The organism is Chitinophaga ginsengisoli (assembly GCF_003014595.1).
GTDB classification, from domain to species: Bacteria; Bacteroidota; Bacteroidia; order Chitinophagales; family Chitinophagaceae; genus Chitinophaga; species Chitinophaga ginsengisoli.
On record NZ_PYGK01000010.1, the window covers coordinates 57,672 to 115,342 of the forward strand.

Annotated in this window: 52 protein-coding genes (1 of these 52 only partly in view); 28 read left to right on the forward strand and 24 right to left on the reverse strand. The window is 46.8% G+C overall.

The genetic code is table 11. The features are described from left to right. Window positions 1-827, reverse strand: the beginning of a protein-coding gene (gene fusA, locus CLV42_RS21980; protein WP_211303508.1) for an elongation factor G. It extends 1,321 nt beyond the left edge of the window; only the first 827 of its 2,148 coding nucleotides appear in the window; it begins with the start codon at window positions 825-827; its stop codon lies off the left edge, out of view. 396 nt (window positions 828-1,223) lie between these two features. Here fusA and CLV42_RS21985 point away from each other — a divergent pair, with 396 nt between their 5' ends. From CLV42_RS21985 to CLV42_RS22000, 4 genes are read left to right on the forward strand one after another with little or no spacing between them, the layout of a single operon-like run. Further along, a complete protein-coding gene (locus CLV42_RS21985) occupies window positions 1,224-1,727 on the forward strand; it encodes a T9SS type A sorting domain-containing protein (RefSeq protein WP_170117602.1) in 504 nt (167 codons plus the stop codon). Between the two features lie 18 nt (window positions 1,728-1,745). Beyond that, on the forward strand, window positions 1,746-2,924 hold the full coding sequence (porV, locus tag CLV42_RS21990) for a type IX secretion system outer membrane channel protein PorV (RefSeq protein WP_106604083.1): 1,179 nt from the start codon (window positions 1,746-1,748) through the stop codon (window positions 2,922-2,924). Window positions 2,925-2,962: 38 nt separating this feature from the next. Then, the gene (locus CLV42_RS21995) at window positions 2,963-3,424 is read left to right on the forward strand and encodes a hypothetical protein (protein WP_106604084.1); all 462 of its coding nucleotides are present in this window, start codon (window positions 2,963-2,965) and stop codon (window positions 3,422-3,424) included. Window positions 3,425-3,455: 31 nt separating this feature from the next. After that, window positions 3,456-6,761, forward strand: a complete 3,306-nt coding sequence (locus tag CLV42_RS22000; protein WP_211303509.1) for a hypothetical protein — start codon at window positions 3,456-3,458, stop codon at window positions 6,759-6,761. Window positions 6,762-7,138: 377 nt separating this feature from the next. On the opposite strand, the gene rpsG is transcribed toward CLV42_RS22000, so the two are convergent. The 4 genes from rpsG to CLV42_RS22020 all read right to left on the reverse strand — a co-directional run bounded on the left by rpsG (window position 7,139) and on the right by CLV42_RS22020 (window position 10,065). Further along, window positions 7,139-7,606, reverse strand: a complete 468-nt coding sequence (gene rpsG / locus CLV42_RS22005) for a 30S ribosomal protein S7 (protein WP_106604085.1) — start codon at window positions 7,604-7,606, stop codon at window positions 7,139-7,141. A 33-nt stretch (window positions 7,607-7,639) separates the two neighbouring features. Then, window positions 7,640-8,020 carry a 30S ribosomal protein S12 gene (gene rpsL / locus CLV42_RS22010; protein ID WP_012789278.1) on the reverse strand — a complete coding sequence of 127 codons (381 nt, stop codon included), beginning with the start codon at window positions 8,018-8,020 and terminating at the stop codon, window positions 7,640-7,642. A 130-nt stretch (window positions 8,021-8,150) separates the two neighbouring features. Continuing rightward, on the reverse strand, window positions 8,151-8,441 hold the full coding sequence (locus CLV42_RS22015) for a hypothetical protein (RefSeq protein WP_106604086.1): 291 nt from the start codon (window positions 8,439-8,441) through the stop codon (window positions 8,151-8,153). Window positions 8,442-8,952: 511 nt separating this feature from the next. Then, entirely contained in the window at window positions 8,953-10,065 is a 1,113-nt protein-coding gene (locus tag CLV42_RS22020) for a branched-chain amino acid aminotransferase (RefSeq protein WP_245901713.1), read from the reverse strand. A 191-nt stretch (window positions 10,066-10,256) separates the two neighbouring features. Here CLV42_RS22020 and CLV42_RS22025 point away from each other — a divergent pair, with 191 nt between their 5' ends. The 12 genes from CLV42_RS22025 to CLV42_RS22080 all read left to right on the forward strand — a co-directional run bounded on the left by CLV42_RS22025 (window position 10,257) and on the right by CLV42_RS22080 (window position 20,522). Then, window positions 10,257-10,754: a hypothetical protein gene (locus CLV42_RS22025; protein ID WP_106604087.1), complete on the forward strand. Its 498-nt coding sequence runs from the start codon at window positions 10,257-10,259 to the stop codon at window positions 10,752-10,754. Between the two features lie 33 nt (window positions 10,755-10,787). Beyond that, window positions 10,788-11,381: an RdgB/HAM1 family non-canonical purine NTP pyrophosphatase gene (rdgB, locus tag CLV42_RS22030; protein WP_106604088.1), complete on the forward strand. Its 594-nt coding sequence runs from the start codon at window positions 10,788-10,790 to the stop codon at window positions 11,379-11,381. A 55-nt stretch (window positions 11,382-11,436) separates the two neighbouring features. Then, window positions 11,437-11,895, forward strand: coding sequence for an acyl-CoA thioesterase (locus tag CLV42_RS22035; protein ID WP_106604089.1), 459 nt, complete (start codon window positions 11,437-11,439; stop codon window positions 11,893-11,895). A gap of 95 nt (window positions 11,896-11,990) precedes the next feature. Continuing rightward, window positions 11,991-12,572, forward strand: coding sequence for a nitroreductase family protein (locus CLV42_RS22040; protein ID WP_106604090.1), 582 nt, complete (start codon window positions 11,991-11,993; stop codon window positions 12,570-12,572). An 82-nt stretch (window positions 12,573-12,654) separates the two neighbouring features. After that, window positions 12,655-15,282: a mechanosensitive ion channel family protein gene (locus CLV42_RS22045; RefSeq protein ID WP_106604091.1), complete on the forward strand. Its 2,628-nt coding sequence runs from the start codon at window positions 12,655-12,657 to the stop codon at window positions 15,280-15,282. A gap of 53 nt (window positions 15,283-15,335) precedes the next feature. Next, window positions 15,336-15,764, forward strand: coding sequence for a thioredoxin family protein (locus CLV42_RS22050; protein WP_106604092.1), 429 nt, complete (start codon window positions 15,336-15,338; stop codon window positions 15,762-15,764). Window positions 15,765-15,769: 5 nt separating this feature from the next. Continuing rightward, window positions 15,770-16,696 (forward strand): FAD:protein FMN transferase, encoded by a 927-nt coding sequence (locus CLV42_RS22055; protein ID WP_106604093.1) that lies wholly within the window; start codon window positions 15,770-15,772, stop codon window positions 16,694-16,696. Beyond that, the gene (locus CLV42_RS22060; RefSeq protein WP_106604094.1) at window positions 16,683-16,919 is read left to right on the forward strand and encodes a DUF4266 domain-containing protein; all 237 of its coding nucleotides are present in this window, start codon (window positions 16,683-16,685) and stop codon (window positions 16,917-16,919) included. Before CLV42_RS22055 ends, CLV42_RS22060 begins: the two co-directional genes overlap by 14 nt. A gap of 6 nt (window positions 16,920-16,925) precedes the next feature. Continuing rightward, window positions 16,926-18,140 carry a DUF3570 domain-containing protein gene (locus CLV42_RS22065; RefSeq protein WP_106604095.1) on the forward strand — a complete coding sequence of 405 codons (1,215 nt, stop codon included), beginning with the start codon at window positions 16,926-16,928 and terminating at the stop codon, window positions 18,138-18,140. A gap of 48 nt (window positions 18,141-18,188) precedes the next feature. Beyond that, a complete protein-coding gene (locus CLV42_RS22070) occupies window positions 18,189-18,350 on the forward strand; it encodes a phosphatidate cytidylyltransferase (RefSeq protein WP_089835278.1) in 162 nt (53 codons plus the stop codon). 167 nt (window positions 18,351-18,517) lie between these two features. Next, a complete protein-coding gene (locus CLV42_RS22075) occupies window positions 18,518-19,840 on the forward strand; it encodes an AAA family ATPase (protein ID WP_106604096.1) in 1,323 nt (440 codons plus the stop codon). Next, complete coding sequence (locus tag CLV42_RS22080; protein ID WP_211303510.1) at window positions 19,827-20,522, forward strand: RloB family protein; 696 nt, start codon at window positions 19,827-19,829, stop codon at window positions 20,520-20,522. Before CLV42_RS22075 ends, CLV42_RS22080 begins: the two co-directional genes overlap by 14 nt. 10 nt (window positions 20,523-20,532) lie before the next feature. On the opposite strand, the gene CLV42_RS22085 is transcribed toward CLV42_RS22080, so the two are convergent. The 7 genes from CLV42_RS22085 to CLV42_RS22115 form a co-directional block, all read right to left on the reverse strand. Further along, window positions 20,533-20,820 (reverse strand): GIY-YIG nuclease family protein, encoded by a 288-nt coding sequence (locus CLV42_RS22085; RefSeq protein ID WP_106604098.1) that lies wholly within the window; start codon window positions 20,818-20,820, stop codon window positions 20,533-20,535. 205 nt (window positions 20,821-21,025) lie between these two features. Then, entirely contained in the window at window positions 21,026-22,168 is a 1,143-nt protein-coding gene (locus CLV42_RS22090; RefSeq protein WP_106604099.1) for a glycoside hydrolase family 76 protein, read from the reverse strand. Window positions 22,169-22,214: 46 nt separating this feature from the next. Continuing rightward, entirely contained in the window at window positions 22,215-23,360 is a 1,146-nt protein-coding gene (locus CLV42_RS22095; protein WP_106604100.1) for a SusE domain-containing protein, read from the reverse strand. Between the two features lie 34 nt (window positions 23,361-23,394). Beyond that, complete coding sequence (locus CLV42_RS22100) at window positions 23,395-25,017, reverse strand: RagB/SusD family nutrient uptake outer membrane protein (RefSeq protein WP_211303511.1); 1,623 nt, start codon at window positions 25,015-25,017, stop codon at window positions 23,395-23,397. A 24-nt stretch (window positions 25,018-25,041) separates the two neighbouring features. After that, complete coding sequence (locus CLV42_RS22105) at window positions 25,042-28,530, reverse strand: TonB-dependent receptor (protein ID WP_106604102.1); 3,489 nt, start codon at window positions 28,528-28,530, stop codon at window positions 25,042-25,044. 55 nt (window positions 28,531-28,585) lie between these two features. Then, window positions 28,586-29,590 (reverse strand): FecR domain-containing protein, encoded by a 1,005-nt coding sequence (locus CLV42_RS22110; protein ID WP_106604103.1) that lies wholly within the window; start codon window positions 29,588-29,590, stop codon window positions 28,586-28,588. Between the two features lie 40 nt (window positions 29,591-29,630). Next, window positions 29,631-30,230: an RNA polymerase sigma-70 factor gene (locus CLV42_RS22115; RefSeq protein ID WP_106604104.1), complete on the reverse strand. Its 600-nt coding sequence runs from the start codon at window positions 30,228-30,230 to the stop codon at window positions 29,631-29,633. A 496-nt stretch (window positions 30,231-30,726) separates the two neighbouring features. Here CLV42_RS22115 and CLV42_RS22120 point away from each other — a divergent pair, with 496 nt between their 5' ends. Both CLV42_RS22120 and CLV42_RS22125 read left to right on the forward strand, forming a co-directional pair. Continuing rightward, window positions 30,727-30,969, forward strand: coding sequence for a hypothetical protein (locus CLV42_RS22120; RefSeq protein WP_143011554.1), 243 nt, complete (start codon window positions 30,727-30,729; stop codon window positions 30,967-30,969). 106 nt (window positions 30,970-31,075) lie between these two features. Further along, a complete protein-coding gene (locus tag CLV42_RS22125) occupies window positions 31,076-31,495 on the forward strand; it encodes a hypothetical protein (RefSeq protein ID WP_106604106.1) in 420 nt (139 codons plus the stop codon). On the opposite strand, the gene CLV42_RS22130 is transcribed toward CLV42_RS22125, so the two are convergent. After that, the gene (locus CLV42_RS22130; protein ID WP_106604107.1) at window positions 31,476-32,369 is read right to left on the reverse strand and encodes a DMT family transporter; all 894 of its coding nucleotides are present in this window, start codon (window positions 32,367-32,369) and stop codon (window positions 31,476-31,478) included. The two genes, CLV42_RS22125 and CLV42_RS22130, sit on opposite strands and share 20 nt — an antisense overlap. Before the next feature lie 258 nt (window positions 32,370-32,627). After that, the gene (locus CLV42_RS22135) at window positions 32,628-34,088 is read right to left on the reverse strand and encodes a sialate O-acetylesterase (RefSeq protein WP_106604108.1); all 1,461 of its coding nucleotides are present in this window, start codon (window positions 34,086-34,088) and stop codon (window positions 32,628-32,630) included. Window positions 34,089-34,253: 165 nt separating this feature from the next. On the opposite strand from CLV42_RS22135, the gene CLV42_RS22140 reads away from it, so the two are divergent. Continuing rightward, entirely contained in the window at window positions 34,254-34,493 is a 240-nt protein-coding gene (locus tag CLV42_RS22140; protein ID WP_106604109.1) for a hypothetical protein, read from the forward strand. A gap of 554 nt (window positions 34,494-35,047) precedes the next feature. Here CLV42_RS22140 and CLV42_RS22145 read toward each other — a convergent pair. The 4 genes from CLV42_RS22145 to CLV42_RS22160 all read right to left on the reverse strand — a co-directional run bounded on the left by CLV42_RS22145 (window position 35,048) and on the right by CLV42_RS22160 (window position 42,959). Further along, window positions 35,048-37,501 (reverse strand): glutaminase family protein, encoded by a 2,454-nt coding sequence (locus CLV42_RS22145; RefSeq protein WP_106604244.1) that lies wholly within the window; start codon window positions 37,499-37,501, stop codon window positions 35,048-35,050. A gap of 254 nt (window positions 37,502-37,755) precedes the next feature. Next, window positions 37,756-38,913 (reverse strand): PepSY-associated TM helix domain-containing protein, encoded by a 1,158-nt coding sequence (locus CLV42_RS22150; protein ID WP_106604110.1) that lies wholly within the window; start codon window positions 38,911-38,913, stop codon window positions 37,756-37,758. A gap of 692 nt (window positions 38,914-39,605) precedes the next feature. Further along, window positions 39,606-40,736: a glycoside hydrolase family 88/105 protein gene (locus tag CLV42_RS22155; RefSeq protein WP_106604111.1), complete on the reverse strand. Its 1,131-nt coding sequence runs from the start codon at window positions 40,734-40,736 to the stop codon at window positions 39,606-39,608. 60 nt (window positions 40,737-40,796) lie between these two features. Further along, window positions 40,797-42,959, reverse strand: coding sequence for a hypothetical protein (locus tag CLV42_RS22160; protein WP_106604112.1), 2,163 nt, complete (start codon window positions 42,957-42,959; stop codon window positions 40,797-40,799). A 132-nt stretch (window positions 42,960-43,091) separates the two neighbouring features. Between CLV42_RS22160 and CLV42_RS22165 the strand changes: the two genes are divergently transcribed. Beyond that, on the forward strand, window positions 43,092-44,153 hold the full coding sequence (locus tag CLV42_RS22165; RefSeq protein WP_211303513.1) for an isoaspartyl peptidase/L-asparaginase family protein: 1,062 nt from the start codon (window positions 43,092-43,094) through the stop codon (window positions 44,151-44,153). Between the two features lie 122 nt (window positions 44,154-44,275). On the opposite strand, the gene CLV42_RS22170 is transcribed toward CLV42_RS22165, so the two are convergent. Together CLV42_RS22170 and yiaA are read right to left on the reverse strand one after the other, a co-directional pair. Further along, complete coding sequence (locus tag CLV42_RS22170) at window positions 44,276-44,608, reverse strand: DUF4870 domain-containing protein (protein ID WP_106604113.1); 333 nt, start codon at window positions 44,606-44,608, stop codon at window positions 44,276-44,278. 87 nt (window positions 44,609-44,695) lie between these two features. Then, on the reverse strand, window positions 44,696-45,121 hold the full coding sequence (gene yiaA / locus CLV42_RS22175; protein WP_106604114.1) for an inner membrane protein YiaA: 426 nt from the start codon (window positions 45,119-45,121) through the stop codon (window positions 44,696-44,698). A 119-nt stretch (window positions 45,122-45,240) separates the two neighbouring features. Here yiaA and CLV42_RS22180 point away from each other — a divergent pair, with 119 nt between their 5' ends. The 7 genes from CLV42_RS22180 (at window position 45,241) to CLV42_RS22215 (ending at window position 52,828) form a co-directional block, all read left to right on the forward strand. Beyond that, window positions 45,241-45,594 (forward strand): S-adenosylmethionine decarboxylase family protein, encoded by a 354-nt coding sequence (locus CLV42_RS22180; protein WP_106604115.1) that lies wholly within the window; start codon window positions 45,241-45,243, stop codon window positions 45,592-45,594. Between the two features lie 3 nt (window positions 45,595-45,597). After that, entirely contained in the window at window positions 45,598-47,505 is a 1,908-nt protein-coding gene (locus tag CLV42_RS22185) for a DUF4178 domain-containing protein (RefSeq protein WP_106604116.1), read from the forward strand. A 189-nt stretch (window positions 47,506-47,694) separates the two neighbouring features. After that, window positions 47,695-47,898 (forward strand): DUF350 domain-containing protein, encoded by a 204-nt coding sequence (locus tag CLV42_RS22195; RefSeq protein ID WP_106604118.1) that lies wholly within the window; start codon window positions 47,695-47,697, stop codon window positions 47,896-47,898. A 12-nt stretch (window positions 47,899-47,910) separates the two neighbouring features. Then, the gene (locus CLV42_RS22200) at window positions 47,911-49,437 is read left to right on the forward strand and encodes a polyamine aminopropyltransferase (RefSeq protein ID WP_106604119.1); all 1,527 of its coding nucleotides are present in this window, start codon (window positions 47,911-47,913) and stop codon (window positions 49,435-49,437) included. Window positions 49,438-49,440: 3 nt separating this feature from the next. Then, window positions 49,441-51,051, forward strand: a complete 1,611-nt coding sequence (locus CLV42_RS22205; protein WP_106604120.1) for an FAD-dependent oxidoreductase — start codon at window positions 49,441-49,443, stop codon at window positions 51,049-51,051. Then, entirely contained in the window at window positions 51,048-52,121 is a 1,074-nt protein-coding gene (locus CLV42_RS22210) for a hypothetical protein (RefSeq protein WP_106604121.1), read from the forward strand. The genes CLV42_RS22205 and CLV42_RS22210 overlap by 4 nt, the downstream gene beginning before the upstream one ends. Window positions 52,122-52,144: 23 nt before the next feature. Further along, window positions 52,145-52,828 carry a VIT1/CCC1 transporter family protein gene (locus CLV42_RS22215; RefSeq protein ID WP_106604122.1) on the forward strand — a complete coding sequence of 228 codons (684 nt, stop codon included), beginning with the start codon at window positions 52,145-52,147 and terminating at the stop codon, window positions 52,826-52,828. On the opposite strand, the gene CLV42_RS22220 is transcribed toward CLV42_RS22215, so the two are convergent. Then, entirely contained in the window at window positions 52,821-54,047 is a 1,227-nt protein-coding gene (locus tag CLV42_RS22220; RefSeq protein WP_106604123.1) for an ATP-binding protein, read from the reverse strand. The two genes, CLV42_RS22215 and CLV42_RS22220, sit on opposite strands and share 8 nt — an antisense overlap. 159 nt (window positions 54,048-54,206) lie before the next feature. Continuing rightward, window positions 54,207-55,094, reverse strand: a complete 888-nt coding sequence (locus tag CLV42_RS22225; protein WP_106604124.1) for a sugar phosphate isomerase/epimerase family protein — start codon at window positions 55,092-55,094, stop codon at window positions 54,207-54,209. 408 nt (window positions 55,095-55,502) lie between these two features. Here CLV42_RS22225 and CLV42_RS22230 point away from each other — a divergent pair, with 408 nt between their 5' ends. Further along, entirely contained in the window at window positions 55,503-56,090 is a 588-nt protein-coding gene (locus tag CLV42_RS22230; RefSeq protein WP_245901714.1) for a class I SAM-dependent methyltransferase, read from the forward strand. 9 nt (window positions 56,091-56,099) lie between these two features. Here CLV42_RS22230 and CLV42_RS22235 read toward each other — a convergent pair whose 3' ends face one another. Together CLV42_RS22235 and CLV42_RS22240 are read right to left on the reverse strand one after the other, a co-directional pair. After that, on the reverse strand, window positions 56,100-56,807 hold the full coding sequence (locus tag CLV42_RS22235; RefSeq protein WP_106604126.1) for a Crp/Fnr family transcriptional regulator: 708 nt from the start codon (window positions 56,805-56,807) through the stop codon (window positions 56,100-56,102). 156 nt (window positions 56,808-56,963) lie between these two features. Further along, the gene (locus CLV42_RS22240; protein WP_106604127.1) at window positions 56,964-57,560 is read right to left on the reverse strand and encodes a methyltransferase; all 597 of its coding nucleotides are present in this window, start codon (window positions 57,558-57,560) and stop codon (window positions 56,964-56,966) included. Window positions 57,561-57,671: the final 111 nt, after the last annotated feature.

The window sequence follows — 57,671 nt, forward strand, 5'->3', positions numbered from 1 at the left end:
TTCTTGAAGGAAGAACCACACAGCATTGGAATGATAGCGATATCGATAGTTGCCTTACGGATAGCTTCGTGGATCTCAGCTTCAGAAATTGAATTTGGATCTTCGAAGAATTTCTCCATCAGGGTGTCGTCGTATTCAGCAACAGCTTCTACCAGTTTAGCCCTCCACTCTTCTGCCTCATCTTTCATGTCAGCAGGGATCTCAACTTCCTGGTAAGTAGCACCTTTACCTTCTTCGTCCCAGATAATACCTTTCATGGTGATCAGGTCAACCACACCTTTGAAAGTATCTTCAGCACCGATAGGGAGCATCAGGGGAACAGGGTTTGCACCCAGCATTTCCTTCACCTGTTTTACCACGTTCAGGAAGTCAGCACCCGCACGGTCCATTTTGTTAACGAAACCGATACGTGGTACACGGTAACGGTTAGCCTGGCGCCAAACGGTTTCAGACTGTGGCTCTACACCAGATACGGCGCAGAACAATGCTACCAGACCATCCAGTACACGCAGGGAACGCTCTACCTCTACAGTAAAGTCCACGTGACCCGGGGTGTCAATGATGTTGAATTTGTACTCTTTTGTATCTGGCTGAAGCTTTCCCTGGGTTGTTGGGAATTTCCAGAAACAGGTAGTAGCAGCAGATGTAATGGTAATACCTCTCTCCTGCTCCTGTGCCATCCAGTCCATGGTGGCAGCACCTTCGTGCACCTCCCCAATCTTGTGGGATTTACCTGTATAGTACAGGATACGCTCTGTGGTAGTGGTTTTACCCGCATCGATGTGCGCCGCAATACCAAAGTTTCTTTGAAATTTTAAGTCTGCCATAATATTAAAATGACTGTATTACTAATGCAATTTGGGGGGCAAAGGTAAATGATTTTTACCAATAAATAAAACCTGGCAACTTGCCAGATAGATATTTAAGAATTCCTTTACAGAAGGGGATTTGCCCCATGATTAACCGCGCAAAGTTACACTAATTTCATGAGCTGACCCAGTCAGCCTATCTCCCTGAAAACCAATTGTCCAATTTCCTCTACCGGTTTTAACAATAATTCCGCCACCCAATAATTACCTATTGCCTTTTTTTCTCCTTTAAAACATATTTGTATATGATCTGTTAATGTCCTACCTCCCATACCCCCAAAACTCATTGTGTGTCATTGTAATGCCGGGATGCTGTTACCGTTGTCATTAATTCACCCTATAATATATTTTCATATGCGGACTATCTACAAACGACTCCTGTTGTTGTGTCTTGCCGCTGGTGGCTTTCCCGCTGCCCGGGCGCAGCTTATACTCAACAGGCAGGTGAACGCCAGTACCGGAGGAGGAGGCTCTTCCGGTGATTATTTCTTCCAGTACACCATCGGCGAAGTAACCGTCAGCTCTCTTCAGAAAGGGCCACTGCTCCTGACCCAGGGCTTCCATCAACCGGAAGAGCTTCCCCCGGTTCCGGCTGGTACTGAAGTTGTTCTCAACATGCTCCTCTACCCCAACCCCGTATCCACCACCCTGAAGATCCAGTTTGACCTGCTGTCAAATAATGCCGTGTCTCTGCTCATTGTCAACAGTGGCGGCCAGCTCGTACACCAGGAAGCCCGTACCTACGGCGCAGGCAGGATACTCCTCACATTGCCAGTCACCCGCTTTGCCGCAGGCATTTATACCGTCATCCTGAAAGCTGGCGGATATATGTACCAGGAAAAGCTGGTGATACAATAACCTCTCAAAACAACGATCATGATCAAAAAATTTACCATATGGCTATGTACCACCGGACTGCTTGTTCATAGCAGCTCTGTAACAGCACAGACAAAAGGGATCAAGGCGATCAATACCGGAGCCACCTTCCTGATGGTGAACCCTGATGCCCGCAGCAGCGGCACCGGCGATGCCATGACCGGACTGGAGGCAGACGCCAACTCGCTGTTTGGCAATGCCTCCAAGATCGTCTTTGCTGGCGACTGGGGCGTTAGCGCCTCCTATTCCCCCTGGATGTGGGACCTCAACAACAACGACCAGCGCACCAATATGGGCTATCTCGCTGCCTTCAAAAACTTCAATAATAATACAGAAGGTGTAGGTGTATCCATGCGTTACTTTACTAATGGTACGATCATCTTCAGAGATGATAACGGCACCGAACTGCAACAGTACAAACCCAAAGAGTACGCCATTGATGTGACTTATGCGCGTAAATTGAGTAACAACATCGGACTGGGAGTCTCCCTTCGTTACATCAACAGTAACCTGGGCCGTGGAAGTTATAATGGCCTTCAGCAAAGACCCGCCAGCGCTGTTGCGGCCGATATCAGTTTCTACTCCGAGCACTACGCCCACAACGATCCTGCGGGTAACCGTTATGCCTGGGGCATTGCCTTTACCAACATCGGTTCCAAACTGAATTATACCGATGATAACAACCGTAAAGCTTTTCTTCCTGCTAACCTGCGCATCGGTGGTGGTTACTCATTTGTCAATACCGTCGAGCACCAGTTCACCGTCCTGGCGGATGTTAATAAACTGCTGATACCCACCCCTCCTACTTATAAAATGGATGCCAGTGGACAACCCACCAGTGAAATACTGGATGGAAAAGACCCCAATCGCAGTATGACCGAAGCACTGTTTACCTCTTTCTGGGATGCTCCCGGCGGTTTCCAGGAAGAGCTCCGTGAGTTTACAATAGCCGGAGGACTGGAATACACTTACCAGCATCAGCTATTCATCCGCACCGGCTACTTCTATGAGCATCCGCAAAAAGGTTACAGGCAACACTTCTCCGCCGGCGTTGGCACCCGTATTAAAGGCGTTTCCATAGACATGGCTTATATCATGCCTACAGCGAATAGTATTTATCAGAGAAGGACCCTCAAATTCTCAGTTGCGTACCATATTGGTGCAGCCAGCCGTCAATAAACACCACATATTCATCATTTACATATTAACTCCAACATATGAAACCATATATTCTGTTGATAACGCTGCTTTTCTCCGGATTTGGCGTCACCAAAGCACAGCAACGCACCCGGGACAAACTGTTCCCTTCATTCCAGCAGGACTTTTCTGCGCTGCAACAAAAAGAAAGTAAAGACGCTCCTAAAGATCACCGTACTACCCGCGAACAGCTCTTTACTGACTACCATCCCCAGCACACCACACGTCAGGGTAGTGCCACCAGATTAAAAACAAACAGCGCATCTGCAGGTAAAAATCCATCAGATGTCACCGCTGAGGAGTCAACAAAAGCACTGAAAGCCAGACAGGTCAATCTCCCTGCGCCGGCAACGCCCCCTACACAAGGCAATGAATCAGAAAGCAGTCGTGCCTTGAAAACAGCAGCGCCGGTGGTAACTCCAAAAGCGACAGCTCCTACTGCAGCTCCCGTTAACAAATCATTCGAACGTAAAAAACAGTAATCCCCCCTGTAAGCATACAAAACACATTGTCATGAAGAAATTATATCTCCTGCTTATATTCCTGGCTACCACCTGCTATGCTGCCTATGCCCAGAACGGGCTTTCAGGTACGAACTACCAGGCCGTGGTCCGTAACCCGAATGGTACGCTGGTAGCAAATAAGAATATCACTGTACGTATTTCAATCCTGGGCGGCTCTGCTGCCGGTCCTGTTCAATATGAAGAAACCCATGATGTAGCCACCAGTGCGCTGGGTTTATTCAACCTCCAGATCGGTAAGGGAAATGCTACAACCGGCACTTACACAGGAGTGCCCTGGGCCAATGCAAATCAATATCTGAAAGTAGAAGTGAATACCGGCAGCGGTTTCGTGGCACTAGGCACTTCAGAATTAATGAGTGTTCCTTATGCGCTTTATGCGGCTAATGGCAATCCCGGGCCTGCGGGTCCCCAGGGGCCTGCTGGCCCGGCTGGTCCACAGGGAGCAGCAGGTCCTGCCGGTCCGGTTGGTCCTGTGGGGCCAATGGGAGCGCAAGGTGTAGCTGGCCCCGCAGGAGTACCAGGCCCTGTAGGTCCTATGGGCGCAGTTGGCCCTATTGGACCGGCTGGTGCTCAAGGTGATCCCGGTCCCGCTGGTCCGGTTGGACCTATAGGCGCCGTTGGTCCTCAGGGGCCGGTTGGTCCTGCTGGTGTGGCTGGCCCTGCCGGCCCGATGGGCGCTATTGGACCTGTCGGCCCCGCTGGTGCACAAGGCAATCCTGGCCCTGTCGGACCTGCTGGTCCCATTGGCCCGATGGGTCTTGTGGGTCCCGCTGGTGTGGCTGGCCCTGCGGGTCCTGCCGGACCAGTAGGGCCGATTGGTCCGATTGGCCCTATTGGTCCTGCGGGTGCTGTTGGCCCTGCCGGACCGGTAGGCCCTGCGGGCAACATTAACGGCATCGCTGCCGGCGGCGACCTGAGTGGCACTTACCCTAACCCGGTAGTGGCCAATGGCGCTATTACACTGGCTAAACTGGCCCCGGGTATCATTCCGACTTCCCTGCCGCCGAATGGCTCCGCAGGAGGAGATCTTGGTGGTACCTACCCCAATCCCAATGTAGTACGCATACAAAATACCCCTGTTTCCAATACAGCTCCTACTGCCGGACAGGTACTGAAATATGACGGCGCCAGCTGGGTGCCCTCTCCACTGGGAGGTGGCGGATTTACACTACCATACATTACTACCGAAAACAATGCCGCCACCCTGTTTTCCATCACCAATGACGGAGACGGCACTTCTGTTGAAGGCGCCAACAATACAGCCACCAGCAATGTCAGCGCCATACGGGGTCTGATCACCAGCACCTCTCCGGGTGGATTCTCCTCCGCAGTAAGAGGGATCAACAATGGAACCGGAGGACTGGGTATTGGTGTGTATGGCTCCCAGAACGGCTCCGGATGGGGCGTATATGGTGTGACGCCAAATGGGCTGGGCGTATATGGTAATGCCTCTGCCAGTGGAATTGGCGTATATGCCAATAGTAACACCGGAACTGGTTTAACCGCTACTTCCAATAATGGTATTCCCGCCAGCATATCCATTTTCAACAATTCGAATAATAACACGGTATTGGATGCCAACTCTGTCGGTAATGGTACTGTGGTGAATGTAACGACCACGGGTAACGGCGCAGGCGTGCGTAGCAGTACTGCTGCCGGTTTTGGTATACACGGCATTACCAGCGCCCAAAGCTCAGCTGGCGTGGTGGGCGACAATAATGGTGGTGGAGAAGCAGTGGTAGGTCGTACCACTTCTGACATCGCAGGAGCAGTGGTTGGTCGTAATGACGGCGGAGGTTATGGTGTAAGAGGTTTTGTGGCCACCAACACCAGTAACACCGGTATAGGTGTATACGGACAGGTAGGCATAGGCGGTAGTACAGGCCGGGCCGGCCGGTTCGAAAACTTCAATCAGACGAATATAGATGCGAACATCCTGGAAGTAGTCAGCAACAGTAACGGTAATATTCCTGACAACACACTTGGTAATGCCAGCTCTTTCTTCCTTAACAATACCAACAGTGTAGGGGCTGCCGTAAGAGCAGAAGTGAATACCATCTTCGGCAACTTCGGTGCAGCAGGTGTTTTCGGCGTTTCATCCGGTACCGGTGGCCGCGCGGGACTATTTTATGCCTCCAATCCTTCAGGTAATGGCGCATCCCTGATAGCGCTGACAGATGGTAACGGCAATGCCATCACGGCCAATGCCGGAAAAGACGGTAATGGGGTGGAAACCAATATCGATGGTGCCGGTAACGCGCTGTACGCCTGGGTCCCTTCATTTTCGACCGGTAAGGCCGGCAGATTCGAGATCTTTAATGACAACAACAACAACGAAGTTATAACAGTAAAAACCGTTGGTAATGGCATCGCCGGCAGCTTCAAGGTAGACAGGACCACAGGCACCTCTCCTGCAGTAAAAGGCGAGGTAAATTCAATGTTCGCCAACTTCGGTACAGCGGGTATATATGGCCAGTCTTCCGGCACCGGCGGTTATGCAGGATTGTTTTATTCTTCCAATCCGGCAGGTAATGGTCCCTCCCTGCTTGCACTGACCGAAGGTAATGGCAACGGTATCACCGCCAATGCCGGCGGTGATGGAGACGGTGTGGAGGCCAGCTGCGACGGAGGCGGTAACGCCATTTCCGGCTTTATCCCCAATTTTGGAACAGGTAAAGCGGGCCGTTTCGCCAATTTCAATAATGCTAACTCGCAGCCGGTGGTACACATCACGACTACAGGAACAGGTACTACACAGCTGATCAACCACCAAGGGCCTTCAGGCAATATCGCGGTATTCCAGAGTGCCGGTGTTAATGTGGCGCGCATTAATAAGGCAGGAAGAGGCTTCTTCAATGGAGGTACGCAGAATAGCGGTGCTGACGTGGCGGAAGCCTTTGATGTGACAGGAAACGTGCAGGCTTATAGTCCGGGTGATGTGCTGGTAATTGCAGCAGATGCCGATAGGACTGTGGAGCTGTCTTCCAAACCATATTCCACTCTCGTAGCAGGCGTGTATGCAACCAAACCGGGTGTGCTATTAACAGAAGAAAATATTGATAGTAACATGGATAGCAAAGTGCCTATGGGTGTAATAGGTGTGATTCCTACCAAGGTATGTGGCGAGAATGGTCCTATCCGCAGGGGAGATCTGCTGGTTACTGCCAGCAAAGCCGGACATGCCATGAAGGCTGACCTTGACAAAGTGAAACCTGGTCAGGTAATTGGTAAAGCGTTGGAGAACTTTGATGGGGAAGGCGCCGGAAAGATTAGGGTACTGGTGAATGTGAGATAAACGGCTTGATACTAACAAACCCACAGCTGCGGCTGGATGACGAAAGTTGTCCGGCCGTTTTTTTACAGGATGATCTGTATATACGTTTACAACTAGAGATGAAACTCCCAAGATAGAGTTCCTACAATGAATAAAACATATAGGACTCCGTCAGGAGTCCCCTTGTTTGTAGCGCGGGGTGCAACCCCGCGTTGCGTGGGTGTCCTCCGGTAATACGTAGCACGAGGTGTATCCCCCTGGTAACGCATATCCCCTGGGTAAACGAAAGCAGAAACCGCGTACCACCGGGCACAAAAAAAGAGAACATCCCCCGGTATAGCCCGGAGGATGTTTCCCTTATATCTTTATAAACCATCTACCTTAAGCGGCAGTAGATTTTAGATCCTGAAGTGGGAGAATGCCTTGTTAGCTTCAGCCATACGGTGAGTATCTTCTTTCTTTTTGAAAGCAGCACCTTCACCCTTGCTTGCAGCTACGATTTCGTTAGCCAGTTTCTCAGCCATGCTCTTACCATTTCTTTCACCAGCATAACGGATTAACCATTTCATGCACAGGGAGATCTTTCTGTCAGGACGAACCTCAGAAGGGATCTGGAAGGTAGCACCACCGATACGACGGCTTCTAACTTCTACGGCAGGAGTTACGTTTGTCAAAGCTTTTTTCCAAACCTCGTAACCGTTTTCGTTAGTGATCTGGCTTACTCTGTCAATCGCATCGTAAAATATTCTAAAGGCAATGCTCTTTTTACCCTGTTCCATCACGTTGTTAACAAACCTGGTAACCAGTCTGTCGTTAAAGCGCGGATCCGGAGCCAAAGGCATCTTTTTTGCAGCTTGCTTTCTCATTTATCTGAAAAATTTCAACTATTTGTAAATGTATTATTTCTTAGCCTTTTCCTTTTTGGTACCATACTTGGAACGGCTCTGCTTTCTATCTTTCACACCAGCAGTATCCAGGGAACCACGTACGATGTGGTAACGAACACCTGGCAGATCTTTTACCCTACCACCACGGATCAGCACGATGGAGTGTTCCTGCAGGTTATGTCCTTCACCAGGGATGTAAGCGATCACCTCTACTTTATTGGTCAAACGCACCTTTGCAACCTTGCGCAGCGCAGAGTTAGGCTTTTTAGGAGTGGTTGTGTACACACGGGTACAAACACCACGACGCTGAGGACAGCTATCTAAAGCCCTGGACTTGGATTTAGCCCGGATAATTTCTCTTCCTTTTCTTACTAATTGTTGTATAGTAGGCATTCTACCTAAGTTTTTTTTCTGTCGGTTTACAATGACATCCAAATCACCCAGAATGGGAATTTGGGAGGGCAAAGGTACATTTCTCCATGTTAATAACAAAATGTTTTAAACATTTTTTTGAGAAGGCCCTCTAGCGACCTGACAGATCAGTCACTATGTCTTTCCATTCCTGGTCTAATGATACCTCCGGCATTTTCCGTCCTGCCCTGGCATACCAATAACCGGCATTGCCACGGTCCCCTTCTTTCCTATGCAGATAAGCGTGCACCCAGGCGGCTGTATCGTCCTCCAGGTCCTCTATTATATCATGTGCTTTTTGCCAGTTTCCTTTTCCTTCCCACCAAAGGGAGGTCAGATAAGATGAAATGCCTGCGGGAGGCGTATCCTGGCTGAGGGAGTCCAGAAAAGCTGAAAGTGTCATCCTGCAAAGATGCATTTTTTCCCGGGGAATCCCTAGCCTGTGCAGGTTTTCTCCCGAAAATGTTCCCAGACCCGGTCAAACCGGTCTATTTCTCCTCTCAAGGGGGGTATTCCAAGCAGATCCCACTGAGCCATGTTATCCCCCGATTACATAGCTGACATTCAGTAGAGGTTCGCTCGAGATAGCCTCATCCTCCCTTAATCTTCCGTTCCGGAACGGAAGATTAAGGGAGGATGAGGCTACCTCGAGCGAACCTCTAACGGATCTAAATAGAATACTAACCGGGAATAAAACCCTGTTAATCTTCCATATGATCAGGTACAAACAATGTTTCACCTATGTCTATCTTACGTTAATCCTGCGTTCTGGAACGTAGGATCAACGTAAGATGAACATAGGTGAAACATTGTTTGTACGATGTTATTACCTGTTTATATGGGTACCAGATATAAAATGAAGGGGGCCATCCGCATATGCAAATGGCCCCTTACTAACACAACTAAGACTATCTTTAGTGTTTTGATACCTTGTAATTCCAGTTACGGGTGTCTTCCGCCTTGCCGGTCCGGATAGCATCCAGTCTTTCCAGCAGTTCAGCACCTACCACATATTTAGTAGTATCCAGGTGGATCTCATGCTCCTTATAGTGCAGATCTTCCACATATGCCACGCTTGACGCGGTACCTGTACCGAATACTTCTCTCAGCGTACCCGCTTTCCAGGCGGTAACGACTTCTTCTATAGAGATAGGCCTTTCCTCTACGGTCAGTCCCATATCGGAGAGAACGTCCATTACGCTGGCACGGGTAACCCCTGCCAGGATAGTTCCCTGGGTCAGGTCAGGTGTGATGGCTTTGTTACCGATGATCGCAAAAACGTTCATGGTACCACACTCCTGTAAATATTTATATTCCAGTCCATCTACCCAGAGGATCTGGTCGAATCCCTGTTTACGGGCCTGCATGGTGGGGTACATAGCACCACCATAGTTACCAGCTGCCTTTGCATAACCTACGCCACCAGGAAAGGCACGTATATATTTATCCTGTACCAGTAACCTGATAGGTTTGTTAAAATACGGACCGGAAGGAGAGTTAATGATGACAAACTTGTAAGTGTCTGAAGGTCTTACACCGATAAATTCATCCGCAGCGATCATGAAAGGTCGCAGGTACAGTGAGCTACCTTCATTGGTAGGCACCCAATCACGATCGAGGTCGATCAGCATGTCCATACCACCGACAAACAGCCATTCCGGTACGTATGGCATCCCCATGCGTTCCGCTGAAGTGTTAAAACGGGCATAGTTGTCGTACGGACGGAAGATCATAGGTTCTCCCTGAGGGTCTTTGTAGGCCTTAATACCTTCAAAAATGGCTTGCCCGTAATGCCAGGCGGCATTGGAAGGACTTACAGAAAGATGTTGGAACGGCAGGATCTCTGCATTTTTCCATTCCTTTCCATCAAAATCTGCCACCAGCATGTGGTCGGCATACTTCTTTCCGAACACAAGGTTGTTAAAATCAACTTCATTGATCCGGCTTTCGCTGGTCCGGGTCACTTTAATTCTTTTAACTGCCTCTTCAAGTACGGCGTTTGTTGTTGGATTGTCTACTGCCATCATAAGGACCATTAATTTTTTTATTTGTGTTTTGGTGTGTGAATTTCAATTCCCGGTCCTGTTCCCGTATAAAATCTAAAGTCGGAAATCCTGAATCTAAAATTGAATACTCTTACATTTGCTCACTGTCAGATGCAAATAAACTGATTTTTTCCCCAAAGGGGAGCTATACATTAAGTTAAATATACATATACATGTCTTTTGATAAATTGCAACTGGATCCGTACTTATTGGCCAGGATATACACCCAGCCTATTATTCCGGGGAAAAAAGCGCCTGTTGCAGTGGTGACAGAAGCACCTCCTAAAGTGAAATTTTTAGGCGAAAATCAAAAAAACATTGCACTGTTCATACAAAACGACGGCGAAGCATATTTAAATGAAGAATTATTTAACCTGCTTACCAATATATTAAACGCGTGTAAACTGGGAATGCAGGACATCGCGCTTATAAATGTAGCCCAGTACAGTGCGATGACATTTACAACCTGGCAAACAGCCATTCCTATGAAGCAGGCAGTGCTTTTTGGTATCGATCCTGCTACTATGGGTCTTGAGGCCATATCCAACTACCAGCTGTTACAGGTGAATGGTTGTCAGCTGATCTGCTCAGATCCGCTGCAGCTTATTGCCCAGGATAAAGTAATGAAAGGAAAACTGTGGATGGGCCTGAAACAATTACTGGGTATATAATATCATTGCCATAGACACTAAACCGCTTTTCGAATGACACTTGTATTTGCGACCAACAACGAAAACAAGGTAAAGGAGATCCGCTCCATGCTGGGCGACCATTTTTCCATCATCACACTGAAGGAAGCAGGTATCGACATTGATATTCCTGAACCTCATGATACGCTGGAAGACAACGCCAGGGAAAAATCATCTGTCATATATGAAATGACCGGCAAAGACTGTTTCTCTGAGGATACCGGCCTGGAAATAGATGCACTCAATGGTGCTCCGGGAGTATTGTCTGCCCGTTATGCCGGCGAACAGAAGCTGGCAGATGATAATATCACCCGGGTGCTGCACGAAATGGAAGGCCGGGAGAACCGGCAGGCGCATTTCAGAACAGTGATCTCCCTGATATTGAACGGCAAGGAATACCAGTTCACCGGCGTATGCCCCGGCACTATCCTTACTGAAAGACGCGGCGGAAAAGGCTTTGGTTATGATCCTATTTTCATACCGGTCGGCGCTAAGAAGGCATTTGCTGAAATGGATATAACAGAAAAGAACCGATACAGTCACAGGGGTAAAGCCTTTCAGCAACTGATCACTTTTCTGAGGGAAGCTGCTACCAAACCTCTTTCCTGATGCCCCGGAAACCATATGCTGTTTCAGCTCCACATTTTAATTGTACTATCAAATTATGGCAAGAGTAAAAATAAGTATGCCGGAAAAGCTGGGTTTCACTACACAGATACCGGTAAGAATAACAGACATTAACTACGGCGGACACGTAGGTAATGATTCCATCCTGTCCATTCTCCACCAGGCGCGCGTTGAGTTTCTCAGATCCATGGGATATGAAGAAAGAGGCCCCAACGATGGACTGATCATGGCTGATGCTGCCCTGATCTATAAAGGAGAAGGTTTTGCAGGCGACATCTTTGATATCGCCATCGGGGTGGCTGATATTACACCGTTCGGCTTTGATATGTATTATAGAATAACCACCCTCCGCAATGGCAATACAGTCCTGATCACTGAAGCAAAGTCAGGCATGATCTTCTTCGATTATAATGCACGCAAGGTGGCCCGACTGCCGGAAGACTGGAAGGAAAAACTGGCAGTGTACGATCAGGATACGATATCCACCAGTAAATAAACGATCCAAGGAAATCTTTGTCTTAAATAATATCAAACGAGAAACTAACACATTGGGACACCCTCCCAAAAACATATAAACAATCAAGAAAAAGAATGGGAACAGATAATCTGACGAGTATTATTAAACAGCGCCGTAATATCAAACCGGCAAGTATGAACGGAAAAAAGATACCGGATCAACAAGTACAGGAATTACTGGAACTGGCTGATTGGGCGCCTACACACGGGTATACAGAGCCATGGTATTTTGTAGTGTTCAGCGGAGATGCGGTAAAACGCTTCTGCCAGGATCATGCTGATCTGTACAAAGCGAATACACCTGCCGAGAAATTTGCTCAGGGTAGCTATGACAAACTGCAGCAGCAGGGTGATCTTGCATCTCACGTCATCGCTATCTGCATGAAAAGAGGCAACAAACCCGCTATCCCTGAAGTAGAGGAGATCGCTTCGGTGGCCTGCGCTACGCAAAACTTATGGCTGGGCGCTACAGAAAAAGGATTTGCCGGCTACTGGGGCTCTGGTGGAATGACCTTCCACCCTGCTATGAAAGAATATCTTTCCTTACGCGAAGAAGATAAAGTGCTTGGTTTCTTCTACCTGGGTTATACCGACGAACAGGTTCCCGAAGGCAGAAGACTGAAGCCAAAAGAAGAGAAAGTGAAATGGGAAAAGTAAATTGATCGGGCATTGAGAATAAGAATGAATAAAACCACTTCCTGTTCTCAATGCCTGATTTTTTCATCCTAATCTTAACAGCATGCGGAACCATATTTTTCTGAAAATATTACCGTCCTTTTTATTGCTGCTGCTTTATACCCACCTCTTTGCGCAGAATAAACCCGTCCCACCGAAAACATTAGACAGTGCAACCCTCAGTAAGATCATTTCCCAACAGGTAAAAGATACTTCCTCCGGGAAATCTATGATCAAACTGTCAGATACCTCCGTTGCCATTATCATCAGCCGGCTGGAAAGCTATACCCTCATGCTGAACCAGGTCATGAGTACCCTGCGTCGTGGCATGGACACGGTAGAGATCAGTGAAAGCATTCCCCTGATAGACTCCTCCATGCGGGTCGTAAAAAGGGATATGGCCGCTATCGGCAGTACCAACAATATGCATGACCTGTATACCAACCACGTGCTGCTGATACAGTTAGAAAGAAAGCTGGACAGCTGGCAGGATCAGCTCTTCAGATTTCATGACAAGCTGGTGAACATCGCCGACACCCTTTCGCTACTAAGGAAAGATACGACCATGCGGAATTTTCCTGCGGAAGATGAACTAAGGGATATCTACGTCGGACAAATGGCTACCCTCATACAAAAATGGCGACAGGTAGATAGTGCCAACAAGACTAACCTGCTACATCTCGGATTACTGCAGAATAAAGTAGCCAAAAGATATATCGACGTAACAAACCTGCTGGAAGACATGGATTTCCAGTTGTCCAGGTTCTCACAGCGTCTGTTCAACAAGGATTTCAGTTATCTCTGGGAACCTCCTCTTCCCGGGAAAAAAGGGCCGAAGTTTCCTCAGGTGCTGAACCGCTCTATGCATAAGAACCTTAACATCCTTAAGATCTTCTTTGCTGTACACGGGCCTGTTTACCTGTTATGGTTCCTGGGCGCCATCCTGTTCCTATGGTGGGTTATGTTTAATGCACGGAAAGTGAAGAGCAAACATGAGACGCGGGAAGCAGAAAGTATTCTGCAGCAATCCCGTCACCTCTACCGGTATCCGGTGGCCAGCACTATTCTGCTGGTATCGACCCTTTCCTTTCTAATCTCCATCCAGTACCCTATCATGTATACAGGTATCTGCTGGATCATCACGGCACTTGCAACTACCTTTATTATCCGTCATAGTATTCCACCCAATCTTTTCAAAAGATGGTTGTTGCTGGTATTACTGCTGATAACTTACTGCATTAATAACCTCCTGATCCAGGTAACATTTACTGAGCAATGGGGCGTCTTTATCGGAGGCATTGTATCTGTTGTACTGGGTACTTACCTGTTACGCAGGCTCCGGAATACAACACTGCCTTTGCCTAAATATTCAAGGTCTGCGCTCCTGCTGTTTATTGCACTCAGCGGGCTGTCTGTCATACTGGTGGTATTGGCCCGCGTTTCTGCCGCCAAGATCATGGGAGCCGCGAGTGTAGTCGGCATCACGATGGCACCGGGAGTTATTCTGATGGTAGAAATATTGATGGAGGCCATCTATCTCCAGGTGGAGGCCAAGAAGGATTCCAGCACCTTCATCTCCATGATCGACTACCAGAATATCAAATCCCGCCTGAAGACCATTTTCTATATAGCGGCATTCATAGGCTGGCTGGCGCTGATAGCCCGTAACCTGTACCTCTATGATGGTCTCTATGAAGGCATTTCCGATATGCTGCAGGCAGAGCGGAAGATCGGTAACTTTGCATTCTCATTCAGCAGCGTGATCATTTTCCTGCTGATCATTTGGTTGTCGACCGTCGTTACACAGATCATTTCTTATCTATTGGGATATACAGGTCAGACTTCACAACACCACAAGAAGCTGGGTTCCGCCATGTTGCTGATACGCCTGGCCATCCTGGGAGCGGGTACGCTGCTGGCCTTTGCTGCCTCAGGCATTCCTATGGATAAGCTCGCAATAGTTATAGGAGCCCTTGGTGTAGGTATTGGTTTCGGTCTGCAGAACATTGTGAACAACCTTGTATCGGGTGTGATCCTTGCATTTGAAAAGCCTATTGAAGTAGGCGATGTCATCGAACTGGGTGCCCGTTCAGGTGTGGTGAAAGAGATCGGGATAAGGTCCAGTAAGATCTCTGCCGGAGATGGTTCTGAAGTGATTGTGCCTAATGGCGATCTCATAGCCCAACAGCTGGTGAACTGGACACTCACTAACAGGACCCGCCGTGTAGACGTAACGGTGGGTATCGCCTACGGCGCTGATCTGAAAAAGGCGATCACTGTGATCAAAGAGTATCTCCTCAATCTTGATGACATCCTCAAATCACCAGAGCCTGTTGTATTGCTGCAGAACTTCCGGGATATCGGTGTGGATATTCAGGCTATGTTCTGGATCAGTGATCTCGGACAGGCAGGGACTATCAAGAGTCAGGTGTTGACAGACATCTATGTAAGGCTCCAGGAAGCGGATATCAGTATCGCCTATCCGAGACCGCAACAGGTGCAGATCAATATGGAACCGGGCACATGGAATCCGGCACCGGCGGCATCTACACCGGCTACGCAGGCAGCACCGGTTACCGCTGTAAAGCCTTCGCCGGTTATACCTCCTCCAAAGCCACCTACTGAGATGCCACCACCGGACACCCTGCAAAAGCCGGGAGACCGACCAGGTGAGGCCGGCGATGTGCAATAAAATTCCCTACATTTGTGGGAGGTAACCGTGCCACAACATAAACTTATCGCGATATGCGAAGTATTCTGTTCCTGCTTCTAATTGTAGCCTTGAGGGGATCTGCTCATGCACAGGTCCTCCAGTACCCCGATAAAGCATTTGAACTGGCCCAGGCATCCGGCAAAAAAGTGATGCTGGTGTTTTCCGGGTCAGACTGGTGCATACCCTGTATCAGATTTAATAAACAAATATTATCTGACAGTAGCTTTCTGAGTTTTGCAGGAGAAAACCTGGTGGTACTGGAAGCTGATTTTCCGCAGAGAAAAAAGATAGCCGCTCCACTCCGCTTGCAATACGATTCATTGGCAGCAGCTTTTAATCCGCAGGGTACCTTTCCGCAGGTGGTACTGCTAAGTCCTGGGAAAAAACTGGTGGCTTACGTGCCTTACCGGGAAGAGACACCTGCCGGTTTTATCTCGACGCTTAAACACCTGCTTCAATAGCCATCATGCATAGCAGTAAGCTTCATACCAGGTTGATGGGCTCCGACTTTGAGCTGATAGCTACCGGAGCAACAGAGGCGATCACTGCCAGACGGCTGGAGGAAGGTGTATCGGAAATACAAAGGATCGAAGCCCTGCTCACCGTGTTCAATGAAAGTTCTATCACAGCGCAGATCAATGCACAGGCAGGCGGCGCACCAGTACCTATACCATCCGAAGTATACCAGCTGATACATCGTTGTAATAAGATCAGTACCCTTACGCAAGGCGCTTTTGATATTTCAGCCGGTGTGTTGAAAAAGCTGTTCAACTTCAAATATGAACACTTTACCTGGCCGGAAAAGACAGCCATAGATCAAGCCATGCAATGCATAGGCTTCCAGCATATTGCCCTGCTAAACAATCAATGCATACAGCTGAAACGCAACGGTATGCGCATTGATTTCGGAGGCATCGGCAAAGGTTATGCAGCAGATCGCGTAAAGGCACGCTGGATAGCAGACGGCGCTACCAGTGGTGTGATCAATGCCAGCGGCGACCTCACCGCCTGGGGCACACAACCCGATGGCGGCCCCTGGAAAGTAGGTATTGCACATCCCGACGATCCCCGGAAGGCACTATTATGGCTACCCGTGAACAATGCCTCCGTAGCTACCTCCGGGAACTATGAACAGTATGTGGAGCGTGGCGGTATCCGTTATTCCCACAATATCGATCCCCGCAAGGGATGGCCGGTACCTTATATCAAAAGTGTAACCGTGGTCAGCCCCAGCGCAGAACTGTCCGACGCACTGGCTACCGCCGTTACCGTCATGGGGCCTGTAGTGGGCCTTGACCTGGTGAACCAGCTGCCGGATGTTCACTGTATCATCATAGATGGAAGGAACAAAGTCATTCAATCGGATAACATTCAAATACATGCGAAAGGCTAAAAGCAGCAGCATCCTGCTTATCGCCACAGGTACATTAGGGGTATCGCTCTTCATGCAGTCATGCGTGACGGTGAAGCCCTATCAGCGGATGTATCTCAACGATGAGAGCATGCAACTGGGTAAAAGAGGAATAGAAAAATTTGACGAAAACGTACATACTTACCGTGAAGGAAGCAGTGGGGGTGGTAGTGGGAAGAACAGCGGAGGATGTGGTTGTAACTGATCTTAAATGAAAAGACTATTTATTGCGGCAGGCCTGCTGGCAGCCTATTTCACGGCATCTGCGCAAAAAGGAATCGACAGTACGGCTTATAAGAAACAAAAGATCTCCCAGACAGACATACAGGTGTTGTTCTCCTTTTACACGCAGGATGGCAATCATTCAGCCGTAACCGGGGGAACAGGCACTGAGAACCTGCAGGTCTACGCTACTGATGTCTCCATTTCCCATCAACGTGACTCTGTACATACCTTCGATTTGGGATTCGGTGTTGATATGATCACATCCGCATCTACTGACCGTATCGACATGGTGATGTCTTCTGCTTCCCGGCACGATAACCGTTTCCATATCAATGCCGGTTATAGTCGACTGTTCAAAAAACCACACCTGCGTGTAGGCATTAACAGTGGGCTGGCACTGGAATCAGATTACCTTTCTGTTCCTATTGGTGTCTCGGTATCGCATGATAATACAGATCACAGCCGGCAATGGTCAGCCTCCCTTCAGTACTTTTACGATGACCTCCGCTGGGGAAGATTTGATCCTGACTACTACGCCCCCGAAACGCTGGTCTATCCTTCGGAACTGAGAGACACCGCCTGGTTCAACATCTATACGCGGCAATCATATAATCTCAACCTGGCCCTCTACCAGGTGGTCAATCAGCGTATGCAGTTTGCCGTTTTCCCCGAATTGGTCTACCAGAAAGGATTACTTTCCACCCCCTTCCACCGGGTATACTTTAATGATGGAAGTACCCTGAGAGTGGAAAACCTGCCACGGGAAAGGTGGAAGTTCCCCATTGGCCTTCAGTTCAATGTGTTTGTAGGCAGGAATACTGTTATCCGCTCTTATTACCGCTTTTACCACGATAACTTCGGTATCACAGGGCATACCATACAGCTGGAAGTGCCCATAAAGACCAGTCCACAGTTCACCTTGTCTCCGCTCCTGCGCTTTTATACCCAGACGGGCGCAAAGTATTTCAGGCCTTATAAGGAGCATAATATCAACGAAGCCTTTTACACATCCGACTACGATCTGAGCCGGTTCAACAGTTATAAAGCTGGTATCAGCGCACGTTATGCATTGCTGAAGCCGATGTTCCGCCATTATTCCTTCCAGGAAATCGGGCTGCGGTATGCCTTCTACAAACGTTCAGACCAGCTGTCGGCACATATGGTGTCACTACTGCTGGATTTCAAGCACAGTAAAGGGTAGTTTTGTCTGGCACAGCATATGATATACTTTCTTAAAAAAGGAGTGTATATGAGAAACTTACAACTGGGCCTGCTGGCCTTTGCCGTTATGTTATTGAGCAGCTGTGAAGTAGTAGGAGGAATTTTTAAAGCAGGAGTATGGGTAGGTGTGCTGGCGGTCGCATTTGTGGTGATTATTATTTTGTGGCTGGTAGGGCGAGCGAGGAAATGATGTTAACTTCTACTGATATGTAACCGGGAGAATATCCCGGTTATTTTTTTTGTGTGGGTATCAAACTGAGAAAAATGGTACATTCCTCTCGAAAAAGAAATATAAATTCCATTATTTAGAATAATAAATCAGATTTTTGTATAAAATCAGCAAAAAACAGGTTTATTATGCTCATCCAATTCTCTGTCTCTAATTTTAAGACATTTAAGAATAAGGCTACACTCGACCTGATTGCCTCAAATTATGACAAAGAAACCCGTGAGAAAGAAAACGTCATACAAATCCCTGAATTTGGCTTAAGGATCTTAAAGAGTGCCGTGGTCTATGGTGCCAACGCAAGTGGCAAGAGCAGGTTTATGGATGCACTGGCATTTATGAAAACCTTTGTAATAAGATCATCGACAGATCGGCTAAAAGGAGATCCGATAAATGTTGACCAGTTCAGACTTGCTACTGATATCGAAAATGCTTCTACAGAGTTTGAGATCCTGTTCATTCACAACAACGAGATGTACCGGTATGGGTTTGAAATATCCAAGCAGGCAGTCCTTGCCGAATGGCTCTATCACAGGCCTAAAACCAAAGAAATTGAGATCTTCTACAGGGAAGGCCAGCGGTTTGAATTCCATGTGAAAAGATTTTCAAAAGGTCATACCCTTGCCAAAGAAGATCTTGTCAGGGAAAATGCCTTGCTGCTGTCGGTGGCGGCTCAGTTCAATGATCAGTTATCGGGGGAGATAATAAACTGGTTTAAGAAACTTACAGTAATATCAGGTCTGCAGGAACACCGATATCAGCGTATCACTTTGGATAAGACAGATGACATTAACCAAAAAAAAAGAATATTGGAGTTATTGGCTGTTGCTGATCTGGGCATTCATGATATTACGCTGGAGCGTATCGATCTCGAGAACTTACCTGCTGATATGCCTAAGAGGCTTAAAGAACTTATGTTGAAAGAAGCCAGTGAAAGCAATACAGCATTCATCTCTGATATACTTACTAAACACCGCCGTTATGATGCTGATAAGAACTATATCGGTGATGTTAATTTTTCTTTAGAAGATGATGAATCATCAGGAACATTCAAACTGTTTTCTTTGGCAGGATCTGTATTGGATGCACTGGAACATGGCTATCCTTTATTTATAGACGAACTGGATTCCAAACTGCATCCAAATCTTGTGTGCAAACTGGCAGAGTTGTTCAATTCCTCAACCACCAATCCGAAGAATGCGCAGCTTATATTTAATACACATGATACAGACCTCCTGAGTTCCGGGCTTTTCAGAAGAGATCAGATATGGTTCACGGAAAAAGACAGGTATGGCGCTGCCTCATTGTTTTCATTGAGCGACTTTAAATCGGAGGTAAGAAGAACAGAGAATTTTCAAAGTAATTATATTCAGGGAAAATATGGAGCTATTCCATTTCTCGGTGAATTTATATCGCCATTTGTATCCCAAATAATATCTGATGACAAGAAATAGAAAAACCAAAAACCAACCATATCAGGAACAGCAGCCATCTAAACAACGTCGTAAAAGTCCTCCATCTTTAAAAAGAGCCGCTCCTTCCCGTACTGAAAAACCAACTATTCTGATTGTCTGTGAAGGTGAAAATACAGAACCATCTTATTTCAGAAAGTTCAGGCTTTCCTCTGCAACGATAAAGGCAATCGGCGATGGACGCAATACTACCGCCGTAGTAAAACAGGCTATTGCATTATCCGCAAAGGGAAATTATGAGCAGGTCTGGTGTGTCTTTGACAAAGACGATTTTCCAGCCAAAGATTTTAACGGCGCAGTTGCCATGGCCGCGGCCAATAATATCAAAGTGGGTTATTCTAATCAGGCATTTGAGTATTGGCTGATCCTTCACTTTGCAGATCACCAGGGAGGTTGTATGAACAGGAAAGATTATCACCAGGTGATCAATACTTATACACGTCCACTGGGAATAAGCTATAATGGTAAGGCTGACAAACAGATATCAGAAGATCTCTTTGACATGCTAATGTCTATTGATAACGTAGCGAAAGTAAAAAGAGTTGAATTGGCTATCAGCCGTGCAAAGAGAAATCATAAAACGGTGGCTCACTTAAGTCCCGCCGAGCAACAATCTGTTTCAACAGTCTACAAGCTGGTCGAGGAAATACTAAAATACGCCTGACCCAGCCCTCTTATTCCGGCAACACCGTCCCAATATACCCATCCCGATAATACTCCTCCTGTATCTTTCCCCATATCCATGCCCTCCCCTTCATTGATTTCAACAGCCATTCCCGCCTCATAGCGGCCTGTTTATCCTCAAAATATTCGAGGTAAATAACCTCCCAGGGCCGGTAAGGAGAAGTCCCCTTTTGCCTGCCGTATTCATTGTGAAAATGGAACCTCTTCAGGAGGTCAGTGGTATGACCAGTATAAACCTTCTCGAACTGGCGGGAAAAGAGGACATAGACGGTATACATAGATATTATTATTCACTGAAATAAGTAAAGGTTACCCTCAATGGGGTAACCTTTCTTTTGCCTTCATTTCATAGGAGAAACGAAGATACTTATTTTATCCAGGCAAGAGGGGCTTAAATTTCCGTCTTACCTGTGTGATTGACAACTCTTTACACTATCGAATGTCTGTTGTCACGTTCTTTCATGTATAGTTTGCCCTGTTATTTTAGTCAATCAGCTCCAGCGCCTTCAACCTGGCTACCGCTTCTATCAGCATGGCACCACTCAGTTGAGTGGTAAGATCGGTGGTAGTAGCCGTCTTCGTCCAGCTCGTGTTAAATAGCACCTGCGGACGGGCAGTTCCCTGTAACCACATGGTCTGCGCGTTCAGCTGCAGAAAGCTGACAAACTTGGCAACATCGGTACTGCTAAGACTACCATCAGTGATCAGTAGCATCATATAACGTACCAGGATGCCCTTGAATAGACCACCGTCGCCACCGCCTTCATCTTTCATGATATTACTGCTGCTGAACTCACCAGCCAGTGAGTTATTGGCAGTTTTGAGTGCATCAGTAGTGTAGGTCTGTTCGCCGGTGATCTTATACAGTTCTACACCAGCGCCAATGAATACACCCTGGTTGTAAGTGAACTTCCAGCTTTTGTTGGTGCCTGTACCATCCAGACCATCCCATACGAGACCAGTAACAGGATCTACGAGATTGTCTTTCTGCCATTGGTAGATCTTTTTAGCCCAGGCCAGGTCTTCCCCGTTGCGGCTCAGCTGGTACATGCGGGAAGCAATGATAGAGGCCGGAGCATTGGCCGGTGTATTCTTGTTCTGACGGTCTTTATTCCAGTAGATACCACCACCCCAGGTATCATCCCATCCACCTTTGATGTCGTTCCACAACAGTTCTGCTGTGGTCTTATAACGATCGTCGCTGGTGGCTTCGTAGGCACGCAGGCAGGCCAGGGTCATCCACTCCATATCATCGTAGAAATGGTTGATATAGGTATTACCGTTTTTTGCTTTCATACCATCCAGCAGCTCATCCATACGTGACTTGACAGCAGCGTCACCGGTACGCAGGTATATATCTGTCAGTACATCCAGTGCATGTGCATTGGGCCAGTAGTTGAAAGTGAGATCACCTGCATTGTTCTTGTTGAAATACTTGCCGCTCTGATTGTAGAAGTTACTGATCAGAGAAGAGGACGAGGAATCAGCAATAGCCGGCCAGTTGTATTTGTAGGTCGTTTTACCGGCGCCTGGTCCGGGACCATCATCCACAGGCTCCTTCAGACAAGAGGAGAAAGTGGTGGCCATGGCCGCTGTTATTGCAAATAAAAGAAATATCCGACGCATAAGCTTTTTAATTGATCATTTACGTGATATAAATACCGGTACCGGATTAGCGCACGATTACCTGGTGCGTATATGTTTTATCCGGAGAGAAAAACAGTTTCACATCACAGTTTTTACCATCCACTTCCGAAGCAAATTTGTAACAGTAGTTATACTGATCGCTGTTAACAATCGGCCTTAACTCCCAGAAAGAAAGCGGTGTAGCTGCTGTAGGGCGATTATTATCTGCATTGGAACTACCATACCATTCTGTGCCGGCAGTACCGTCGGCCGCTTTCACGCTCACACGGAATTTATAACGCTCGTCACGGCCCCATGATTCCTGGTGGAAGTTGATCAGCTTATTTTCAAATGTCCAGGTACCGTTGGTAGTATAGTTCAGGTCATACATAATGCTGTTTTCTGGCGCAAACCACAGACCAACAGCAGTGATCTCTGTAATGGTAGCCGCTGTGTTGTTGAAGTCCAGACGAAGACGGTAAACCTTTGTACCGCCGGACTGAGTGCTCTCCCCCCCTTCTTTCAGCGTAGTAGCGTCAATTGAGTATGTAGTAGGTGTACCGGTATTCCTGTCGACGAATTTATATTTACCATCCTTCAGGGAAGTATAGATCTCAAATACACCGGGAGCAGTTGACTTCAGCTTCACAGCCTTTGCCAGATCAGCACCTGCTTCGGTAGCATCTCCTGTTAGGAATACATCCACCGGAATCTCCGCAAAACCATTTGGCCTTTCTACTTCTATTGTGCGGGATTCTTTTGCTGGCTGTATGTTGTAGCCTTTGGAAGCATTCACGGTCCATTTCAGTTTACCGGTAGCCAGTGCGGCAATACCGGCTTTACCGGCAATGCTGTTCAGGTCTTTGTGCGAAAGCGTCAGCTTGTTCTGCACACCACCACCATCAGAAGTGATCTTGGCAATGGGATTAGAGAAGTCGCCTCCGTCTTTATCTATCACTAATTCATACAACACAAGCGATCCGTCTTCTGCACGAGCCTGGTCCCATTCAAAGCTTACAGTAGCGCTGGTAGCAGGTTGCAGCTTGATGTATTTGTCATCTACAGGAGCATTCAGCCGGCTCACAGCCTGCAGGTTGGTGTTCAGTGCATGATCGTCTTTTCCACAACCGGTTAGTATAAGTCCCAGTGAAACCGGTAGTGCAAGGAGTATATTGGCGAAAAATGTTTTCATATCGTATCAGTTTGAAAAATATTAATGTGGAATGTTACCAATCCTGGTTCTGACCAAGATTTGTGTTCTGATCGCGTTCAAACGTGGGCACCGGCCACAGGTAGTGTTTCGGATTGATAAAGGTCCTGTCTTCCACGATGATATAGCCGTTGGCATCTTTTCTGAATGACCCTCCGGATACTTTGATACCTCTTACAGGTTTGCTCATTACCTGATCAGCGATCTTCCAGCGACGGATGTCCTGTGCGCGTACGCCTTCGAATGCCAGTTCAGCCCTTCTTTCGCGACGTACGATGGTACGTAGTGCATCCTGTGCCACACCCGGAAATTCCAGTGCACCAGCATCATTAAAGCCTGCCCTTGCACGTAAAGCACGGATAGTCTGGTTCCATACACCTGCATCCAACTGGCTCAGCTCATTCTTAGCTTCTGCGTACATCAGCAGCACATCAGCATAACGGATCACGATGAGGTTTAATCCTGAGCTGTAGTTGGTAGCAGTACGGTCATAATATTTGTAGAAATAATAACCGGTAGGAGAAGCACCCTGATCATCTACACTGTTGGTGGCAGGATTAGAGCCTGGCTTGGTCAGGATAGTCTGCACCTTGCCATCAAAGTCTGTGATGGTGGAACCATCATGCAGGATGGTCGCATTAAAACGCGGATCCCTGTTTGTGTAAGGATCGTTCTCGTTATAACCAGATCCCGCTTCTTTGATACCCTTTCCGTTCAGCATGATATAGTCATCCACAAGATCCTGCGTAGGTACCAGCGTGCTTCTCAGCAACGCTACCGTCTGCGGCAGGAAATTACGTTGGGAGCCATGGGTACGGCCACCACCATATTGTATGTCGAAGATCACTTCACTGTTGTACTCGTTGGCAGTGGTGAAGATGTTGCTGTAATTGTTCTGCAAGGCATAGGTACCGTTGTTGCTGCTGTTGATCAGCAACTCACAATCATTGATAGCACCCTGCCATTCGCTTTTGAACATATGTACCCGTGCACTCAGGGCAATAGCAGCGCCACGGGTAATGCGGCCCTTGTCTTTTTCCTGGTATCCTCCATTAGCACCGGTATAATTATTTACCGGCAGGTCAGGACGGATAGCCGTCAGTTCAGACTGGACAAAGTCAAGCACCTGATTTTTATCTGTGCGGGAGATGCTTTTAGATTCATCGATGGTGATCAGGTTGGTGTAGAAAGGTACATCTCCAAACCAGCTTACCAGCTGGAAATAAGCGTATGCACGGATGAACCTTGCCTCCGCCAGAATGCGGTGTTTCAGCGTGGAGTCCATGGCCGGTACCCTGTCGATGTTTGTAGTTACGATATTACACTTGCGGATGCAGGTGAAGCGGTATTTCCACTCTTCTGTCAGGCGCTGATTGGATGGATCATATGCACCGGCCGCAATAGTGGACACAGCTTTGTACCCGATACCGTTTACAAAACCGTTATCGCTGAGCGCTTCGTCTCCGAAATAATAACTATCGTCAGACAGGTTCTCATAACAGCTGGCGAGCGCTGCCAGTGCATCATCAGCCGTCCGCCAGTAGGCGGCGTCTGTATAGTCGCGCGTGATTGGCTGGTCCAGCTTACGGCAGGAGAACAGCACAACGGCGCAAAGTATTGGCAATAATAATTTCTTCATACTAATGAACATTGAACACTATTATCAGAATTTCAGATCCAGACCAAATGAGAAAGTAGCTGCATTTGGATAACTACGTCCTGCGATAGCGTTATAGTTGGTAAAGGACAGTTTATCATCAAACTGTGTGAATTCCGGGTCCACTCCCAGATCGCGGAAACGACGGGGAGTGAATGTCAGCAGGTTCTGGCTGGTGAAATACACCCTTGCGCTCTGGATATGCAGCGTCTGGCTTACACTACGGGGCAGTGTATAACCAAACTGCAGGTTCTTTAAACGCAGGTATTTGGTATCGAACAACCAGTAGTCGGAATACGCAAAGTTGTTGGCGTCAGCAGTACCGATCGTCAGCCTCGGATAGGAAGCATTGGGATTGGTAGGCGTCCAGCGATCCAGGTGCTGTTCGAAAGCATGGTCCTCATTATTGTGGAATGCTTCTACGATATCACCACGCAGGAACTGCGTTCTCTTACCCACACCCTGCCAAAACATGGAGAAATCCCAGTTCTTCCAGTTAGCAGCATAGCTAAATCCGAAAGTGTAACGGGGGAATGGATTACCAAATACATAACGGTCATCTGCGTCAATAGTGCCATCACCATTACGGTCAATGTAACGGATATCACCCGGCATTACCTGTTGGTTGTAGGCAAAAGGTACTTTAGGTGCGCTCTTGATATCGTCCAGGTTCTGGTACAGACCGTTTGATTTGTAACCATAGTAAGAAGCGATCGGGAAGCCTTCTTTGATGATGAAGCTGAAGTCAGAACCCTGTACGGACTGCTCTCCATATTTCACTACCTTATTCAGGTTATCGGACAGATTACCAGAGATAGTGTGATTCACACTTCCTGTTTTTGCATGATAAGACACTGTAAGCTCCCAGCCTTTGTTCTGTACCTTACCAACGTTCTGCAGAGAAGAGCCGATACCAGCGGTACCGGGTACTACCTGGAACAGGTAGATACCATTTGTATTCTTATTGAAATAGTCGAAAGATGCAGAGACCTTGTTATTAAAGAGATCTACATCCACACCATAGTTACTCATCGTAGAGATCTCCCACTGCAATGTTTCATTGTAAGCGGAGAAATCGGCGCCGGTGTTAGGCGTATTGTTGAAAGGATATTTACCGGTGTTCAGGGTTACCCTGGCCAGGTAGTTGAAACCGCCGATGTTGGAGTTACCCACCTGTCCCCAGGAATAACGAAACTTCACGTTACCATACTTCTCCTTGAAATCTTCGAAGAATGCCTCATCGGTGATCCTCCAACCCAGTGAGAAAGCCGGGAAGAACTGCCAGCGATGACCGGGAGCCAGTTTGGAAGAACCATCATAACGCCAGGTAAATTCCGCGAGATATTTATCGTTGTAGGCATAGTTCACTCTTCCGAAAAGAGAGTTCAGTGCATACAGGTTAGGATTGACGAATTCATTGTAAGTACCGATGTTAGCATAGTCGAATGTACCATCCGGTTTAGGAATATATCCACCACCGATAGACCAATCCTGGTCCAGGTTGGTAGTGCCATAACGGCTGGCCTTCAGTCCATACTCTTCATTGATAGCATCGCTACGGCCGCCCACCTGTGCTTTCACATAATGTTTGCCGAAAGTATTTTCATACTCTGCTGTAGCATATACATTGGAGGCAAGATCTTTGAATTCATATTCGTACATCTTGTTGTACAATGGAGGATTTGCCGTAGTATAATAAGGAGCGTAAGAATATTTGTTCTGGCGGTCTGTCTGGTTAGTGATCGTGTAAGTACCGGAGGCATTGAAATTAAGTTTGAAATGCTTTACCGGTGTAATGGTAACGTCCAGACCACCCAGCAGGTTGTCTTTTTCTTCCTTGTTGAAACCCTGGTATTTCAGCTGCGCAATGACGTTATTACTGTTCAGCGACGGCACTACAAAATTGCCGAGTGAATCCAGTACAGGATAGATGCGTGGCGTACGGATAGCATCCCTGATCAGAATACCCATATCTGCCTGTTGCCTGCGCTTGATACCTTTGGTATAGGCGAGGTTCACATTTACTTTTACATATTTGCTTACATCCACTGCGAGGTTAGCCCTGGCGTTATAGCGCTTGTAGTAGAACTTTTCGTCTACATAGGAATTCTGCAACATATTGCCCTGGTTCACATATCCCAGTGAAACGAGGTAGCTGCTGGATTTGCCGCCGCCTGTCATGCTGAGACTATGGTTCTGCATAGGCGTATAGTCGCGCAGCATTTCCTTCAGGTAGGCAGGCTCAGAACCGCGTTTATGCCAGTAGTTGATGTCGTCGGGAGAGAACTGAGGTGTTTTACCAGAGTTTACCAGTGCTTCATTCTTCAGCGTCATGTATTCCCATGCTTCCACGTTCTGAGGCAGTGTGGTAGGCGTTTGCCAACCGTACATACCGTTGTAGGTCACACTTGGTTTCTCGTCTTTGGAGCCTCTTTTGGTGGTGATGTATACAACACCGTTGGCAGCCTGAGAACCATAGATAGCGGAAGAAGCCGCATCTTTCAATACGGAGATGCTTTCCACATCGTATGGATTCAGGTTCTGTAAACCATCACGGCCAGCCTGCACACCATCAATGATAATGAGCGGTGCATTGCCGGTGAGACTGCCCACCCCACGGATGTTGAGCACCATCTGTGCACCCGGCTCCGCGTTGTTCTGCTGGAGTATCAGGTTGGGCGCCGTTCCCTGCAAAGCCTGGAACATATTGGCAACAGGACGGCCCTCAATATCTTTAGTGGAGATCGTATTGATAGCCGCCGTTACCTGCGTTTTCTTTTGTGAACCATAAGCGGTAATCACCACCTCTCCGAGGTCCTTAGAGTCGGCGGTGAGCATTATGGTAATATTAGTTCTTCCGCTGATCCCTACTTCCGATGGGATGTAACCAACGGAAGAGCAAACCAAGGTACCATTGGCTTGCCCAGCTGGGATCTTTAGCGTAAAAAAACCCTGATCATTTGAAGTGGTGCCAACACTGGAACCCTGCAAACGAACATTCACATTCGGGATACCTTCTCCCTTATTGTCAACGATCCGGCCATTGATCGTGATATCAGCCTGCTGTGTAGGAGTAGTGGTCGCCTGGCGCAGAATGATCTTGTTATTGATCATTTCAAATTTAATATCCAGTGGCGACAGCACCATTTCCAGCACTTCTCCCAGTTTCTTGTCTTTTACAGACAGGGAGATCTTCTGTGCTGCTTTAATTTCATCATTTGAATAGACAAACACATAGGGTGTCTGTTTTTCGATTTTTTCGAGTACCTGCCCGAGCAGTTCATTGCTTACCTGGAGACTGATACGGTTTTCAAGTGGGATCTCTGTGTCCCTTACCTGTTGTCCCTGTCCATATGCAGGGTGATTTGCTTCAGCAGCAAATGCACTCTGCGCCTTCAGGTCCAGCATGTTCAATAACGCCATGCAGACAAAAAGCGGCAGGAACAACGAGCGGAAAATTCCCGAAAAACGCATGGGTAGCGGTCTTTCTTTCATAACGCAGCTGTTTGTGAATGATTGATTTGATTGATTAAATATGTAACGTGAACTATTATTCTGTGATCAGCAAAGTACTGTCGGTGATGGTATAGTGGAACGCTTTCGACCTGGCAAGATAATACATGATGTCCTGCAGGCTATTGTCCTGGAAAGAGCCTGTAAGCCTGTAATGCCGTGGTGCATCACCGTCAAAGCTTACCCTCTTGCCAAATGTTCTTTCCAGTTCGGAGGCTATCTCTTCCAGCGTTTTATCGCGGAATACCAGCCGTCCTTCTGTCCAGGCTTTATCATCTTCTGCGGATGTTATTTCCCTTACAACTGCGTCTTCTTTATTATCAGCGACAGCTTTAGTGTAGGTCACTTTTTCATCCGGTGTGATATAGATGGTGTCGGGTTTTCGTCCCGCTGCTACAACGGGGATGAATGCTACCTTACCTGTTTTGACAGATGTTTGCACCGCTTCATTTTCATAGGCGCGGATGTTGAAGGAAGTTCCGAGCACGTGGATGGCGCCGGAAGAAAGGTGTACAATGAACGGTTTCTTCGGATTGGCGGCAATATCAAAGAAGGCTTCACCACTGAGATACACTTCGCGCGTAGCACCGTTGAACACTTCCGGATAGGAAAGTTTACTGTCTGCATTCAGCCAGATCTTACTGCCATCGGCCAGTTCTATCGTTGCTTTGGTAGCCTTACCATTCTGTCGTTCCATCAGCCTGGCCACTTCCGCCTGCTGTTGTTTGGGCCTGAGTACCACAACGGCAACAGCAGTGATTAATACGGCGGCAGCGGCCACACCGATCCATTTCCAGGGGAACATCCTTTTTACAGGCGTTGTATTGATACTGATCCTGGACATGGTACGTTGTAATGCCTGTTCTGTTTCGGCAGAAGAGTGATATGCCGATACTGTGAAGTACTGTTGCAGCAGCTGGTAGCGTTCACGGAGTTCAGGATATTCCTGCAACATCCTTTCAAGCTCCTGCTGTTCTGCTTTGGTAGCTTCTCCTGCCAGTTTCCTGGCGGCTAACGTGGTAAATAATTCTTCGTCTATCATACGTGTTGTAATAGAAGGACCGGGAGAATGAAAAAACTACTTACAGGGAATCTGGTTTTTTATTTTTTGTTTTCAGCCTGTTGGCAACGTAAGGTCCTATTACTTCATTGAGGCGCTTCATGGCGCGGAACAATTGTGTTTCTACAGTGCGTGGAGAAATATTGAGGATTTCTGCTACATCTTTATACTTAAACCCTTCTTCCTTGATCAGTTTAAATACACGGCGGCACTGATCCGGCAACTTGCCCACTTCCTGATCCATTTTAAAGAGGATCTCTTTCCATTCCATGGTACGTTCAGGGTCCACGGAATTAGTCAGCTGAGAAAGTCCGGATTCGTCGTTCAAGGGTGTGATTCGCAGGGAGGAATATTGTTCCAGGTAATTCAGCGACTGATTTTTGACAGCCACAAAAAGGTACACTTCCAGGTTGGCCACCTTTTCCAGTTCGTCCCGCCGGTTCCAGATCTTCACAAAGACATCTGAGACGATCTCTTCTGCAGCTTCACGGGTATAAACGTATTGGATAGCGAAATATAACAGGCGGTCATAGAAATGCCGGAACAGCTCTGAAAAAGCCTTTTCATCGCCGTCACATGCAATCTGCCGTTGCCAGTTTCTGATGTTCTCATTGTTACTCATACTGCGCTGAGCTTCATTTACAAGTCCCCTCGGAGGTAAATATAAGGATGATTATCGCGGAATTTGTACCCCTATTGTGTTGGTATAGTCCTAAATTAACCTTATCAAGATAACTTCATAGCATACCCGATCAAGATCTTATCAGTTTTCACAACGTTATTTTCAAAACCAATTCAGTTTTCCGGAAGGCATAGTACTCAATGGGCTTAAAAAATTTTTGTTATCAGTTCCTAACGCGTGTGATTCCCAGTTCCTTCTGTGATGCTCCCTTCCAGTCTGTATTGCCGGCTGGTCCGGAAATTGATCCGGTACCTATTCTAAGACAGGCGATTCCAAAAAACTACTTACAGGAGTAAAAAAAATATTTGGGGTATGTCGGATTAGGAATAATTTTAAATCGCTTCATAACTATATATAAAAGAACTTTTAAGTGTTTTTGTGACAGAAAATGCGTAATTTTAATAGCTATGACTAAAACCAGAAAATCATATCAGATATGATGTCATCTACATTTACGACGATATTGGTGATTATTGCGGTGTTCGCTTCGCTGTCATCTTTGGCCATGACGCTGCTGCGCGCTTCCAGGGAAACAGCCAGACTCAAGAGAATCCGTAGATATCCGCCAAAAGCGTTGGTGGTAGAAGACAAATCAGGACATGTTGTAGTGCTTGATCTCGAAAAACAGAATGATACACAACAGATACTCCGTACCCTCGATGTATTATTAGGGAAATAGTTTTCATCACTTCAGTTTCACCTTATCACTATCGCCTGGTCAAAATACCATCATCCACTATATTTTATTATCCATAACTATTATCCTATAAAACCATTTTCATTCGTTGGAACAAGAAAATTCACTGGTTGCTAACCCATCCACGCAATCTTCCAATACCCAGCAACCGACTTCGACATCAGCCAGCATAGCCGGCGCAGGAGGTGGTACCTTACTGGTGCTGCTAGCCAACAATCTACCAGATGCTTATCCTTTAAAATCATGGCTGGTCATCGTGGCGCCCAGCGTGTCCATTGTATTGTCTCTGTTCTGGAAATTTATTTCCCGGAAGTCTAATGCATATTTCAAAGTCAAGAAAATAGAAAGGTCTAAGAAACTACTTCTGCAGAAAATAGAAAATGCCCTTCAGAACGGGATAATATCTGAAAAGGAAGCAGCAATGCTGAAGAAGAAAATGCGGGAGATCGAGCTGCAAAGCATCGATAACCTGGCCAATAAGATCAAGTCTATTGATTTTGAGGAATAGCAGATTGTTTTCTGAACTTCTCCTGCTGGGCCAGATAAAGCCCGCCAATCACCAGTATGGTGCCTGCAAAGGTATACCAGGTGATGGGCTCATTCAGGAGCATCCAGGAGTACAGGAAGCCAAATACCGGGCATAGGAACAACCAGAGAGATGCCCGGACAGCATCTTTACGCACAAGATAGAACCATAACTGTAAAGCCACTACGGATACTGGTAGTATCAGCCAGCCAACGGAAAGCCAGAACTGTGTATCTAAACGGGACGCTTCGAAATTAGCAAAGAGCGCCGTAATGGGCACAAACAACAGCCCTCCCAGGAATACCTGCCAGCCGTTTATTACAAGACTGGAAAGCCGCCAGTTGATCCGGGCATAGTACACTGTGGCCACAGATACAGAAAACATTCCCAGCAGCAAGATCACTACACCACCTACCGTCGCATGACTATCCAGCAGTAGCGGATAGGTAGCCATCGCCACACCTGCCATACCGAGGAACATACCGGTCACCTCGTACCACTTCAATGGCCGCTTTAACCATAAGGCAGAGATGATCATAATAAATAGTGGATTAGTGGCGGTAGCCAGACTCCCGATACCGGCAGATACCGTTTTCATAGCGATCACAAAGCAACCCAGGTAAACGGTGGTATTCAGGCAACCGAACACGATCAGGTGCAGCCACTCCTTCCCTTTTGGTAATGCATGCTGCCCTTTTCTGATCAGATAAGCGTAGAGCAGCATCCCTCCTCCTGCCAGGAAGAACCTGACATTGGCGAGGATCAGTGGATCTGCTGCCTTAATACCAAATTTTGTGGCAACGGCTGCTGATGCCCACAGTAAAGCAAAGAGAAGACCTGATACGAGCTGGCGCATTATTATTCCTGTCGGTTTGTACATTTATAAACGGGTATAAAAGTAGGTAATTCCTGATGTTATTTTAACAAAAAAGCGTGAGAGAAGAAGCAGAGAACTAGCAGAGAATACGCAGAGAAGATGGAGAGAAGAAGCAATGATGTCGATTTCGTATAGAAAGCATCAGAAAAGGAAACAGCTACCGGCAGTGTTGAAAGTTGTGATCACAATCAAAACTACCGGTGGCTGTTATCATTATATTTCGTAGCGTTGAGCGGATTATTGCTTACCGTAAGTCACCCCATGGAAATCGTCTGTACGGAAAGGGCTGGCGGGTAAACCTGCCCCATTATACAAATTGCCGCTGGGATTATTCGACCAGTTGTAACGTACTGCTACCGGTTTTTCCACTTCAGGACTTGTTACCATTATACGGTCACCAACGATGCTGGCTTCTGCCCAATGGAATTTCTGATCTGCACCAGCTATCTCAAAGCCTTTCAGTTTGCCGCCACCTTTTACCACCAATCCATCGTCTTTATGATTAAAAGCGATATACACCTTGTTTCCCGCAATCGTTTTCAATTGATAAATGGGACCAGAATACGGTATCTTCTCCCCATATACCTTTGCCCTTGCAATAAGCGACAGGCGGCGGGCGACTTCCTGTTTATTCTTCGGATGAATGTCTTTGTCATCCCCGATATCAATAGCGGAAGCCATGCCCGTATTCGGCACAGACAGTGTCATTAATTGTGCTTCACGCAGTTCTGCCCAATCAGATTCCACAGGTTGTTCCTTTTTCTCCGTAAAGTTGGCCAGCTGCACAAAGAAGAACGGGAAGTCGCCGATTTTCCATTGTTTGCGCCAGTCTTTGATCATCAGTGGAAATAATTCCCTGTATTGGTACGCTCTGCCAGCGTTAGCTTCTCCCTGGTACCAGATCACCCCACGGATAGCATAAGGCAATAAAGGATGGATCATTGCATTATAGAGGAGGGTGGGCTTATTGGGATTGGATGGCGACTGTGGTGGTGTCAGCTGTGCATACGCTTTGGCAGTATCTGCGAAAGCGGGCATTGTCTTCAACGATTCCTCACTGGTCCACGCTTCTGCTACCGTTCCTCCCCAGGAGCTGTGGATAACGCCTATGGGTATATGCTCATGTCCATATATCTCCCTTGCAAAGAAATAACCGACAGAAGAAAACTCCGGTACGCTCTGCGGAGAGCAGACCTGCCAGTTTCCGTCCCATGGAGTAATATCATCCTTCGGAGCGGTACTGGTAACATGTTTCGCCTGGAAAAACCGGATCTGAGGGTAATTCGCGGCAGCGATTTCCTGCTCATAATTCAGCACCTTTCCCCATCCTTTAACCGGCATCTCCATATTGGACTGACCCGATGCCACCCATACATCTCCTACCAGGATATTGTCCAGTTTTATCGTGTTATGTCCGGATACGGTCATTGTATAGGGGCCTCCTGCTATTTGGGCAGGCAGCTTTACTTTCCATTGTCCGTTTGCTGCTGTAATGGCAGTAAAAGTAACATTGCGGAAGGTAACGGTCACCTTTTCCCCCTTGTCAGCCCATCCCCATATATTCAATGATTTGTTACGCTGTAGCACCATGTTGCTACCGACCAAAGCGGGCAAACGAACATCGGCATAACTATTCAGGATAAGAGTGCATGACAGTAGTCCTGTCAGCAATGGTTTTAATAACGTGGTCAGTTGCATGAAAACATAATTTTTATTCCGCTGATCAAGGTACAAAATGGGGAATAGATGCGCAATAACTTCCTTACAAAGTATCCTATGTAAAGGCTTTTATTGGTCTTTTCATGGGCGTCCGTTTTTTTGGCACGAAATTTTTATATGCACTTTGTATAAAACAATACTATTATGATAAACGGTATCATCACACTCGATTTCGATATAAAAGCATTGCACTACTTAAATAGCAATAGCCGTTATATCAAAGCTACTGCTGATGCCAGTGGCAATATGGACATAGCGTCTGCTGCGTTAAAATATTATCAATCGACAACAAATCATCCTGAAATACAACTGGAAGACGAAGAAGATGTGAACAGGTTCAAACATGTAGCGCGCCGCTTCTTCAGTGAATTCAGCGAAAACTGATCTTTCATCCACGAAACCCCGGATCTATTCGATCATTCATTCATCGTACCCCATTCATCCATTACCCCGCATCCATTCAAACCCCATCGTTCATTGTTTCCCCCAGGGTTTTCATTCATTGTGCCTCCCCACGCATTCATTGTCCCCAAGGGAAACATCCATTATAAGTACTAACCTCATTATCCATTTCCCAAAAAAGTAAGAGCCTGCAAAGATGTATTTGCAGGCTCTTTTTATATAAAAAAGTAAAGGTCGTCAAGAATGACAACCCTTTCTAACCATATCCTAATAAAAACCAAGTTCTTTACTTTCTATGCGATAACATATCAAGTATAATATCGTGAATAAGAAATTCTCTTACGTTATTTATTTAATAGGGAAAGGGTGGGGCCTTTTTTATTTGTATAGGACAGAAGCAAATTTCATTGTTGCTGATACAAATATATGATCCGGTTTTCTATTGTTTTGTAGTAGGATTACTACACTAAAAAAAGAATGGGGTAGCTCCCTGTAGAAGAGCCACCCCATTGCATTTCAGCCGATCAGCTATAAAATTATTTCTTTAGAGAACCAGCCAGTATCTGCATAAAATATCCACCTACTACACTTCTTGCCTGAAAACCTACCATCTTTCCATCACCGGTTTCATGCCAGTCGCTTATCGGCACACGTGAAGGTGTTTCCTGCGCGTATTTATACACAGGATCCACCAGGGCAGCGAAATCCGCCTGATTGTCCGTGAGTGCCGCAGTCCACAATATCCAGTCGGATTTAGTGTAATTTTTACGGCTATCCAATGGCAGTCCATATGTTAGCTGTTGGGTCAGATAATACTTTATTTCTTTCTGGTATACTGCTTTCGGGAACAGTCCCAGGTTTAACACCTTATCCCAAACCAGGTTGTACTTCTGGCTCCAGGTACCTTTATTCTCAAATGCAAGCGTATAGTGATCACCATCTTCCGCCAGCTGCATCCATTTTGGCACCATCTCAGTCGCTGCAGTCCTGTATTTCTGTGCAGCTGCTTTATCGCCCAACATATCCGCCAGCATTGCATAACAGCCCAATCCTACGATTGCTTTTACAGACAGGTTTGCGTTCCTTGCCAGGTGACCAGCGAAATCGTCTGTACACAATTGGTTAGCCGGATCGAAACCTTCTTTCAACAGGTATTCTGCCCAGGTGGTCAATGTTTTCCAATGTTGTCTTGCATAATTCGCATTACCCTCTGCTTTTGCAATTGCTGCAGTCAGAATGATCATGTTACCGGATTCTTCTACTGGCATCCCTTCTCCATACGCCTGGCCGTTCGCCAGCGGATATGTTCCCAGGTCATGCGCTGCATATGGCTGTGTATATTTACCACTTTCACTGAAGTAGAAAATACCATTCAGCATTCCTTTCATCAGGTCTGGATTGTACACCAGGTACAGTGGTGCAGATGGATACGTTACATCCACTGTGTTGATACAACCATTACTGAAATTCTCTTTTGAAAGGAACAGGATCTCTCCCTGCGGGCTCTTCACCAGCTTGTGTGCAGCAATACTCTGACGGTATCCCAATACACAGAGTTTTGCATATTTATCACCTCCGGATGTTTTTGCCAGCTCATACAACTCCTTGTCAAACGCAGTGCAGCGGCTAATAACAGACGCATACTCATCCTGCGCTTTCTTCAATTCTTTTTCTATCGTATAGCTGTCATCTTTTTTCCACCAGGGCTTCAGATTTACTTCAAAATATTGAATAGAATATATATCATCATATCCTACCAGGAACACCTGTTCCTTTTCAGTACCATCTACTTTTCCAAGAGATACGGATGTATTCAGCACCAGCTGTCTGCCTCTGTCAAGCGTTTCATGTTTACCTTTACCTGCAAATGAAGACGCAGCTGCTCCTTCATTTGTAACGTATTGCGAAGCGCCGGCAGACCGTGGTACCGCTACATAAAGATATCCCCAGTCAATACGCAGGTCATCTCCTTTCTTAGTCAGCACCGGTTGTGCTACACTACCTGTTTTCAGGATAGATAAGCCCTCACTGGTATACTGCTGTGCGGTCACTTCATCTGCCGATGTATTTACTGCGAGATCAGAAGATGCACCGAAATACACTTCTACTTTATGCTTACGTCCGTCATTTGCTTTCACCTTATATGATACATAAGATACCGGACGAGACATCAGATCAAGATCTTTCAGCAACAGCGGAGAGGTAAAAGTCAACTTTACATCTACCTTTCCACAGGTAAGGTCATAGATGGTCTGTGTAGCTTCCAGTGTTACATTCTTCTGTTCTGCCAGCTGGATCCTGTCAGTCCATTTATCTTTCTCTTCTGTTACAATACCTCCATCAAGATAAGCGCCGCCCCTGGTATTGGTACAATGCATGGCCAGTACATTGGTGCCTTTACGCAGTTTCTTTCTCGCTTCTTCACTGATGGGGAAGTATTCCATATGATTTAACCATCCCACATAACTATAAATGCGTTCACCGTTCAGGTATACTTCCGCATTATCGTCATGATTGATCTTTAACAGCAGGTTATCCACGTTAGGATCATCTACTGTGAAAGTACGGCGTACCCAAACGTCATCTGTAAACCAGGGTGTACCCGTCGTTTTCTCTTCTTTTACAAATGGCGCTTTACCTGTTTTCCAGCTGGCGTCGTTAAATGCAGGATCTTCCCATCCTATGGCAGGTGCTGTTTCCGTATAACGTACCTGGTAAGCTTCTATATCAGCCGTTGCTGCCAACGCCCTGTATGAATGTCCGGGTGCACCTAATACACGATAGGTAACACCATCTACCTTTACAAATCCTGTCAGGGACTGTTGTGTACCTGTCCAGTGACGTGTAGTAGAGGCCGTCAGCTTATCTGTTGCCGACCAGACACTGAAATAAGGATCGTGTGTGATCAGCGGATAGGCAGGCGCCTGTTGTTGTTGCGCATACAGCTGTTGCGACAGCAATACGGCAGCAATACCAAAAATTCTCTTCATGATTTTGTGGAGCTTTATATGATGATTATTAAAAACGTGGAAACACACCGCTACCTCCGCGGCAATGGCAGAATTGTTGAGACTCATGGACCTGTTTTATAAATGATTACCCGTGGATTAAATAAACTAACAGCACTTCACCCCTGCTCACCGCTGAAAAATATAATTTTTTTGTCGGGAAACGTAGTTTTTACGCTTATTTTTTCCAGATACGAAGCCTGTTCCGGTTTGTATCATTTTGATGCTTACTTTATCTATGCTGTCATTTTGGAGGATGGGCGTGTTACAGGACTCTTTTTTATTTTCTTATGCCTTCTTCCCCACCATATATATACACCAGTAATGGGCAGACTGGCACAAACGAGACTGGCAAGGAAAACAATAATTTTTCCCGGTAAACCGATAATAGCGCCGATGTGGATATCATAGTTCATATCCCGCAGTTTGTCTGCAAAGCTGGCTTTGCCGTATTCGCCCATATAGGGTCCTTTCGCGGGTAGTACAGCCAATGTATTCTGATCGAAGTAGAGGATATCCATCTTATAGTAGGTGCCAGGCCTGTAATTGATCGATCCGGCAATAGACCCAATCTTATCTGATATATAAGACACCATGATACCTGCATCTGCGGGTGCTTTCTTCCGCAGTTGTTGCCATACCAGGTCTTCCGGTGTTTTATACATCGCTGTTTTCGTAGTATCTGACAATGGTGGTGTAGCTGCCGGTACATGTTCCCCTCCTGAGGTTGCGAAGTACACGGCCTTGCTGAACCACTGGAAGCCCCAAACAAGACCGGTAGTAGCCAACAGCAAGCCTATAGTCAGGATATAAAAGCCCAGCACATTGTGCAGGTCATAATTCACCCTTTTCCATTTCGCATCCCACTTTACCGAGAACCGCTGTTTTGCTGCTGCTTTATTTTTCGGCCACCATAATACCAGACCGGTGATCAGCATGATAAAGAAAATCAGTGTCACAGAAGCGACAACTGGCTGACCTATCGCCGGTGGTAACCACAGGTAATAGTGCCCGTGTAATATGAAGTGAAAGAAATCGCCTTCTTCACTCCACACCTTGATCACTTTACCAGTATATGGGTCCAGGAAAACCTGATAGTAATAATCGGGATTAGCACCATAGAACATCACGGACGCACTTTTATCCTTTCCGGGATAATTAATACCATTCGGTGGCTTATGGGTAACCTGTTTAACTGCGATCGCTTTTAAGACTGAAGGCGGTAATGGTGCTACTCCCGGACGACTCGCAGTATATGTATATGGTTTCGTTACATTTTCTATTTCCTGCTGGAATGCGAGTATACAGCCAGTAATGGCTATAATGAATACGCCAAGACCGGAGATGAAGCCGAGCCATAGGTGTAGTTTACCAACGAGTTTTTTAATAGTCATAAGCAGTCGCATTTCAGGCTGAGTTGGCCAGGTGTGCATAAAAATGCTATAAATAATGATGAATGTTTGCTCGAAAACGGAATTTTTTCTGAAGTGTTGGTGGGTGGGGGTGGGCCGAATGGACGGTTATTCAGGTGGGACCGCTGGCTGGGTTCTTTGAAGTTCCTTGCTATTGGGCTTGGGGTCGGGGGTTTGGCTTTGGGATGTTTATTAAACCCCTGGTGCAACGCGTCGGCCTACTTCAAACAACCTAGGCCAGCAGTCTCCACCTGAAACCGTCCTATGTATAAGTACTCCGCCAGGAGAAAGACCACCTTCCGTTTTCGGGTGTGGGGAAGGAGGAGGAGAAGACGTCAAATGGTATGGATGGACCGCCTATTATTCCAGTTCCGTAATAAGGTAAATAAAAAGTAGGGTATGGTAATAGCCAGGGCCATGTTAATGGGCCATGGGTAATGTTAACGATATAATGGTAATCCTGCAGAAACGCTACCTCTTGGCGGAGCAGTGGAATCAGGAAAAGTAAGATGGAGCTGGCTGGCCTAAGTTATTTGAAGTAGCTGAAGCGTTGCACCAGGGGTTTAATTAATAACCAAAAGCTAAATACGACCTCCCAATGCCCCATAGCAAGAAAACTTCAAAGAACTCAGCCAGCCAGCCCATACTTACTTTTCCGTATGACCATGAAAAAACTATTTACTCTTATAGATCTCCGCTCCCGCCAGCAGGAAACATCCCAACCCATAATCCTCAAAATCAGGGATCTTGTCAAAACTCACCGGTTGCCCGTCAGACGGCTGCTTGCCCGTACTCTGTACGTAACCAAGCATGCCGTTATCATGCACACAATCCTTTGCCAGAGCATGCCATGCCTTCAAAACTACCGGCTGATACACCTTCTTATCAAGATACCCATGGCGGACGCCCCATGCCATACCATACACAAACAAGGAAGTTCCCGTCAGCTCCTTACCACCGAAATTAGTCGGATCATGCAAGCTGGCATTCCAGAAACCATCCGCACGTTGCAGTTTGATGATCGCCGCAGCCATGTCTTTGAAATCCTGCAAGTAGATCTTGTAATAAGGAGACGATTTCGGCAGCCATTCCATGGTGCGAACGAGTGATGCTAATACCCAACCATTCCCACGGCTCCAGTAGCAGTTGCCGCCATTAGGCTCTTTGTAGGGAGGTACGAAGTCCTTATCCCGCCACCAGAGGTGCTCCTGCTGATTGTAAAGCCCATTGGTGCCATGCCTGAATTTTGTGAACGCGTACATCTCGTACATGCGATGGAAATAGGCAGTGTCATTATATAACTTTCCCAGGCGCGCCATTACCGGCATTGCCATTTGAATAGCGTCAACCCAGTCCCAGTCGTCGATAACGTCTGTTGCTAACATGCTGTCGATAGAGGCCTTGATATCGTGAATACGCTCAGGTTGTTTATCTATGAGGTAGAGGTCAATGTAAGTCTGACCACAGGCCTGATTATCGGCGTTGCGGGTCGTGATGCCACCGCGAAGGCCCCAGTGATGTTTGTCGCCCCACTGTACGGCGTAGTCGTAATAGCTTTTCTGCGGATCAATCTGGTAGAGCGCCATGAGTCCTTCGTAATAGACGGCCCTCGTCCAGATATTTGAAGGCCAGGTCTTGTGCAGTACGATCTCCTTACCGGCGTCCGGCCATTTCTCCATGAAATAACGGTTAACGAGGGTGAGGGTTTTCAGCACTTCTTTCTTCGGTGGCAGCGATTGTGCCCGGGCAGGCAGATAACTGCTGAGGCTCAGCAGGACAGTAGCGGCTAAAAGATGCATCTTCATGTATATAGTTTTTACGTGGATGATCATAAATCGTGGTATACCCGCGCACATCATCACCTGTCAGGGCATGGGGTGCAGCCCTTCCCACATCACATGCCACTTCCCATTGGCGGGAATACCAGGTAGTGGCTCCGTGCAACCATCATAACCGGCACACATCAAGGCGACAGCTGTCAGAAGCCCTCCATTGCCGGGCAGATAGAGCCGCAAACGTTCATCCTGGTAGTTATGCCCATTAGGGAGCCAGGTGTTGGTCTTTACGGGCATGAATAAGGCTTCTATTGCTTTCTCCGGCAGCCCAAGACGGGTGGCTGTCATGGCGGTGAGCGGGAAATCCCAGCCCCAGGTTTCCTGCCAGTTCCAGGAGGTCCATATCTTGTTGAAGGTGCGGTGCATAACGGCAGTGTCAACATAAGGCCCTGCGGGCAACATACCCAAAGCGCCCAATACAGCAGGATGGTCTGTCATGTACGACGGATTGGTATATGAATCAGGTGCGCTTTCAGCAGCCAGGTAGAGACCATCCTTTTGTGGGAGCGGCGACAGGCTGTCCAGGAGATTGTCCCAGCGGGTATTGCGGGGTAGTCCCAGACGGGTACGCCATTCCTGAGCGGTTGTGAGTCCCCAGCGCCAGTAAGCCAGTTCGAAGGTGGCGTTGAAGGTGTTTTCGGGTTTGAAGCGCTCCTGTGCAGGGATCATTCCCTTGCCTAGTATATAGCGATGTGTGGCACTATCGTAAGCTGCAAATGATGCCATGAAATCTGCAGTAGCGAATACCAGGTCTTTATACTTGTTCAGTGTGCCATGGTCGTGGTAATGACGATACAACAGCTCCGTCATATAGATGAAGTGAGGCTGTTGCCATAAGAGGAAAGCGCCTACAGAAGAAGGGCTCTCATTGCCTTCCGGGTCTGTCATTTTCTGCCAGCGGATGCCTTCATAGCCCTGGCGTTCTGCGATAGCTTTGGCTTTGCCAGCGACAGTAGCATACCACTGCAGGCTTTTCTCCAGTATATCAGGGCGATTCCATAAGGCAAAGTGAACGGCATGCCACCAGTGCATTTCCAGGTGGGGCTTACCGAACCAGCTGTTGTAGGTCAGTCCAGTTTCCTGTGGAGGCATGTTGCCGGCGCATTGTACTGCCATCAGGTATTGTGACAGGATGATCCTGCGTTCCAGCTCAAATGCACGGGGATCAGTGCTTCCAACGAAATCTACTGCCGCTCCTGTTTGCCAGAAACGCAGCCAGTGATCTTCGCTGAGGGTGCGTACTGTTTCAAAGGGAGGCAGGGTGCGCATAGCATTGGGCCGCTCTTCGCTGAAGCGGAAATCAAAGTCAAAACGGGTAGTCGTAGTGACTGGTGTGATGATATGATCATGCCGCTGCTGTTGCGCGAGTGTCATCGCATCAGAGCCTCCTACCTGCAGGAAATAACGTGTTCTGTCAAGGCTGTGTTCCATTGTGAAAGCACGCTGTCCCACTTCAACAACGCGGGATACATGTTTTTCAGGATATGCCCTGTTCACGCCGGCATCAGAAAAGGTGCCGGTGGGATAAGGGAAACGGATTTCCAGTTTTATCCTGCCTTCTTTCAGCAAAGGAGATTCGATCCTGACTGCTACGAGGTCTGTTTCAGGATGTACAACGGTTAATACCTGTACCGGATTACCTTCTACTGTGAAGCGGCTTTTGATCACGCCATTCCAGAGATCCAGTTCCTGTGATACATCTTTGATATCAGATAAGTGGCAGGCAGTCCCATTCTTCAGTAATATCTGCAAGCCGATGTTACCCAGCTGCAAACGGTGCATATTCTGCCTGAACCAGTCTGAGGCCTGTTTATTACGTTCGGGCGAATTCCATTGCACCGCATAGGTGACATCGCGATTATTCAGGTGATATGTTTTGAGGCTTTCTTCAAAGCGGTAGCCTGCTGTATCGGTAAAGCTATGCCATCCCCATTCGGATTGTGTGCCCAGTGGTACGCCCTGGCTATAGGCTTCAGGAAAGGATTGTAGTCCGGTAATATCTACAGTAAAAGCAAAACCTCCGTTGCCGAGGGTCAGCGAAGAAAGCGAATCGAATTTATTATTGACAACATTATGCCGCTGCACTAAGGCCATACGGTTGATGAGCTCCTGGCTCCGGGAAGTGGAGCTGATGAGCAACAGCAACATAAAAAATAAAAGCGCGTATAACCGGTTTTGTATCCTGTACTTCATGATGGTGGAACACATTTCAATAAATGTATGGAAACGTCTGCGCAAACGGATTATTAATTTGCAATATCTGCCTCAACAAAGCATCCCATAGTGTCCCAGTGAAAGTGAGGCAGATTTTATAATTTAGTCCGTATGAAAACATTTTCCCTTCTCCGATCTGCCGCCTGGATGCTGGTTATTTGCAGCAGTCTGCAGGTGCGCGCCGACACAACTTATGCTGACGATAGCACTCACCAGGAAAAGTACGTGCTCGTCATACATGGCGGTGCAGGCACTATCCTGAAAAAGAATATGACCGCCCAGAAAGAAGCTGCTTATAAAGCAGGGCTGGAAGAAGCATTGAAAACCGGTTATAAAGCATTACAGGCAGGCAAAAGTAGCCTGGACGCAGTAGAAGCTACTATTCGTGTACTGGAAGACAACCCGCTGTTTAACGCAGGGAAAGGCGCTGTGTTCACGCACGATGGACGCAATGAAATGGATGCTGCCATTATGAACGGTAAAACACTGGAAGCAGGATCTGTGGCAGGCGTATCTACTATCCGCAATCCTATTGCCGCGGCCAGGGCGGTAATGGAAAAATCAGAACATGTGATGATGGCAGGACGCGGCGCAGAACAGTTTGCGAAAGAAGCAGGACTGGAGATCGTAGATCCGGCCTATTTCCGTACAGAGGAACGTTGGGAAGGATTACAGAAAGCATTGAAGGCAGACTCCTTGAAAAGCAGACTGGATCATAGTTACCAGCCGGCAGGAAAACTGGGCGTTGAGAATATCGATAACAAGTTCGGTACCGTAGGTGCTGTGGCGCTTGACAAAGCAGGCAATCTGGCCGCAGGAACATCCACCGGAGGTATGACCAATAAAAAGTATGGCCGTATCGGTGATGCACCTATCATTGGCGCCGGTACCTATGCGAACAACAATACCGTAGCTGTTTCCTGTACAGGCTGGGGAGAATTTTTTATCCGTAGTGTGGTAGCGTATGATCTGTCTGCGCTGATGGCATATAAAGGGTTAACGGTGCAGGAGGCCGGTAAGGCCGTTATAGAGAAAGTAGGTACACTTGGAGGGAATGGTGGGTTGATAGCTTTGGACAAAAATGGTCATGCCGCGCTCCCTTTCAATACCGAAGGAATGTACAGGGGCATGGTGACCGCTGAAGGAAAAATAACGATTGAGATCTACAAATAATGGGAAGTTTCCGGGAAGTTCCGTGAAACTCCAGGGCGGAGTTTCACGGTTTACTTTTCATGTCAGTATAGGGTGTTAGGATATAGTTATTTTTTTTGGCGGCATACGAACGCCGCTACAGATCAGTTCAGAAAACCAAACCTGTTCTCAAACAATTTTCCAACTCCGGGGACAGGGCTTAATATGTCTCTGGACGCTGCTGCAGCGCCAAAGGTCATTAAGACCAATGGAAGAAGGCCGGCTACCGCTAATATTGAGCCTATTGATGGAACAATTACTGAAATGACCTTAATGGCTGTCCATAAAATCACAGTAAAGATAAAAATACCCAGTGCCTGATTCAGGTGATAACGCACCAACCTGCTTCTATCCGGGCTACTTTTATACTGGACATAGCTATATATCCATCCAATCAATGTGATGTAGGCAATAATAGCCAACGTTTGGTTTTTCATAAAAGATATGGTTTAATTTTTTGGGACAGAGCTACGGTATTGCTACCATGCTTCCCTATCCTTTATGCCATCAATAATTTGGGTGGGTTATCTTTCGATTGTCGTGTCTCCGGTTACGATACCAGCTTTTGCAGCCTGGGTATCACGAGTGTTCTTTTGTACGCTGATAGCGCCGAAAATGCTTAACAGGAAGGCGAAGGCATAGAACCCTTTTTCGCTTGGCAACAGTGTCGCATTCCATAATCCTACTGCCAGCAATACAATGCATAATATTGTGGATACCCAGCTGATACCATAGTAGATATCTGTTACCGGTATCCCTTCCAGACGGTCTCTGACACATTTCTGTACAGATACGCCTGCAAACAGACCATACATTAATATGGTAAAATAGTACCCCTTTTCATTCAGCAGCATTCCTGCATTCCACAGGCCAATGATGTAACCTAACACACCTATTGATAATGCAAGCCAGGAGGTAGCAATAAAGGCAAGTGACGGTTTCTGCTTCATTTATGTTGTGTGATAATTACGATGTAAAAGTAGATCAAATTGTAAGGGTGGAGAATAGCGGTTTTCAGGTATAAATCATCGGGATTCCTTATTTTGGCCTCCGAATATCCTGGATACTTATGGAATATAATAAGGGGACCCACCTCATTGCGACACTATATACAACTGAGCATCAACTACTTAATACATTCACAGCGTTTAAAACCCTGACGGACGAACTAATTCTTACCTATCAGTTACAGAAACTGGGCGAGGTATATCATAACTTCTCCCCCTCCGGCTATACGGGAGTGGTATGCCTGAGTGAAAGTCATTTGTCAATACATACATGGCCGGAGCATGGGAAGGTCAATATCGATATTTACCTCAGCAATTACCTGCGTAATAATGACGGTACGGTAGATAATATATACAGCGCGATCAAAGCTCATTTTAATGCGGCTGTTGAACAAGAACAATTCCTCAAACGCTAATCAATGACAGAGATCCCTTATACCCATCAATGTCCTTCCTGTAGTAACCTGGTCACATTCAGCTCCCCGCATACCTCCGTACGGGTATGCACATGTGGAACGGTGCTGAACAGAATGACCGATGGCACTATCATACCCAGGCCCTTCCACGTTATTGCCGAAAAGGCATCCGTTATTGCGCCGGGTACTACCGGACAATGGAAAGGCAAATCATTCAGGGTAAGCGGCCGCTTCAGGATCTGGGCAGCGGAAACCGTATTTAGTTACTGGACGATTATATTTCAGGACGAAACCGCCGCCTACCTCATGGAAGGATATGGTATGTATGCCATTCTCCTGCCCGTAGCTACACCTCCGGAACTGGCCCAGGATGCAATCAGGCAGCTGGCACCCGGTAAAAATAAACTGTTGAATAAGGAGCAATACATGTTGTTGCGTAAAGACGGCTGTAAAAAATGGGATGTAGAAGGAGAACTCTTCATCCCCGAATGCAACAGCACCTTTACTACCTTTGATTTTTCAAGCTCCAAGGGACGGGTTTTACATATTATAGAATACTGGTCGCAGGTGCATTCCGCCTTTGAAGTGCACTATACCGACTTTACATCGCTGGCCCTGGAACAGACCCGCCCATACGAAAGCGCGGGCAGGGAATTTAAATGTGTCTGTGGCACGGCATTGCATGTTGCGACCTTTCCCTATGCACAAAGCTGCGGATGCCCTAAATGTTACAAAGTGTATGTATTTGAGAATGGTCTTGCATTCGTAAGGCAGCATAGCAAAAACCTTAAAAACAGTACACCCGCCATTACACTGGGCGCAACGGGCATTATAAAAGGGATTTTCTATAAGGTGATCGGTTTCATTGTAAAAGAAGAACGAAATCAATACCAGTCACAATGGAGGGAATACACCTTGTTCAACGAGCAGGAAGGTTATGCTTTTCTGAGTGAATACGATGGTCACTGGATCTACCTGCGTGAACAGGGCAAAACGCCCGTTCCGGAAAGTATGGGCACCAGCGGGTTTAACTATGACGGGAAGAGTTTCGATCTGTTCAATTCGTATGGTTTTAATATTATTTCTGCACAGGGGGAATTTCCTGGTAACGCCTTCAACGATGGAAATATAAAGTGCTGGGAGTTCATTTCACCTCCCATCATGTGGAACAGGGAGCAAAGTCCCGAAGAAGGTATCGTCTGGTTCAAAGGATGGCATGTAGACCCCGATGAACTGAAAAAAGCCCTGGGAGATGCCATTATCCGACCCACACAAATCGGTGTAGGTGCAGTACAACCCAATGGTTATATCGACCTGCTGACACTGGTCAGGAACACTGTAATAGCGATAGGGGTGCTGATCCTGCTACATCTGGCCATTACCTCCGGTAACAGCGAACGGCAGCTGTTCACGCATGAAATTTATTTCTCCGACTCTAGTACTGTAACAACGACAGTCATCAATGATATCCACCTGGAGAAACGGCAAAGTAATCTCATGTTAGACATCTACGCGCCTGTGCAGAACAACTGGATGGAGGTAGAAGCAACACTCATCAATACAAAGACCGGCACTGAATACAGCGCTAGTGAAGGTGTGGAATATTACAGTGGCGTTGAAGACGGGGACAGGTGGTCCGAAGGAAGCCAGAACGGCACCTTTTATATCAATGAAGTACCCAGTGGCGATTATACGCTGAAACTGGAAGCAACCCGGGAATCTACCTATTTTCCTGTAAAAAGCTATACGCTCACGGCGCATTATGATGTGGCCAATACCAGGAACCTGTTCATTTGTATAGGTCTCCTGCTGCTGTGGCCTATCTTCAAATATTTTTCAACCTACTACAGCGAAAACAAACGCTGGTCAAACAGTCCTTATTCAGCATTTACAATAGGCGAAGATGATTAATAAATTCAATCCATTCCAACGGGAATCACCCTTGTTTTCCATCAGGTGGTTCATTGTATTCGCAAGCCTCATTGCAGGATTGCTGTTCCGTTCAGACACCAGCGGGTGGCGGCTGTTTTCGTCAGGGCAACAGCAATGGAGCGCCTCGGGCACACACGGATATCATAAATAACTTATTAAACAACTTATATGTCAAACGCACTTATCAACTCTATTCTTTATTCCTTTATAGGTATTGCTATACTTGTAATCGTATTTGTACTGGTGGAAGTATTAACGCCCAGGCATAACCTGCGTAAAGAGATCATGGAAAAGCAGAATATGGCCGTAGCTGTACTGGCAGGATTTTTCATGCTGGCCATGGCTATTATCATCGCATCTGCCATTCACTAAGCCAAAGAACCAATGTCTAAAAAAGAAAACGGCGCACAGTGGCTGTTACTGACGGCAGTATTTGTTATTGCCACCTGTGGATTAATTTATGAACTGGTAGCGGGTACCCTGGCTTCTTATCTGCTGGGAGACAGTATCACACAGTTCAGTACTATTATTGGCGTGTACCTGTTTTCTATGGGAATAGGCTCCTTCCTCTCCAAGTACTTCAACAAAAACCTGCTGGCATGGTTCATCAGGATTGAACTGCTGGTAGGCATGGTAGGAGGATTCAGTTCCGCCTTACTGTTTATCGTATTCCCCCTGGCAGCGTCCTTCCGTATTATTCTGTATGCCATCGTGCTGATCACCGGTGTACTTGTAGGACTGGAGATCCCGCTGCTGATGCGCATACTGGAGAAAAAGGTGGCATTCAAAGAGCTGGTCAGCCGGGTATTCACCTTTGACTACATCGGTGCATTGCTCGCTTCCCTGATCTTTCCTTTACTGCTGGTACCTCACCTGGGCCTGATCAGAACATCCCTTTTCTTTGGGATCCTGAATGTAGGCGTGGGCTGGTACCTTGCACATCATTTCTCCAAAGAGATCAAACAGGTGGCGATGTTGAAGACGGCAGCCATTACTTTGCTGCTGGCACAGCTGGTCTGCTTTGTATTTTCAGAAAAGATCATGAGTTACAGTGAAACGATGACCTATGATGATAATGTGGTGTACTCCACGTCCACCCCTTATCAGCGTATCGTACTCACTAAAAACAAACATGAGCTGCGGCTGTTCCTGAACGGGAATCTGCAGTTCAGTACTGCGGATGAATACCGTTATCATGAGGCCCTGGTACATCCCACATTCTCCTCTCTTGATCAACCAGAGCAGGTACTGGTACTGGGTGGCGGCGATGGTCTTGCTGTGCGGGAGATCCTGAAATACCCGTCTGTCAAACAGGTTACTTTGGTAGATCTCGATCCGGCTATGACAAAGCTCTTCTCTCACCAGGAGATGCTGGTCAGGCTGAATGACTCCTCCCTGCTGAACAGCAAGGTGCGTGTACATAATGCAGACGCCTTTACCTGGCTACGGAGTAATAAGACATTATTTGACGCGATTGTGGTGGATTTCCCCGATCCTTCTAATTTTTCCATCGGGAAACTGTACAGCACATCTTTTTATCAGCTGCTGAAACGAGCGCTTCGTCCTGATGGTATTGCCGTGATACAAAGCACCTCTCCTTATGTAGCGCCAAAAAGTTTCTGGTGTGTGGATACTACCCTGCGTGCAGTAGGCTTACACACGATCGCTTATCATAACTATGTTCCTTCTTTTGGCGAGTGGGGCTATATCATGGCTACTCCGGAAGAGCCGCATCACTGGTTCAGCCATCTTCCGGCGCCATTAAAATTCCTGAATCCAACTACCCTGCAACAGATGCTCACATTTCCGGAGGATATGAAAGCGCATCAGTTGCTCGACATCAATAAACTCAATAACCAGGCTTTGGTAAAGTATTTTGAAGAAGAGTGGGGTAAATATCTTGAACATTAAGATATGCGGAGAAGATCATTTATACAATCCATAGCAGGGCTCACAGTAGTGAGCAGTGTTATCGCCTCCTGCCACCGGCAGCGGGTGATCGGCGGTAGTGTGATAGGGGCCAGTTCCCATACCGGACATCTGCTGCGGGATAAGAGGTTTGCAGCACCGGTCAGTACGACAGAACATGCCGTAGTCATTGTCGGTGGTGGTATCAGCGGATTATCTGCTGCACGTCACCTGCACAGGCAAGGTATCAGGGACATTGTGATATTAGACCTGGAGAAAGAAATGGGCGGCAATGCCGCCTGCGGAAAGAACGATGTTTCTGCCTATCCCTGGGGCGCACACTATGTGCCTATCCCGAACAATGACCTGACGGAATATATCGACTTTATGCGTGAGTGTGGGGTTATCACCAGCGATGCTGCGGCAGCCCTCCCCGCTTACAACGACTACTATATCTGTTTCGACCCGGAGGAAAGACTGTACATCAATGGTCAGTGGCAGGAAGGGCTCATTCCTCATTTTGGCGTACCTGCGCCGGAAAAAGCACAGATACAACAGTTCCTGGATAAGATGCAGGCCTTTCGCCTGGCGAAGGGACAGGATGGGAAAGATGCTTTTGCTATTCCGTTGGATCATTCCAGTAAAGATCCTGCCTTCACACAACTGGACAGCCTCACCATGAAACAGTGGTTGCAGCAGCAGGGGCTGACGTCTCCTTACCTGCAATGGTATGTGAACTATTGCACCCGCGACGACTATGGCACTCCTTATGACCAGATCAGTGCCTGGATAGGTATTCATTACTTCGCCAGCAGAAAAGGCAAGGGCAGTAACGCTGCTCATCATGATGTATTGACATGGCCCGAAGGCAATGGCTGGCTGGCAGCACATCTGAAGAAAGAACTGCAACCCTATTTTCGCAACGAGGCATTGGTAGCACGTATTCAGCAGGAAAATGATACCCTCGCTATAGATTACTTTGATGTAAAAGAGAGCCGCTTAAAAAGGATAAAGGCACAACAGTGCATTCTTGCGGTACCACAGTTCGTAGCCGCCCGGATACTGCAGGATGAAGCACGTATACAGAAAGTACATCAGCATATACAATACGCACCCTGGATGGTGGCCAACATCACCACAAAAGAACTGAACGAAAGAACCGGCCCTCCACTCAGCTGGGACAATGTCATCTACGACAGTCCCTCACTGGGATACGTGGAAGCCACTCACCAGGAAATAAAGCAAGGTATCCATCGCAGGAATCTCACTTATTATCTGCCCTTAACGAACCATACACCTCTAGAAGAAAGGAAGGCTGCACTGGAAAGAACACATGCGGAATGGGTACAACTGATCGTTGCAGACCTGGAGAAAGTGCATTCCAATATAACAGACGCGATAGAAGAAGTGAATGTGATGATCTGGGGGCATGCCATGGCCAAACCCGTACCAGGCATGGCACATGGTACAATCCGGCAGGAACTGGCCGCGGCCGTGAATGACCGCCTGCACTTTGCACATACCGACCTGGCAGGTAACAGCATATTTGAGGAAGCCTTTTATCAGGGGCTTTCCGCCGCAAAAAAAGTCATGACCCATTTATCCGGTAACATATGAATAAACAAGCGTGGATAGGCAAGCCGTGGATTGACAGTATATTCATACTGCTGCCACCGTTTTTAAGCCTGCTGGCCATTATATTGTTCCCTTCTCTCTTCAACAACAACAAAGAAATGCCTGAAGCAGGCTGGGTGGTACTTGTACTATTGGTAGATGTGGCACATGTATACAGTACCCTGTACAGGACCTACTTCGATCCGCAGGCGCTGAACAAACAGCGCTTCCTGCTCTGGATCATACCTCTCGCTAGTTTTATAGCCAGTGTATTGGTGTATACCATGAGCAGTCTCTTATTCTGGCGAATACTGGCTTATGTGGCTGTTTATCATTTTGTGCGTCAGCAGTACGGATTTATGCGTGTATATAGCCGGTGGGAAAATGCATCCCGATATAGTAAACGCATAGACAACCTTACCATTTATACAGCGGCATTATATCCTATGGCCTACTGGCATTTCAGTGGTCCGCGGAATTTCAGCTGGTTTATTGAAAATGACTTCGTCTTCTTCCCTTCAGCGCCCCTGCTGTATTTGTTGACCATCGCATATTGGGCGATCGTTGCTATATATGTTATCAAGGAGTTGTACCTGCTCTTTACTACACGTACTATCAACATTCCCAAAACAGCGATTATCACGGGCACGCTTGTATCCTGGTATTTCGGCATTGTCTTCTTTAATGGCGATATGGCTTTTACCCTGCTGAATGTGGTCAGCCACGGCATTCCCTATATGGCATTGATCTGGGTGTATGGAGAGAAACAATACAAAGATCCACGAAAGAGTAATTCCTTCCTGCAACTGGTATTCAGCAGGTACGGCATTGTGCTCTTCCTTCTGCTGATCTTTCTGTTTGCGTTCATTGAGGAGGGTCTTTGGGATATGACCGTATGGCAGGAGCATGCTACGATCTTTGGTACTGCACATCTGCCTTCGCTGGAGCTGAGTCATCAGTTCCTCAGCCTCATTGTTCCCTTACTGGCTTTACCCCAGATCACACATTATATTCTCGATGGTTTTATCTGGAAGATAAAGAAGGAAGAATTCAAATGGAGTAATGAAATTTAATATTTTTAGATAAAAGATCACCTATGCATAAGGAAACGCACGTCACCAGTTCTAACATCGTAAGAGATATCATCATTGGTATGGCTGACGGGTTAACCGTGCCCTTTGCCCTGACGGCGGGGTTAAGCGGTGTGCTGGATACCAGTCACCTGATCATTGTATCGGGTGTATCGGAGATTGCCGCCGGATGTATTTCTATGGGTCTTGGCGGTTTCCTGGCGGGCCAGACGGAGGTGGAGCATTATGATGCTGAACTGAAACGGGAGTATGACGAAGTAGAGCGGGTACCGGAAACAGAGCGGAAAGAAGTAGAAGAGATCTTTATGTCTATGGGCGTAGATGAGGCGCTTAGCAAACAGGTCACTTTACAGATCAGTCAGGATAAAGAGAAATGGGTGGACTTCATGATGCGCTACGAGCTTGGGCTGGACAAGCCGGATAAGAACAGGGCTTATCAATCTGCCATTACTATTGCATTGGCTTACCTGGCGGGTGGATTTATTCCCTTATTTCCTTACCTGGTTACGAGCAACAATCAGCATGGCTTTTACTGGTCATGTGCTATCACCATTCTTGCGCTGCTGGTATTTGGATATTTCAAATCAAAAGTAACAGGGCAGCCGCTGCTGAAAGGCACCCTGAAAGTAGCTTTCACGGGTATTCTTGCTGCAGCGGCTGCATATATTATAGCAAAAATGATCAGTTAGTTTCTGCGGCTGCCATACTTTCCTGGCTTACCAATGCCAGTAATTCGTCTTTTTTACCGGTCTGCAGCAGCATGCCGATCAATCCTATGTACACACGCTGTTGCTCCTTATTCAATCCCTGGAATAGTCTTGGCTCGGTGGAATAGATCCCTTTCAGGAATTGCTGCAATTCTTTTCTGTTCCCAGTTTTAGGCAATATACCATTCCGGTCATAGTTGTCTATCAGCTTCACCGCAGCTTCGCCATCCACAAAAGCTTTCTGCCTCAATCTTACCAGTTCATGCAAATGCCCCATCACCTCTTTGAATACGCTGTGCTGTTTGGTTCTTTCAAACAGGTTCTGAGACAGTTCATTATCGCCTGGATTGAATGCATCGAAGTAACGGGACTCCACGTACACACTGTGATAAAACCCGATCGCATTATTGTTGAAAGAGGTCAGGTCTTTAAACACCTCCGACTGTTTTGAGTTCAGGAAATAGAAGAAGAACTTGTCCCCTATCCTTTCAGACCATCTTACAAAAGTGATCCTGAAGAAGAATTCCACACCCTCTCCATCTTTCAGGGAGATGACACCTGTATCACTTTCGGCAATAGCCGGTGTATATTCAATGGGCACGCCGTTGATCCTGATCTTATATTCCTTCTCCCTGTTCAGCATCAGGAACCAGCCAAATTCGCGTACCAGGAAGCTTTTAAACTCATCTGACTGAAAAGAGAATCCGGATACTTCGAACAGATCATAAAAAGTCACGGTAGTACCGGTCGCTTTTTTCACTGTTGTCTTCTTCCCTTCCGGATCATAAAAGTCCTTTGCATTTCTGCTGATGGTGATATCATATTCCATCATATCTCCTGTCTGACTATCCCTGTACACTGTATGCCACATTGCCTTTCCGCTGAAAGCAGAGAAAGAGAATCGGCCACGGCCCTTATTTCCTTTTATAAAGGAGGATGATTTCTGGAAGGATGCTTTTTTGATGGAATCATTGAAATGACCGAAGGTTTCCTTCAGGAGGTCATAGTCAATACCAGTACCATTATCAGTAATAGATAAACTATAGATCGTATCAATCTCATTGGATTCAAAATGGATATCTATCACAGAAGCAGCTGCGTCAAAGCCGTTCCAGATATATTCGGCTACGGCCTCCATATAATCTTTCGGCAGTCCGGAAGACTGGATACCGGTATCCGTCACTGACACCTTTTCTTTCATCTTAGCTATTTTGGCTGCTATTTACTAATTCTTTTAGTAACAATGGAATTTTTTCTTATTGATTATGAGGATGTATCCCCATAAAACACATCATCCTGCCCTTACATACGATATGCGGGACAGGATGATGAATTTATCTACTGCTGATATTGCTGTAGATTATACCAGGTTCTTTTTGATATATTTAATGCTCTTCGCAATGCTGACAAAAGGATCGCCGGGGCATTTATCCTGTTCAACGAAGAAATATTTCATGCCGGAATCGCCAGCATGTTTGAAGATCTCTTTGAAGTTGATGGAGCCATTGCCGACTTCTGTAAAGTCCTTCTCAGGGGTTTTATCCATATCCTTCACGTGCCAGAGAGGGAAACGCCCCTTATGTTCCTTCATCAGGGCTACAGGGTCCAGTCCTGCTTTCGTTACCCAATAGATATCCATTTCCATTTTCACCAGGTCTTTATCGGTCTGCTGCAAGAGGACGTCATAAGGCCTGCCGCCATCCTGCTGCTGGAACTCAAAATCATGGTTGTGATAACAGAACTGAATACCTGCTTTTTTACAGGTTTCACCGGCCTTGTTGAAATATTCGGCCAGTTGTTTATAGTGGTCGAGATTGCCGCGCTCTTCTTCAAACAGGTAGGCGCATACCATATATTTGATGCCTACTGTCGCTGCATCTTCGACTGCTTTGTCCCATTCATGTAACACCGTTCCTTTTACGTCTGCCCCACTCATCTTCTGTTCTCCCAGTATGTAATGGCTGCTGGGCATCTTTAGTCCTACCTGTTTCAGTTGCTGTGCAAAAGCTTTAGGGGTCATACCGTAGAATTGCTGTGTACCGGTGTAGGTAGCGCCTTCTACGGTGTTAAATCCCAGTTTTGCTACTTTTTTCAGGGCGGCCACCGGGTCTTTCTGCATAGCGTCTCTCACTGTATATAACTGCAGTCCTATGTTGGTGACTGGTGCTTTCCATAATTCGGAGGGTCTGATCAGCAAACCGGCCGAAGCCAGGGTGGTTGTTTTAAGGAATGATCTTCTTGACGTCATTGGAATTTATTGCTTGTTTTAAAATGGGCTGTGCTCTCGCCGATACCGGGATAAAGATAGAGTTTAGGGGGATATCTTGCTACCCTAATTTTAAGGCCCTTCGTCCCCCCTGTGGCAAGCCAATATCTACATGTAACTTGTATATGACTTGCATATGATCAGGATATTCCTCCGTTCTTCCTCCGTTAAAAACGGAGGAATATCCTGATCATATGCAAGTTATATGCTCGCCATATCGATTAATATTCAACGGAGCGTGACATTTTGCAGCTTTTTTATTGAAAAGTATCAGTAAAACCGACGTCATACTATCTGTAACTTTGCAGCGTCAAATGATGTTTTAGCCGTCGCAGGCGGCAGGAACATCTTTATATGTGATGAAGAGCCAACATGGGAAATATTAGAAATATGATATCAGGATCATCCTGGTATATTAATGACGCTGCATTTGACTGGTTATATCCGGCAAGAATTCAAAAACTCTCCAGGCAACACTGGACACCGATGGAAGTAGCCAAAAAAGCCGCCAATTTCCTGGCTACCGGAGAGGGAAAAAGGATCCTTGACGTAGGCAGTGGCGTCGGCAAGTTCTGTCTGATCGGTGGATATCATTTTCCGGAAGCTACATTTTATGGGGTGGAACAGCGAAAGGAGCTGCATCATTTTGCCCGGGCAGCCAAAGATTTGACGGAGGTAAAAAATGTGGAGTTTATCAATGCCAATTTTACGCAGATAGATTTTGAGGAGTTTGACCACTTTTACTTTTACAATGCCTTTTTTGAGAACCTGGTGGCGGACGGACAAATCGATCAGCAGATGGAATACTCCACCAGCCTGTATAACTACTACTCAAGGTATATGCATAATGGCCTGGATAGTAAGCCCAGTGGTACCCGCCTCGTTACCTTTCATAGCCTGGAAGACGAAATACCGCCCAGTTATCAACTGGTGGATGCCACGGTCGATTTCCTGCTGAAGATGTGGGTAAAGCGCTGATAAGGGCGGCTATTTGTAGTTGGCGATGGCGATCAGCTGGTTGACATCATTAATGATGATTTTCCTGCCTTTTGTTTCCAGTATCTTACTTTCTTTAAATTCAGTCAGGACCCTTACCACATTCTCCCGCGCAGTACCTACAAGGCTGGCCAGGTCTTCACGGCTGATGTCTATCTCAATAGGTATGCCTTCTGCAAGGTTTACCTTATACTTTTCACGGATGACGATCAACTGCAGGGCAAGCCTTTCCCGCACTGTTTTCCGGGCAAACATGGTAAGACTGTTGGCCAGCACTGCAAACTCGTGGCTCAGGGTTTTAAGCAGCCTGTTATTGAGTAAGGGAGAGCAGTCAAGGGTATGCAGAAAATCCTCTTTAGGGATAAAAGCAATGGTGCTTTCTTCTATTGCGGCGGCGGAGTCGGGATACCTGTCTTCTGATAAGACAGCATGATAACCTATCAGTTGTCCGGTATTGGCGATGTAAATGATCTGCTCCTTACCTTCCTTATCTACTTTGTATTTTTTGACCTTGCCTTTAGTGATATAAAATATACCGGAAGGGTAAGTTCCTTCTCTGAACAGCAGCTCATTCTTCTTATAGACCTGCTCACTCACATGGGCGGTCAGCATCTCATAGACCGCCTGTGGCAGGTCCGCAAGAATGGACTCACTCTTAAAATCCCATTTATCAATTGGAAACTTATCCCGGATATTCATAGCACACAAATTACTATTTTAAAGGCAACGGTACTGACGGGATAAATGAATTAAGGGACACAGATGTATCCCTTCTCTCTTATTGTTCAAGTTAGAGATAGCGTTGCGTTTCCACAATGCCATATCTTCCTTTCTGATTTAGACTATGTATATCTGTTATCTTTTCATCCACATTTTTAACCGGAAATCGGCAGACGCATCTACCTGCTGATAAGCAGGCGGCACCTCATCTTCAAGACTATGGAAGGTTACCAGCCTGGTGCCGGCGGGCTTCCTGTCCAGTTCCCTGTACAGAAAACGCGAATAATACTGATACAGGCTCTCGGAATATTCAATGCGGTGATCTATTCTGTCGTTAGTAACCAGATTCTCGAAAAAGGCATTGTAAAAGTAAAAGTGGTCATATGTGGCAAGATCCACCTGTGTGAAATTCAGGTTGATGAATGCGGCATTTTCTGTCTTTGTATACTCTTTTGCTGCTTCTGCATAATGATGCAGTTCGCTTCTTTGCTCCACACCGTAAAAGAATGATCGTGGATAATAATGAGCGCCAATGAGGGTGAATTTACCAACGCCGCTTCCTATATCGAGGATCTTTCCCCCTCCTTCTGCGGCCAGAAAACCAGCTGCCTTTTTTGCAATGCCCATCGGAGTCCAGTGCCTTCGTGACATTCGTTGGATCCCTTCCGGATACAGCCAATCAAAAGAGGCATCGCTTAGAAACGATGCCCGTCTCGTTATTGCATTTCCCATTCCCTGTAATCAATTGGTGAATTTGTGCATATCAGCTTACGAACCCCACTACACTATTAAAATCATCCACATGACTGCCGGTGATGTTAATACCGGTCAAAACAGTTGATA

Bases quoted from the DNA above. Each gene is read 5' to 3' on its own strand.
- CLV42_RS22035 (WP_106604089.1), top strand. From the start codon at position 11,437: ATGGCAAGAGTAAAAATAAGTATGCCGGAAAAGCTGGGTTTCACTACA.
- CLV42_RS22095 (WP_106604100.1), bottom strand. From the start codon at position 23,360: ATGAAAACATTTTTCGCCAATATACTCCTTGCACTACCGGTTTCACTG.
- CLV42_RS22145 (WP_106604244.1), bottom strand. From the start codon at position 37,501: ATGAAGAGAATTTTTGGTATTGCTGCCGTATTGCTGTCGCAACAGCTG.
- rpsG (WP_106604085.1), bottom strand. From the start codon at position 7,606: ATGAGAAAGCAAGCTGCAAAAAAGATGCCTTTGGCTCCGGATCCGCGC.
- CLV42_RS22100 (WP_211303511.1), bottom strand. From the start codon at position 25,017: ATGAAGAAATTATTATTGCCAATACTTTGCGCCGTTGTGCTGTTCTCC.
- CLV42_RS22070 (WP_089835278.1), top strand. From the start codon at position 18,189: ATGAGAAACTTACAACTGGGCCTGCTGGCCTTTGCCGTTATGTTATTG.
- CLV42_RS22160 (WP_106604112.1), bottom strand. From the start codon at position 42,959: ATGAAGTACAGGATACAAAACCGGTTATACGCGCTTTTATTTTTTATG.
- CLV42_RS22120 (WP_143011554.1), top strand. From the start codon at position 30,727: ATGATGTCATCTACATTTACGACGATATTGGTGATTATTGCGGTGTTC.
- CLV42_RS22195 (WP_106604118.1), top strand. From the start codon at position 47,695: ATGTCAAACGCACTTATCAACTCTATTCTTTATTCCTTTATAGGTATT.
- CLV42_RS22165 (WP_211303513.1), top strand. From the start codon at position 43,092: ATGAAAACATTTTCCCTTCTCCGATCTGCCGCCTGGATGCTGGTTATT.
- CLV42_RS22215 (WP_106604122.1), top strand. From the start codon at position 52,145: ATGCATAAGGAAACGCACGTCACCAGTTCTAACATCGTAAGAGATATC.
- CLV42_RS22045 (WP_106604091.1), top strand. From the start codon at position 12,655: ATGCGGAACCATATTTTTCTGAAAATATTACCGTCCTTTTTATTGCTG.
- CLV42_RS22220 (WP_106604123.1), bottom strand. From the start codon at position 54,047: ATGAAAGAAAAGGTGTCAGTGACGGATACCGGTATCCAGTCTTCCGGA.
- CLV42_RS21995 (WP_106604084.1), top strand. From the start codon at position 2,963: ATGAAACCATATATTCTGTTGATAACGCTGCTTTTCTCCGGATTTGGC.
- yiaA (WP_106604114.1), bottom strand. From the start codon at position 45,121: ATGAAGCAGAAACCGTCACTTGCCTTTATTGCTACCTCCTGGCTTGCA.
- CLV42_RS22090 (WP_106604099.1), bottom strand. From the start codon at position 22,168: ATGCGTCGGATATTTCTTTTATTTGCAATAACAGCGGCCATGGCCACC.
- CLV42_RS22170 (WP_106604113.1), bottom strand. From the start codon at position 44,608: ATGAAAAACCAAACGTTGGCTATTATTGCCTACATCACATTGATTGGA.
- CLV42_RS22055 (WP_106604093.1), top strand. From the start codon at position 15,770: ATGCATAGCAGTAAGCTTCATACCAGGTTGATGGGCTCCGACTTTGAG.
- CLV42_RS22000 (WP_211303509.1), top strand. From the start codon at position 3,456: ATGAAGAAATTATATCTCCTGCTTATATTCCTGGCTACCACCTGCTAT.
- CLV42_RS22140 (WP_106604109.1), top strand. From the start codon at position 34,254: ATGATAAACGGTATCATCACACTCGATTTCGATATAAAAGCATTGCAC.
- CLV42_RS22235 (WP_106604126.1), bottom strand. From the start codon at position 56,807: ATGAATATCCGGGATAAGTTTCCAATTGATAAATGGGATTTTAAGAGT.
- CLV42_RS22020 (WP_245901713.1), bottom strand. From the start codon at position 10,065: ATGATGGCAGTAGACAATCCAACAACAAACGCCGTACTTGAAGAGGCA.
- CLV42_RS22040 (WP_106604090.1), top strand. From the start codon at position 11,991: ATGGGAACAGATAATCTGACGAGTATTATTAAACAGCGCCGTAATATC.
- CLV42_RS22135 (WP_106604108.1), bottom strand. From the start codon at position 34,088: ATGCAACTGACCACGTTATTAAAACCATTGCTGACAGGACTACTGTCA.
- CLV42_RS22180 (WP_106604115.1), top strand. From the start codon at position 45,241: ATGGAATATAATAAGGGGACCCACCTCATTGCGACACTATATACAACT.
- CLV42_RS22110 (WP_106604103.1), bottom strand. From the start codon at position 29,590: ATGATAGACGAAGAATTATTTACCACGTTAGCCGCCAGGAAACTGGCA.
- rpsL (WP_012789278.1), bottom strand. From the start codon at position 8,020: ATGCCTACTATACAACAATTAGTAAGAAAAGGAAGAGAAATTATCCGG.
- CLV42_RS22240 (WP_106604127.1), bottom strand. From the start codon at position 57,560: ATGGGAAATGCAATAACGAGACGGGCATCGTTTCTAAGCGATGCCTCT.
- CLV42_RS21985 (WP_170117602.1), top strand. From the start codon at position 1,224: ATGCGGACTATCTACAAACGACTCCTGTTGTTGTGTCTTGCCGCTGGT.
- CLV42_RS22085 (WP_106604098.1), bottom strand. From the start codon at position 20,820: ATGTATACCGTCTATGTCCTCTTTTCCCGCCAGTTCGAGAAGGTTTAT.
- CLV42_RS22080 (WP_211303510.1), top strand. From the start codon at position 19,827: ATGACAAGAAATAGAAAAACCAAAAACCAACCATATCAGGAACAGCAG.
- CLV42_RS22225 (WP_106604124.1), bottom strand. From the start codon at position 55,094: ATGACGTCAAGAAGATCATTCCTTAAAACAACCACCCTGGCTTCGGCC.
- CLV42_RS22105 (WP_106604102.1), bottom strand. From the start codon at position 28,530: ATGAAAGAAAGACCGCTACCCATGCGTTTTTCGGGAATTTTCCGCTCG.
- CLV42_RS22115 (WP_106604104.1), bottom strand. From the start codon at position 30,230: ATGAGTAACAATGAGAACATCAGAAACTGGCAACGGCAGATTGCATGT.
- CLV42_RS22025 (WP_106604087.1), top strand. From the start codon at position 10,257: ATGTCTTTTGATAAATTGCAACTGGATCCGTACTTATTGGCCAGGATA.
- CLV42_RS22205 (WP_106604120.1), top strand. From the start codon at position 49,441: ATGCGGAGAAGATCATTTATACAATCCATAGCAGGGCTCACAGTAGTG.
- CLV42_RS22050 (WP_106604092.1), top strand. From the start codon at position 15,336: ATGCGAAGTATTCTGTTCCTGCTTCTAATTGTAGCCTTGAGGGGATCT.
- CLV42_RS22200 (WP_106604119.1), top strand. From the start codon at position 47,911: ATGTCTAAAAAAGAAAACGGCGCACAGTGGCTGTTACTGACGGCAGTA.
- CLV42_RS22060 (WP_106604094.1), top strand. From the start codon at position 16,683: ATGCGAAAGGCTAAAAGCAGCAGCATCCTGCTTATCGCCACAGGTACA.
- CLV42_RS22155 (WP_106604111.1), bottom strand. From the start codon at position 40,736: ATGAAGATGCATCTTTTAGCCGCTACTGTCCTGCTGAGCCTCAGCAGT.
- CLV42_RS22185 (WP_106604116.1), top strand. From the start codon at position 45,598: ATGACAGAGATCCCTTATACCCATCAATGTCCTTCCTGTAGTAACCTG.
- CLV42_RS22015 (WP_106604086.1), bottom strand. From the start codon at position 8,441: ATGACACTTTCAGCTTTTCTGGACTCCCTCAGCCAGGATACGCCTCCC.
- CLV42_RS22075 (WP_106604096.1), top strand. From the start codon at position 18,518: ATGCTCATCCAATTCTCTGTCTCTAATTTTAAGACATTTAAGAATAAG.
- CLV42_RS22230 (WP_245901714.1), top strand. From the start codon at position 55,503: ATGATATCAGGATCATCCTGGTATATTAATGACGCTGCATTTGACTGG.
- CLV42_RS22210 (WP_106604121.1), top strand. From the start codon at position 51,048: ATGAATAAACAAGCGTGGATAGGCAAGCCGTGGATTGACAGTATATTC.
- CLV42_RS22150 (WP_106604110.1), bottom strand. From the start codon at position 38,913: ATGACTATTAAAAAACTCGTTGGTAAACTACACCTATGGCTCGGCTTC.
- CLV42_RS22065 (WP_106604095.1), top strand. From the start codon at position 16,926: ATGAAAAGACTATTTATTGCGGCAGGCCTGCTGGCAGCCTATTTCACG.
- rdgB (WP_106604088.1), top strand. From the start codon at position 10,788: ATGACACTTGTATTTGCGACCAACAACGAAAACAAGGTAAAGGAGATC.
- porV (WP_106604083.1), top strand. From the start codon at position 1,746: ATGATCAAAAAATTTACCATATGGCTATGTACCACCGGACTGCTTGTT.
- CLV42_RS22130 (WP_106604107.1), bottom strand. From the start codon at position 32,369: ATGCGCCAGCTCGTATCAGGTCTTCTCTTTGCTTTACTGTGGGCATCA.